Below are 54,954 nucleotides of genomic sequence, written 5' to 3' on the forward strand. Positions count from 1 at the left end.
AGGTTACCCACGTGTTACTCACCCGTCCGCCGCTAACATCCGGGAGCAAGCTCCCTTCTGTCCGCTCGACTTGCATGTATTAGGCACGCCGCCAGCGTTCGTCCTGAGCCAGGATCAAACTCTCCGAAAAAGTACAAAACCGAAGTTTTGTTTTTCGTCAGCGTTTGACTGACTACCTATGATGTATCATAGGATTTTTTTATAAAAACTCGAATTAACAGGTACGTTTTGTCTTGTTTAGTTTTCAAAGATCATCTTCGCCGTTCTTAGCGGCTTTAATAATATAACATTTCGCTTCATCTTATGTCAACAACTTTTTTCAAGTTTATTTCCCGAAGCGTTTGTGTTTGTCACTGTGTGTCAGCGACGATTAATAATATATCACGAAAACATTCTGTTGGTCAACGCCTTTTCAGAACTTTTTTTAAAATAGTTTTATCGTGCATGTTAAACCCTTGTCCTGCATACAATCAAGTAACAATCTTGGACAAGGCAGGAGTGTTTGAATTGAGTCGATTATATGTGTTGCCTATTAAACGACTGAAGCAAGTAGTCATTATTCTTGTAGCAGCCCTTGCAGCTGCAACCTTTTTTTATGTACAAAAGGCACCGCCGCTGTCGGTATTTAAAACAGAACAAGGACCCCGAGCGATTTATAAAGGAGAGACCTCATCAAAACATGCATCCCTTACGTTTAATATTGGCTGGGGAGACGAGAAGGCTGTTCCTATTTTAAATGTCCTCCGAGAGTACGATATAAAGAACGCCACTTTCTTTCTGTCTGCTTCTTGGGCTGAGCGTCACCCGGATATTGTGAAAAGGATTAAAGAGGATGGCCATCAAATTGGCAGCCTTGGCTATGCATATAAAAATTATAGCCAGCTGGAAGAAAACGAAATTAAGCGAGATCTTGTCCGTGCACAAAATACATTCCAAAAGCTTGGACTGGAAGACATTCAATTATTAAGACCGCCAACTGGGCAATTTAATGAAACGGTATTGAAAATTGCAACAAAGTATGGCTATACCGTTGTACATTACAGCATCAATTCTCAAGATTGGCTGAATCCGGGCGTCGACCAGATTGTTCATAATGTAAATGATCGAATGAAAAGCGGAGACATCATTCTCCTTCACGCCTCAGATTCAGCCACCCAAACCGCTCAAGCCTTACCAGCTATTTTAAAACACTTAAAAAATCAAAATTTAAGAAACGTCACGGTTGGCGAACTTATCTCTAATACAAAAACAAAGTCAACTGAGGTTAAGTAGCTTTTACTTTTGAAAACCGCGGCATAGCTAACAACTGAAACGCATTACAACCTAATAGCGGGAATAGCATTAAATACAGCCAGTCCTCTTCATTGACTCTAAGCGCCGGAAACCATTCTAACGACGTGATGACGACCATGAGAAACATTGCAGAAATAAATGTTTTCTTAGAGGACTGTTGCTGTTTAAAATAAGACACGATCAATGCAAACACACCGATAAAAACAGGCAGCCACAAGTATGGAAGAAATGATTCATTCTCCCCGAAAAACAAAAACCGCAAATAAGCTAAATCAAACAGCACGAAAATCACAAGAAATAACTGAATGGTATTCCATAAAGAATGCGACCTGAAAATCTCCAGCGCAAACCGGTGCACTGTCAAAAAAACAACAAACCCCATCTGACTGATTACACTAAAGATCATCCCCACACCAATAAACCAAAATAACACAGACGCAATCTCTAAAATCTCAAACGATACAAACAGCTTCTGATATTTCCCCCACTCCAGCGCAAAACCTACCACGCTTGTAATGACCGCTCCAACAGCCAGCACAGAGAAGAAAAAACGAACTAAATCCCGACTTTTCATTGAATTGACCCAACCCCTATTTTTGTTATGTATAAATTCACGTGAAACATTCATATTAAAAGTAAGACATGTAACGAAAGGAGCCACAGTATGTCAAAAGGCATCTTGCGTATAATGAGCTGTTTTCTTCTTTTATCTCTAACAGCTTGTGCTCCCAAAACCCAATCCTCATCTAATATGGACTATGACGAAACGAAAAAAATGGTCGTCGATATTTTGAAAACAGATGACGGTAAAAAGGCCATTCAACAGTTATTAAATGACGAGGCAATGAATGAAGCTTTGGTAATGGATGAACAAACTGTGAAAAAAACAATAGAGAAAACACTGACTTCTGATAAAGGCAAAGAGTTCTGGAAGAAGGTCTTTGAGGATTCTAAATTTGCCGAGACTTTCGCAAAATCCATGCAGCAACAGCATGAAAAGATGTTAAAACAATTGATGAAGGACCCTGACTATCAACAAATGATGATGGATATTCTCAAGGATCCTGAAATGGAAAAGAAATACGGTGAACTGGTCAAAAGCAAAGAGTTCAGAAAGCACTTAGAGAAAGTCATCACAGAAACATTGAGCAGCCCTCTCTATAAGAAGAAATTCGAAGATGAGCTAAAAAAAGCAGTCTCTGAAAGCAGCAATGATTCCGGTTCACAAGGAAGCGGCAGTTAAACATCACCCGAGTGGCACAAGGTCCACTCGGGCTTTCATTATGCTTTCACTGCTAATTGTTCAATGACTTTATTGGCAATGTGTTGATACACTTCCCCTGTCGGATGACTCGCATCATAGACAGAAGGTGCAAAATCGTCCTCATTCCAATCAGGCTGTCTTAAAGGGATCTGACCAAGGACTGATACTCGCAGCTCCTCCGCCAGCTTGTCCCCGCCGCCCTTTCCAAAGACATATTCCTTCTCACCTGTTTTTTTGCTTTCATAGTAACTCATATTCTCAACGACCCCTAGCACCTCGTGATCTGTTTGCAGTGCCATTGCGCCTGCTCTAGCAGCAACGAAAGCCGCTGTTGGATGCGGTGTTGTCACAATGATTTCTTTACAGCTCGGAAGCATCGTATGAATATCAAGTGCCACATCACCTGTTCCAGGCGGAAGGTCTAATAGTAAGTAATCTAATTCTCCCCACTCTACTTCGTGGAAGAAGTTATTTAGCATTTTACCAAGCATCGGTCCTCTCCAAATGACCGGTGCGTTTTCTTCAACAAAAAAGCCCATTGAAATCACTTTGACGCCAAAGCGTTCCACAGGAATAATCTTTTCCCCTTTAACTGTCGGTCTGACGGTGATTCCCATCATATCCGGTACGCTAAAGCCGTAAATATCAGCATCGATCAGTCCCACTTTTTTCCCTAGACGAGCCAGTGCCACAGCCAGGTTAACGGAAACAGTTGATTTCCCAACTCCGCCTTTTCCACTCGCAATCGCTAAGAACACAGGCGGATTTTTAGAGTTGAGCAAATTTTCTTCCTCATCCTGTGACGGCATAAATTTTTCAAGCGTTTCTTGAGGCAGTTCTTCAAAACGAAGTCCTACAGTGTTCGCGCCCGCTGCTTTTAAAGCTTGTACGATGTCTTGCTGCAGCTTCATCTGCTCAGCAGTGCCTGTTTTGGCAATCGCCACTTTTAAGCTCACATGCTCTTTTTCAGGCTTTAGGCTGATTTCCTTGATGGCATCCAGCTCACCAAGCGGTATATGAAGGAAAGGTTCGTCCATCTTCCCAACTAGTTTTCTCACATCATCTTGTCCGATCATAGCAGAACCTCACCCTTTATTGAATTCGTTTACAATTCAAGTATATCATACATATCCTTACAATGTCTGTCCTCTTTGCCTGCGATAAACAGGAAAAAGCCCCTTATTCAGGCGGCTCTTTTTGCTCTGTTAAATATCTGAGAATGCCTTTATAAATCGAAGCAGCAATTTGATCCTGATATTTAGGAGTCGCCAGCTGACCAGCCTCTTTTGGATTCGATAAAAATCCGATTTCGACAAGCGCTCCTGGCTTCGTGACATTTTGCATTAAATAAATTCCATTGATTCGCTTCGCCTTGCGATCTGTGTTTTCAAGATTGTTGCGCAATTCATCTTGAATGAACTTCGCTGCTTTTTCATTCTCTTCATACTTTCCGTAAAAGAACGTCTGTGCCCCGCTCCATTTGTTCGATGGGATCGCATTTAAATGAATACTTAAATAGAGATCCGCTTCAGACTCATTGATGACTTTCACACGGTTTCTTAAATCCTCCGCTTTCTTCCGGGCATATCCCTTTGTATTCTTTGATGATAAATCAGAATCATCTTCCCGGGTCATGAGAACAAGCGCTCCCTGCTCCTGCAAATAGTCTCTTATCTTCATGGACACATCCAGTGCAATCTCTTTTTCAAGCAGCTCGCCGCCAACAGCACCGCCATCTGGACCACCATGACCCGGATCTAAATAGATGATCTTGCCGCTCAAAGGCAAGTTCCACGATTTCCACGAATCATCATTTAGAAACTGAAATCTGAATAAGAATAAGAGGACAATAAACCCGATTAAAAACCCTGTCCATTTCAGCTTTCTTTTCATCCCTGTCCCTCCCATACACCATTATTTTATAGATATGGGACAAGGGCTGGAAATATGCTTAGTGCAGTCGAAGCTTATGCCTTTTTTCAGATTCCCGAAAGCCTTCCTGCCACCATATGCTTAAAAATTCCTTCGCAAATGGATACAGACACGACATCTTACGCTCCATTCGGAACATATTCCCCCACGATTGCAAACACCCTGCTAGCTCCTCAACCAGCTCATCTTCTTCATGAACTGACCGTTTTTTTATATCATCGAATGATTCACCATACTTACTCGACTCACCGTATCTCCCACCTGCTAAAAAAGCCTCAATGGCGAAATCAATACAGCCATCACTCATAATCCCAGCTGGATCATCTGCAAATGGGAACAGCTTCTTCGTGAATTTCTTGGAAGCGACCGTCACCTGTTGAAGAGACAATGTACGCAACAGCTTCTTTTCAAGCGTGACATCTCGTTTTGTTTTCAATTGATAAAATGAAAGAACTTCTGCCATGAACTGAACTCCTTTTTTTCTTTGTATTGTTCGTTGGTTTGAACAAAACATGCAGTTCAGTAAATGGAAATCAATGAGCTAACGGATTGGAAAATTGTGATAAAATGAACATATATATAGAAAGAATAGAAAAGGGGCAAAATTCATGAAGAAATGGATGTATATCCTATTGCTACTAACAGTCGTCTTGTCTGGTTGCAACAGTCAAGCAACCGAGCAAAAGAGCGACATAAAAGAAATAGAAGACATATCATTAAAACAGCTTTCCAAACACAAAAATTCTTATATTGGAGACAATGGAGCAGTCGGCGCTATTTTATCAGATCTTCCAGGTAACGTGATTCGCGAGTATGAAATCGTAGATGAAAAAGCGCTAAAAGTGACATACGGCGTGAAAGAAAATACCAATGATACAGAAGAACAATTTGATGCATTTTGGTTTGATAAGAAGGATACCATTGAAAAAAACTACTTATATAATGCATTGGCACTTTTTATTCTTATCGATAACGTGGAGCAAGTGACACTCCAGATGAACGCTAAAGACGAGCCATCCGTCACGTTTAAAAGAAAACAGCTAGAAAAAAAGCTGCCTCACTCTTTTAAAGTGTACAAAGACGATACAGCGCTTTGGCAAAAGGAACTGGTTGATGGAGTTGTGAAGTCAAAAGATAAACGTCTAGATGTATACAATGCGTTTCCCATCAAGAAATAATAAAAACAGAGGGCGTCACCCTCTGTTTTTTGATAATTATGTAGTAAAAGCTTGAATCAATCGTTGTCGAAAGTTTTGATCTGCTACTACGGTAAGTATAAATTCATCGAACACTTCCCCCATCCAGTGAGAATTCTCCGCTTTCAGGTCATTGATGAATAGAGAAATCGATATAGTTGATGTATCCGTTTTTCGATATAAAGCAGCAGTGACAACAAACAACGTCGATCCACCTTTATACCAAATATATTGATCTGTTTCCGTCTTCAATATTTCTCCCAGCACAATTTGGCTAAAAAGACGCTTTTCTTCTGTTGTTAACAGCTCATCCTGTAGACGTTTCATAAAATGTGCATATTGATTCGTTGTAGACTTTGTCATCTTTTGCGTCAGTAAAGATTGAATACGCAAGCTTAACAAGTTCTTTTTCATCAATTTTTCTTCTAACGCCTTTTTATGCTCCGGGTCATTTTTCATGATATGAAAAATCTCAATCATCAGAGATTTGTATTGTTCATCAGTTACATCGCTTATTTGCTTTAATGCATCCTGCTCATGATCAGATACATAGGCTGGCCACAAAACCTTGGGTGTCAGCAGCATGAGTTCATCATGTTCTGTAAGACCTGCTTGTTTCATCTGATTATTGATCTTCTCTAAGCCCAGCAGGTCAATCAAATAATCAGTACAAGCATTCGAACTGAATTGCATCATCCCTTTGGCAACATCTAATAAAGTTGCATGCTCAGAAAAATCGTTGACCTCCAGCCAGTATGTGTGAGCACCGCCATCGGTTCTATCAATATAAAACCGCTCTATATCAGACAATGTCACTTTTTCATCTAGCTTGATGTCATCGCTGGATACAGCTTTAACAAAATGAAACAAAACCATTAATTTCATCGTACTTGCAAGTGGTGTTTTTTGATTACCATTCCATTCTAATACCACATCTTCATTTTCAATAATTGTTACTGATACGTTCTTTTTGTTTTTCCTGACAAATGTCAAAAGATCCTCTTTTGTTTTCTTCAAATGTTTCTCCTTTCCAAACCACTATAGATTCTCGTCTCCAATATAACAAAAATTTGAAACAAAGGCACAAAAAAGCAAAGGGTTGTGAATACCTTTGCTTCTTGGTGTGTTTATTTACGAAGAAGCTGCAGCTTCATCCCATCATGCGTAGCTTCAAATCCCAACTTTTCGTAAAAACGGCGTGCTTCTGGCCTCTGTTTGTCTGTTGTCAGCTGAATCATATGACAACCGCGGTCACTTGCGCGTTGAATAGCCCGTTTGATCAACAATGTGCCAATTCCTCTTCCTCTATGAGTCATGGCTGTACGAACTCCTTCTATTGAAGCTCTCCATCCTCCTTGATACGTTAGAAATGGACTCATTGTTAATTGGAGAACACCGACTACCTCTTCCCGATCACAAGCCACGATTAGTTCAATATTGGGATCCGCTTCGATCGAATGAAAGGCATTGAGGTAGCTTTCTAATAATGGACGAGTGTAACGTTCTCTCTTTTGGCCTAATTTGTCGTCTGAAAGCATCAAAACGATGTTGTCGAGGTCTCCTTGGACGGCTTCTCTAAATGTCAATTGATTCAGATTCAATGAACACACCTCCTATCACGGAATGGAAACCTTTATTCATTTGCCAAAATACCAATTGATAGCGTTCTCATATAAAATTTTATCCACCGCTTCCTCATCAAACATCTGTTGAACCAATTCAACATCACCGGATTCAAATGGACGTTTCGCCCTTGTAGATGGAAGATCTGTACCAAACATCAGTGCATCAGGATTCGTTTGATAAATAGACGTCAATGCCTGTTCGACCTTTAAATCAACACGCCCAAAGCCCGTTGCTTTCACACGAACCCCTTTATCAACCAGCTTGAGCAAATGCGGCAAGCCTTCTTCCGATAAGCCTAAATGATCAATCGAAACGGCCGGCAGCTGTTCAAGCGTAGAGGAGATGTCAGGGAGATGCTTGGCGTCTATGTAGAGCTCACTATGCCAGCCCACCAGCTCATACACCCTTCTCGCAAAATAGTCGAGCTTTGAAATATCCTCCGAACCGCCCCGCTTCACATTAAAACGTAAAGCCTTGACCCCATGTTGATTCAAATGAACAATCTCATCGTCAGTTGCTGTAAAAGGTAATTGTGTCACACCGCAAAAAGCCGGTCCCATTTCATCTAGTGCTTTCAACAAATAGCCTTGATCAAAACCCTGAAATGAGCCTGACACAATCGCTCCACCTACAATCCCTAAATCAGCCGTCTCTCTCCTATAATCATTCACCACATAACTCGGCGGTGTATACCCTTGGTTTTCTTGAATGGGAAAATCAAAATCAATGATATGAAAATGTGCATCAAAGATCCTCATGCCCGCGCCCCTCTTCTGCTTATTTGACCTGATTATATCAATTAAAAAAGCCAGAGAATATTCGTGATGATGAATCACTTCATATTATAAAAACTTATTAATCCTTCTTTACAAACCATTCCTCTTGTAAGATGGCATAATAAAACTCATCCCACCACTCATTTCCTTGTGGTATACATTTTTTAAAATATCCCTCTCTTCTCATCCCCATTTTCTCCATCACTCTCCATGACGGCACATTTTCAGGCTGACAAGTGGCAATGATTCGATGTAAATTCATTGTGTGAAAACCATGATGTAGGACAGCAAATGCAGCTTCTGATGCATAGCCTTTGTTTTGATATGCAGAATTGAAGACCCAGCCAATTTCATATGTGTGCTCACCAAAGTAAGGATGAAACACGATATGCCCGATGCATGTATGATCTTCTTTTAATAGAACAGCAAAATTCTTGGCCGTCTCAAGACGATTATTTTTGACAAAATCCCGCGCCTCTTCTTTAGAAAAAACACCTTCTGGCATATACTTCATCACCACCGGATCAGATGTATATGCATAGACATTCTGCCAATCATCCTCAGTAAATGGTCGAATGAGACATCTTTCTGTTGTTAGATTCATCGGACAACCTCCATAGACTTCGTTTTTTTAACAGAAACCTTGATATGATCATATTAATATTGCTAGACCAACTCACTGAACAATACCACACGCTTCAAACAAAATTGGTCAATATCATTAATTATTCATTATATTCGCGGCTAAAAATAAAAAGATTGTAGAAAAACGTCGGCTTCTCTACAATCTAAAGCTTTTAATCATAATAGAATACAAGCTTTTGTTTTAAGAAATATCTAATTACTGAGTTAACGGCTTAATAATATACTCTTCACCGAGATCAATTATATTTAGATTATAGTTTTCAGTCATTTCTTTTATCTCTTCAGGTTCTAAAGATGTTCCTACGATTGACTGTCCCTTTGTTTGTGATAATACTCTAAAAAGTTCTTTTTGACTCTTCACCGCCATTTGTTGCTGCCCCGGTTCATCGAAAACCATTAATCCTGGATGATTACCAGAGAAATTTTGGCTTGCTTTATAAATGGTAATTACATAAGACCAAATTAGACGAATATTATCGCTTGCTGATGAATCAAATTTAATATCAAACCCACTAACAATAGGAGTGTATTTATCATATGATAAAGTAATTTCATTAGTATTAATGCTGGAGAAGTTAAAATTATCCAATAGGGATAGAAACTCTTTTTCGAAATAGGTTAATTTCTTTTTGTCGAGTTCTGAAAAGTAATCTTTTGGTAAGGCCTCTTGTCTAGTTAAATAATCTTTCCACTCAGATACAATTACTTTAAAACGTGTTTCTATTTTCTCAAAAGTACTACTTGCATCATATAACTTATTTATGAGAATTTTTAGTCGCACTAATTCATCCAATTCCTTTTTGGTAGGTAGTCGAGGATTAGAATTCAATTCAGATTTATACAACCTTAACTCTCTTCTGGCATTATCAAGATGTTCAATAATCACTGCTAAATTTGACTGCTTATTTTGGATAACTGTATGTGATTGTTTTATACCGAATTTCAACGTATTAATTTGCTCTTTTATATACGTTATATTTTCTGACAAGTCTAGTGGCTGTATACTTGTTTCAGCAGGCAACAGTGAGTCTGCAACAGCTTGACTACAAGTAGGACAGATACCTTTCGAAAAGCTTGAATCAATATCTGAACCGAGTTTGTAAAGCTTCTCAGCTTCTTGGTTTCTTTTTAAGTCTAATTCTAATTTTTTTAGATTTTCTCCCATAGAAATTTGGTTATTTCTTTGTAATAGCAGATCCTGTCTAATATAGTTTATTTCATTTTGCAATTGTAGAACTAAAAGTTCTTGCTCTTTTACTTTCTCTTCATATTGTGAAGCTACTTCTGATATTGCTACAACTCCGTAATTTTCTTTTTCTTTTATTGAACCCTCTAATTGAAATATACGATCAAAAATGGATACTAACACTTTATCATCATTATAAACAGTTAGCGATAAATTATCTAAGGTTATAGGGTTAGCAGGTAGATTAGGAATAGCTGCAGAAATAGAAACTGCCAGCTCTTCTACCTCTCGCTTTAAAGCAGACCATTTATTTGAAAGTAAAGCTTTAATAACCTTCAACTCTTCTCGTTCCTTAGCATTCTTGGTGACATCCATATTCAATAAAAATTCAAAAGCGCGTTTAGATAAATCTCTTATCCCAAAACTCCCTGAAATTGGGGAATAAAAACTACTCCACCCCTTAATTTGTTCGATAAAATATAAAGGAGTAATTGTTTGAAGGTATAGAATTCTGTCACCACCCTCAAATGTTGGAACCTCCGGCAATTCCCATTCTAAATAAGATGATAAAAAAGTATGGAAGCCCGCGTTACCTATTGCTGCCCCCTTCATATGGACATAAAAATCCTTAAAACTAAAATTCCCTTCTCTTGATAATTTAGGCCCATAATGTACTCTAATTAATTTCTCATCTTTATTTTGTGACTTTATCCATCTAGTAAGTGTTATAATTTTCCCCCTATGATTGGATATCTCTAGCTGTACTTTCGATCCTATAATTGCAACTTCTCTTCCTTTAAAAGACAATTTATCTTTTAAAACAGGCTTCATCGTTTTCGCATTTCTTCCACCGAGTACCTCTTCTAAACCCAATACGTATAGTATAGAATTTATCGTGGAACTTTTTCCTTTTGTATTTCTTGCTCTTATAATATTAAATCCCTCTTTAAAAGAAATATCGGTGCCAAATAATCCATCTTCCGTATCGATCGTTATTTTTAGGTGATTCAATTTTATTCGATTCATGAGGGATACCTCTCTTTAAATAATTGCAGTATATATTTATCAGATAGACTCTTTTTTATTGTCTTCAAAAAAACTTTTTCTTTTGAAAATACATCACCTTTCAAAATTTTTTGTGCTAAAAGTTCCCCTTTTTCAGTTAAAGAAAATTTACCCGTTTTCACATTAAACGAAAAAACTTGCATTGCCACTCCATAATTTAAAGCTCGATTTAAAAAGGGGTCAAATCTAATAATTGGAAAGTCTTTTGTTTCCTTTAATTTAAATAATCTCTCGTAACGCTCTTCATTTTGCAAACCCCAATTAAACAACTGTAATTTTAATAAAGAAGCTGTCTTCATAGTCGAAGATAACTCCATAACAAGAATTATTTGGGAAATTCTGTATATCGGCCGCAACTCCGGTGATATCGGTATCTTTTTCCTATTAAAGTTAATTTCTTCTATCTCATCTAATGGTAAATCCATCTTCTACCCTCCAAAATCTAATGGGCACTCAATTAGCCAACTTGCTATTGCTTCATGACAGAGATCATTGTAAACTGAATATTCGAAAATATCATGAAAATTTTCTCCCTGCAATGCTTCTTTGTATTTCTCTAGAGTATTATTTAACAATACTTTTGGTGATAAATCTGTTAATAGTACTTCTGCTTCAAGATGAGTTGCAATGGAATTTTTAATCCTCACTTGTTTCTCATATGCTGAACTATAGGTTTGTTGCATATGATTTAATATTTCCTGACCTTTAATATAATTACGAACTTGCAAATCTATATATCTATTTGTTGTTTGCGCTTTAGAGGACTCATCCAAATTTTCACAAATCTTTCCGATTTTTCTATCTAAAATAATGATAGAAGCGGTTTGACACTGCTTCCAGTTAATAATCTCCTGTTGATTAGGAGCTGGTACTTCAATGCTTATCTTTTCTTTTAGAATTTGCCTTGCTTGAAGAATTTCTTTACCGTAGTATTGTTCATCGTGAACAAGAACATCAAATGAATCATCCAATAGGTCCTTCATAGATGAATCATTTCTATATTCAACAGCTTTTTCATGACAATGAGCAATAAGTGCTTTATTTGTTATTGTTGGGGTAAGAAATATCCACCGTTTAATTTTAACTCCTTGGAAAAAATTTAATAGTTGGTTTTTATATTTTTTTAATTTATTCAAGTCTTTAGTAATTTTATCTCTTTGATGACCATATAACTTAGTAGATTCATATTCTCCATCTGGACAGTAACATTGAAAGACATCTCCCTTTCTCGTGAAACCCTCTATTCCTAAATCACCTTGAGTATGTGCTGTCATCTCTTGATAACCATCTGCTTCATATTTTATTTTCAAGAAAGTTTGACAGTGTTCTTCCCAACTGTCCCCATTGTATGTACCATAAGATGTTCTGTACATATTTGCCCTCCGTACCAAAGTAATATTCCTAATACAATATTACACCTTTTTTACAATTTTATCTATAATTATCATAAATGATATTTAAAACAAAAAACCCCTTACTCTTAATGAGCAAGGGGTAGATAAGAATATACAAGCAATTAACGTTTTGAGAACTGAGGTGCGCGACGTGCGCCTTTAAGACCGTATTTCTTACGCTCTTTCATACGAGAGTCACGAGTAAGAAGTCCAGCACGTTTAAGTGGTGTACGGTACTCAGGATCTACTTCTAGAAGAGCACGAGAGATACCGTGACGAATTGCTCCAGCTTGACCAGAGAATCCACCACCGTGAACATTTACAAGAACATCGTAGCTGTTAGCTGTTTCTGTGATGTTCAAAGGCTGTTTCACGTCTTCGATTAAAGCAGCGAATGGAATGTATTCAGTAATTTCACGATTATTAACGACGATACGGCCTTCACCTGGAACTAAGCGAACGCGCGCTACAGAACTTTTACGACGACCTGTACCGTAATATTGAACCTGTGCCAAATTGTTAACCTCCCTTATAATTAACCGCGAAGTTCGTAAACTTCAGGTTGTTGTGCTTGATGTGGATGCTCAGAACCACGGTACACATTTAATTTTTTGAACATTTGACGACCTAGTGGACCCTTTGGAAGCATACCTTTGATAGCAAGCTCCAACATTTTTTCAGGGTAGTTTGTACGCATCTCAAGAGCAGTTCTTTGTTTCAAACCACCTGGGTGCATCGTATGACGGTAGTAAATTTTGTCCGTCAATTTCTTACCTGTTAATTCAATTTTCTCAGCATTGATGATGATCACGTGATCACCTGTGTCAACGTGTGGTGTATAAGTTGGTTTGTGCTTACCGCGCAAAAGTGATGCTACTTCAGTAGAAAGACGACCTAGAGTCTTGCCTGCCGCATCAACCACTAGCCATTTGCGCTCAATTGTGCTTGCGTTCGCCATTGGTGTTGTACGCATGAGTTTCCCTCCTAAATAAATCAATGAATTTTCCTGAATCAAATGCTACGTTCTATTTCAAAACACAGATAAGTCTTCCGGGGCTTATTTGTGGGGTTGAAATACATACCATATGATATCTTATAACTTTCTGCTTCCTGTGTCAAGAACATGTTACACCTGGTTTAGTTGTCATAGAAAACTTCCCATAAATACAGTCCGTGACTGGGCGCAGTCTTGCCTGCCGCTTCGCGATTTCGGGCGGCAAGCATGGCTTTTATCTCCTCAGGGTGAAATTTACCAGAACCAATTTCAAGTAACGTTCCAGCGATAATTCGCACCATGTTGTATAAAAAGCCATTCCCTCTCACACGCATTTCAAGCCCGTCTGAGACGTTTTTCCACTCAAGGGCATAAATCTCCCTCACCTTGTCTTGAACCTCTGTGTTGGCCGCACAAAAGCTTGTGAAATCATGTGTGCCAATGAGGTGCCCAGCAGCTTCTCTCATTTTGTCTGCATCAAGCCGGTAAGGATAATGACAGGCATACTGTCTAGTGAACACATTTTGGTGCGTTTCCGTCGAGACCTTATAACGGTACTCCTTCGAAACGACACTAAAACGTGCATGAAACGATTCATTCACTTTCTCAGCCTTTAGAACCCTGATGTCATCAGGCAGGAGACTATTAAGGGCAAAAGGCCATCTTTCCATCGGGATGGCAAGCGGGGTGTCGAAATGGATGACCTGCCCCTTTGCATGAACACCACTGTCTGTCCGGCCGGAAGCCACAATCGGAATTAGTTCATCTTGTTTATGCATTCTAGCAAGAACAGATTCAATCTCCGTTTGTACAGTTCGCTGTCCTGGTTGCACTTGATACCCTTTAAAATGTGTCCCATCGTATGCTACGGTACATTTTACTTTCATCTAGGCATCACCTAATTTCTAAGCAGCACAAGGAGTGCTGTTAACAGGATGAATAGAAGCAGCGTGAACGTGTCTTTCATTCCCCAGACAAGCTGACGGTATTTCGTGCGCCCTTCTCCCCCGCGGTAGCCTCTCGCTTCCATAGCGGTCGCCAATTCCTCCGCACGCTTAAACGCACTGACGAAAAGTGGGACAAGCAATGGGACAATCGCTTTTAAACGATCTTTCACGGGTCCGCTTGTAAAATCAACACCTCTTGCCATTTGGGCTTTCATGATTTTGTCTGTTTCTTCGAGTAAAGTCGGAATAAATCGAAGAGAGATAGACATCATAAGAGCAAGTTCATGAACAGGTAGCTTGATTTTACGGAAAGGATGCAGCAGCTTCTCCATACCGTCTGTCACTTCAATAGGCGTTGTGGTCAACGTCAGAAGTGTTGTCATCATGATGAGATAGACAAAACGGAGTGAAATGAAAATCCCCTGTTTTAGACCTTCTTCATAAATATTCAGAAAACCAAAGTGAAGGAGCAAAGCGCCATCCTTTGTCATGAAGATATGCAGAATAAAGGTAAACAGAACAATCCAAAGGATGGGTTTCATTCCTTTGAGAATAAAGTATAGCGGCACCTGAGACACCATCACCACAAGGATCGTAAAGACCCCTAAAAGCCCGTAAGTGATGTAGTTATTCGCAAAAAAGACAATAAAGACAAAAAAGAAAATTGATAACAGCTTTGTCCTTGGATCAAGACGATGGACAAAGGATGTACCTGGCACATATTTGCCGATAATCATACTATCCATCATGATGTCGTGTCCTCCTGATATAAAGCTGTTAAGGCTTCTACCATTTCATCCATGGTCAGAAGCGGTCTTGGAAACGTCATCCCCAGCTTTTCTTCGACAGCCTGCTGGAATTTGATCGTTTCCGGGAGGTCCAGTCCGAAAGAAGACATGTCGGTACGATTGGCAAATAGCTCCCTCGGCGTACCTGTCGCCTTTACTGTTCCTTTGTGCATCACAATCATTTGATCCGCATAATGAGCGGCATCTTCCATACTGTGTGTCACAAGGATCGTCGTCAGGTTGGCTTTTTGATGAAGTTCATAGAACATGTCCATGATTTCTTTACGTCCGCGTGGATCTAATCCCGCAGTCGGCTCATCAAGCACAAGGACTTCTGGCTCCATCGCTAGAACACCTGCAATCGCCACACGTCTCATTTGACCACCGCTTAATTCAAAGGGTGATCGAGATAACAAGGATTCAGGAAGGCCTACAAGCTTCAGCATCTCTTTAGCCTTGGCTTCTGCCTTTTCTTTTGGAAGGCCGAAGTTCATCGGACCAAAACAGATATCCTTCAGAATCGTCTCCTCAAAGAGCTGATGTTCAGGAAACTGAAACACGATACCTACCTTTTTGCGAAGAGATTTCAGTTCCTTCTGCTTTTTATTGGCTTGTAAGACCGTATCTCCAAGCGCAATCCTCCCCTTTGTTGGTTTGAGCAGTCCATTTAAATGTTGCAACAATGTCGACTTGCCAGAACCCGTATGACCGATGACAGCAACATAGCTGCCTTCTTTGATGGAAGCATTGACATCATACAAAGCGAGACGCTCAAACGGCGTTTTCATTTGATAACGATGCTCTAATTCTTTGATCGTAATGTCCATAGCTCTTTCACCAATCCTTCTTGTGTCAAATGGGCATTTGCAAGCGGCACACCTTGCTGCTTCAATTGCTTACTCAACCGGTAGGAAAATGGCAGATCAAGTCCAATCTGAACCAGCTGTTCATCTAGTTCAAATACTTCCTCTGGTGTTCCCTCGGCAAATTTCTTCCCACCATTCATCACAATAACGCGGTCTGCCTTCGCAGCCTCGTCTAAATCATGTGTGATGGAAATGACCGTGACCGTTCCTTGTTCCTTCAGCAGTCTGACGGTTTCTAACACTTCTTCACGGCCAATCGGATCAAGCATTGATGTTGCTTCATCCAAGATCATGATGTCAGGGCTTGCGGCAAGTACACCAGCGATCGCTACTCTCTGCTTTTGCCCGCCTGATAGATGGTGCGGCTCTTGATCAAGAAACTCCTGCATATTGACCTGTTTGACAGCCCAATCTACACGCTCTATCATCAATTCCCGCTCAACCCCGTTATTTTCTAAACCAAAAGCCACATCATCACGAACCGTTGAGCCAACGAATTGGTTGTCTGGGTTTTGAAAGACCATGCCGACCTTTTTGCGAATATCCCAAACACTTTCTTCTTTCAGCTCAATCTCACCAACCTTGACCGTTCCTGCATCCGGTAAAATGAGCCCATTCAGTACACGGGCAAGTGTGGATTTACCTGAACCGTTGTGGCCAACAATGGCAAGCCATTCATTTTGATTCACATGCAATGACACTTGGTCTAAAGCGGGCTTGTCCGCATCTTTGTGATAACGAAATACAATGTCTTTTACGTCAATTAATGTCTTCTCCATCTCTACCGGACCTCCTCTCAGCTCAACCTCTACTTTGCCTATTGCTAAAAAGCCGTAGTATCTAAAAAAGGGCATAGATCCAGTTATGAACTGTCCCGCCCTTTCTTAGATACACGATATGTGATTAAACTAATTCAATGACAGCCATTGGTGCGCCATCGCCGCGACGAGGTCCAAGCTTCATGATACGAGTGTATCCACCTTGGCGATCTTCGTAGCGAGTTGCAACGTCAGCGAATAATTTTTGAAGTGCATCTTGGTTTGTTTCAGCGTTAGCTACTTCGTTACGAATGTAAGCTGCAGCTTGACGGCGAGCATGAAGATCTCCGCGTTTGCCAAGAGTGATCATTTTTTCAACTACAGAGCGAAGTTCTTTCGCACGTGTTTCAGTTGTTTCGATGCGTTCGTTGATGATCAAATCAGTCGTTAGGTCACGAAGCATTGCTTTACGTTGTGCACTAGTGCGTCCTAGCTTTCTGTATGCCATGTGATGTCCCCTCCTTAATTAGAGATGCTGTATGAATAAAAAACACACGAAAATCCTAGTTCACAATGAAACTAGTCAATCGTCTTTACGAAGACCCAGTCCAAGTTCTTCTAGTTTCGCTTTCACTTCTTCAAGAGATTTACGTCCAAGGTTACGAACTTTCATCATATCCTCTTCTGTCTTGTTAGCAAGCTCTTGAACAGTGTTAATACCCGCACGCTTCAAACAGTTGTAAGAACGAACAGAAAGATCAAGCTCTTCAATTGTCATTTCAAGCACTTTTTCTTTTTGGTCTTCTTCTTTTTCAACCATGATTTCTGCATGCTGAGCTTCGTCAGTTAACCCAACGAAAATATTTAGGTGTTCAGTTAAAATCTTAGAACCTAGAGCGATCGCTTCTTTCGGTCCTGTGCTTCCATCAGTCCATACATCTAGTGTTAATTTATCATAGTTTGTGATTTGCCCAACACGGGTGTTCTCCACTTGATAAGTTACACGAGATACAGGTGTATAGATTGAGTCGATCGGAATCACGCCGATAGGCTGATCGTCTCTTTTGTTTGCATCAGCAGGATTATACCCGCGACCTCTTTGTGCAGTCAAACGAACACGGAAGCTCGCATTTTTGCCAAGAGTTGCGATGTGAAGATCTGGATTTAAGATTTCAATATCGCTGTCGTGTGTAATATCAGCAGCTGTTACAGTTCCTTCATCTTGTACATCAATTTCAAGCGTCTTCTCTTCTTCAGAGTAGATTTTGAGTGCAAGCTTTTTAATGTTTAAGATAATCGTTGTAACATCTTCAACCACGCCTTCGATCGTTGAGAATTCGTGTAAGACACCATCTATCTGGATCGATGTTACAGCTGCACCAGGAAGTGAGGATAAAAGGATACGACGAAGGGAGTTCCCTAAAGTGGTACCATATCCACGCTCAAGTGGCTCTACGACAAACTTGCCATACTTGGCATCGTCGCTGATTTCAACCGTTTCGATTTTTGGTTTTTCAATTTCGATCATCTAATAAAACCCTCCTTCAAAACGTCGAAACCTCGAATAGAATCATATGAGATTCCATCCGAAATTCCTCATTGTTTAGTCCCGTATGTGCTCAGGCAACGAGTCGTGTATTCGTCTCATAAATAACTGTATCATAACCCATTATTGACAGGGACACAAAATCTATACAAACAAATTACACGCGGCGACGTTTTGGTGGACGGCATCCGTTATGAGGAACTGGAGTTACGTCTCTGATTGCAGTAACTTCAAGACCTGCAGCTTGAAGTGCACGAATTGCAGCTTCACGACCAGAACCAGGACCTTTAACAGTTACTTCAAGTGTTTTAAGACCATGTTCGATAGAACCTTTAGCAGCAGTTTCAGCAGCCATTTGTGCAGCGAAAGGAGTAGATTTACGAGAACCTCTGAATCCTAATGCACCAGCACTTGACCAAGAAATTGCGTTTCCATGAACATCAGTAATCGTTACAATCGTGTTGTTGAAAGTGGAACGGATATGAGCGATTCCAGCTTCAATATTCTTTTTCACGCGACGTTTACGCGTATTTTGTTTACGAGCAGCAGCCATTCTTTAACTACCTCCTTTACTTATTTTTTCTTGTTAGCTACAGTACGACGCGGACCTTTACGAGTGCGCGCGTTGTTTTTTGTGTTTTGTCCACGAACAGGAAGTCCTCTACGATGACGGATTCCGCGGTAGCTTCCGATTTCAATTAGACGCTTAATGTTAAGTGAAACTTCACGACGAAGGTCACCTTCTACTTTAAGTTTGTCAATGATATCACGGATTTTACCTAGTTCGTCTTCAGTTAGATCGCGAACGCGAGTGTCTTCAGAAACACCTGCTTCTTTAAGGACTTGTTGAGCCGTCGTACGACCAATTCCAAAAACATATGTTAAAGAAATGACAACACGCTTATCACGTGGAATATCTACACCAGCAATACGAGCCATGATTTGGGCACCTCCTTGTTATTAGCCTTGTTTTTGTTTATGTTTTGGGTTTTCACAGATCACCATTACTTTTCCTTTTCTGCGAATCACTTTACATTTTTCACAGATAGGTTTAACAGATGGTCTCACTTTCATGTGTTTCCAACCTCCTTCTTCCGGAGTTGCTTTATTTGTAACGGTACGTAATTCTACCACGAGTTAAGTCATATGGAGATAATTCTACCGTAACTTTGTCTCCAGGTAAAATGCGAATGAAGTGCATACGGATTTTTCCTGATACATGAGCCAAAACTGTATGACCATTCTCTAGTTCAACTTTGAACATTGCATTTGGCAAAGTTTCTGCTACAGTACCTTCCACTTCAATTACATCGTCTTTCGCCATTCAAGTGTTCTCCCTTCTTCAAATCAGTAACTTGCTCTCTGATAAATGTCCAAATGAGATGTTCTCAATTGTCCATCTATCACCCGACCTGTTTTGAATATACTGTTCTGAACTTCCGGAGATACGCAATCATAAAAGGTTAAATGATTGATATTTTTTCTTAGGAGAATGAATTTACGCTTTTCTCCGTCTGCGATTAGTACATGGCAGCCATCGAACACGCCGATGACAACTGTATACTGATCTTGTTCTTTCCTTGGACTATACAGACAACCTGCCCGATTTGGGCCTGAAAGGCTTCAGTGAAGACCTAAATCTTAGTCAGTATATCAAAACCTGTATCTGTAATCGCAATCGTATGCTCAAAGTGAGCACACTTTTTCCCATCAACCGTTACAACCGTCCAGTTATCAGCCAATGTTTTCACATATCGGCTGCCTGCGTTCACCATCGGTTCGATGGCCAACACCATTCCAGGTTTGAGCCGTGGGCCTTTGTTCGGCGGACCATAATGAGGAATTTGAGGGTCCTCATGAAGATCCTGTCCGACCCCATGTCCAACATATTCTCTAACAACTGAGAAATTCTCATCTTCAACATACGTTTGTATGGCATGGGAAATGTTTGACAGACGTTCACCTGGCTTTGCTTCCTGTAAGCCCTTATATAGAGATTCCTCTGTGACTTCCAGTAGTTTGCGGTCCTCATCACTGATTACCCCAACTGGATATGTCCAAGCAGAGTCACCATGATAGCCATTTAACTTTGCGCCGATATCGATACTAATGATGTCTCCATCACGTAAAACCCGTTTACCAGGAATACCGTGAACGAGTTCTTCATTCACCGAAACGCAAATGCTCCCGCGAAAACCATTATACCCTTTAAAAGATGGGATTGCACCCTGCTTTGTAATAAAACGTTCGGCAATTTGATCCAATTCTTTTGTCGAAATACCTGGTTTTATGTGTTTCTTCAGCTCTTCATGAGTCAGTGCGACAATGCGTCCAGCTTCTCTCATAATCTCAAGCTCGCGAGGAGTTTTACAGATAATCATTTATTTAATCCCCCAAGCAGGTCCTTGATATCAGCGTAAACATCGTTAATGTGCTTCGCACCATCAATGTTTGCAAGATATCCTTTTTCTGAATAAAAATTCAGTAAAGGTTCAGTCTGCTTTAAGTTCACTTCAAGTCTTGTCGAAACGGTTTCTGCATTATCATCTGCACGTTGATAAAGCTCGCCTCCACACTTGTCACAAACATTTTCTTTCGCAGGTGGATTAAATACTAAATGATATGTTGCTCCGCAATCTTTGCAAATTCTTCGGCCAGTCAGACGCTCCATCAAAGCATCTTTATCGACTTTAATATTAATGACATAATCAATCGTTCTGCCAAGGTCCTTTAGAATGTCTTCTAAAGCTTCAGCCTGAGCGACAGTTCGCGGAAATCCGTCCAGAAGAAAACCTTGTTCACAATCATTCTTGCCAAGTCTTTCTCTAACAATACCGATTGTGACCTCATCAGGAACAAGCTCTCCTTTATCGATAAAGGATTTTGCTTCGAGCCCAAGTTGTGTCTCCTCTTTCATAGCAGCACGGAACATATCTCCTGTTGAGATATGAGGGATCCCATAATCATCAACAATTCGTTCTGCCTGAGTGCCTTTACCAGCACCCGGAAGCCCCATTAAGACTAAGTTCATTTCGGATTTCCCCTTCCTTACTTAGAGAGGTTGGGCAGGAGCCCAGCCCTCTGTTTTATTTCATAAATCCACGGTAGTTTCGTTTCACTAATTGGCTTTCAAGCTGCTTCATTGTTTCAAGTGCAACACCTACAACAATGAGAAGACTTGTGCCGCCAATTTGTGCAGCGGAAGGTAATCCAGCGAATTGAATGAAAAAGATAGGAAGTATTGAAATCACGGCTAAGAAAATGGCGCCCACAAACGTGAGTCGGTACAAAATGCTCGTAATTCTATCTTGAGTCATTTTCCCTGGACGAACTCCCGGGATATAGCCACCCTGCTTTTGCAGATTTTCAGCCATTTGTTCAGGGTTTACTTGGACAAAGGCATAAAAATATGTGAAAGCAACAATCAGTGCTACATAAATCGTCATACCGATTGGCTTAGTATAGTCAAAGTTGTTAGTTATCCAGGTTGTCACATTATTTGTTCCGAAGAACGATGCGATCGTCTGCGGAGTAATAATGAACGAAACGGCAAAGATGACTGGAATCACCCCTGCTGGATTCACTTTCAATGGAAGGTGCGTTGCTTGACTAGCAGACATTTGTGCACGGCCAGTTCCTTTTGAATATTGAATCGCAATCTTTCTCACTGCCATTTGAATGTAAATAACACCGATAACAATGACAAGAATAGCAATCACAATAAGGGCAATTTTCAGGATTTGCATGAACAGCTGTCCATCTCCACCTACAAATTGCTGAGCGTACACTTGCTTTAATGTTTGAGGGATACCTGCGATGATACCGGCAAAGATAATAATCGAAATACCGTTACCAACACCGTGAGCAGTAATCTGCTCTCCCAGCCACATTAAAAATGCTGTTCCCGCAGTGAGTACGACCGCAATTAAGAGATACGTTGAAACACCTGGGTTTTCAATCAGCATGCCTCCTGCCATATTGTTAAATCCATATGACATTCCTAACGCCTGGATAAATCCTAGAACAATTGTAAAATACCTTGTGAATTGTGCTAATTTTCGGCGGCCAACCTCTCCTTGCTTTGACCACTCAGTAAACTTCGGTACAACATCCATCTGCAAGAGCTGGATGATGATCGAAGCAGTGATATACGGCATAATCCCCATTGCAAGAATGGAGAATTGGAAAAGTGCCCCGCCCCCAAACGTGTTGAGGATTCCGAAAACACTCATTTGATCCTGTGCCTGGAGAACTTCGGCGTTCACATTAGGCACAGGGATGAAAGCACCTATACGAAAGACGACTAACATTAAAAGTGTAAATATAATCTTATTCCGTATATCTTTCACACGCATAAAATTGGAGATTGTCTTAAACAAGTTAGATCACCTCGGCTGTACCGCCAGCAGCTTCAATCGCTTCTTTAGCAGAAGCAGAGAATTTATTGGCTTTTACAGTTAATTTTTTTTCTAATTTACCGTTGCCAAGAATTTTTACTCCTGCTTTTAACTTGCTTATTGCACCAGTCTCTAGAAGAAGTTCAGGAGTGACTTCCGTTCCTTCGTCAAAACTGTTTAATCTGTCTAAGTTGATTACCGCGTAATCTTTACGGTTGATGTTTGTAAAACCACGTTTTGGAAGGCGTTGGAATAAAGGCATTTGACCACCTTCGAATCCAGGGCGTACACCGCCGCCAGAACGAGCGTTTTGACCTTTATGACCTTTACCAGAAGTTTTACCGTTACCTGATCCAATACCACGACCAACACGGTTGCGTACTTTACGTGAACCTTCTGAAGGCTTCAATTCATGAAGTTTCATTTGGGCACCTCCTTATCGATTAAAAATGTTTTATTGTTCTTTAACAGAAACTAAATGAGACACCTTGTTAATCATGCCGCGGATCGCTGCATTGTCTTCATGTACGACTGTTTGGTTTGTTTTCTTTAGACCAAGAGTACGAACAGTGACACGCTGATCTTCCGGGCGACCGATTACACTGCGTTTGAGGGTAATTTCTAATTTATTTGCCATTATTGTTCCCTCCTTATCCTAACAGGTCTTCTACAGATTTTCCACGAAGCTTCGCTACATCTTCTGCACGTTTAAGTTCACTTAAACCTTGAAGTGTTGCGCGGATCATGTTGATCGGTGTATTAGAACCTAGAGATTTAGAAAGGATATCAGCTAGACCAGCAAGCTCAAGTACCGCACGCACTGGGCCTCCAGCGATAACTCCTGTACCTTCTGAAGCAGGCTTCAATAGAACGTTTCCTGCACCGAATCGACCGATGATTTCATGTGGAATTGTAGTTCCAACCATTGGTACTTCAATTAAATTCTTTTTCGCGTCTTCAACAGCTTTGCGGATCGCTTCTGGTACTTCTTGTGCTTTACCAGTACCGAATCCTACATGACCGTTTTTGTCACCGACAACAACTAAAGCTGCAAAACGGAAACGACGTCCACCTTTAACAACTTTCGCTACCCGGTTAACCGTAACTAAGCGTTCTTCTAACTCTAATTTGCTTGGGTCAATACGACTCATTCGGATGTGTCCCTCCTTCTTTTATTAAAATTTAAGTCCAGCCTCACGAGCAGCTTCAGCTAGAGCTTTTACACGTCCATGATATAAGTATCCTCCGCGGTCAAATACCACGTTAGAGATGCCTTTTTCAACAGCACGTTTTGCAACAAGTTCGCCAACTTTAGTAGCAGCTGCAGCGTCAGAACTATTCTCGATCTTTAACTCTTTATCAAGAGTAGAAGCACTTACAAGTGTTACACCGTTAACATCATCAATTACTTGAGCGTAGATGTTCTTGTTAGAACGGAAAACGTTAAGGCGAGGTCTTTCAGCAGTACCTGAAAGTTTCGCACGAACACGAGCGTGTCTTTTAAGACGAGTAGCGTTTTTGCTAGTTTTCGTAATCATCCGAGTCACTCCTTTCTTCACATTAAGCGATCTTACTTACCAGTTTTTCCTTCTTTACGGCGAACGAATTCACCTTCGTAACGAATTCCTTTACCTTTGTAAGGCTCTGGAGCACGGACAGCGCGGATGTTAGAAGCTAGAGCTCCTACACGCTCTTTATCGATACCTTTAACGATTACTTTCGTTTGAGATGGAACTTCTACTTCAACTCCAGCCTCAGGAACGATTTCAACTGGGTGAGAGTATCCAACGTTAAGAACAAGTTTGTTTCCAGATTTAGCTGCACGGTAACCGACACCGATTAGTTCTAAACCTCTTTCGAAACCTTTAGATACACCTTCAACCATGTTTGCAATTAAGCTACGTGTTGTACCATGTAATGCACGGTGTTCTTTATTTTCAGACGGACGGCTTACAGTTAAGACGTTGTCCTCAATTTTAATTTCCATATCAGGGTGAAATGCACGAGTTAGTTCACCTTTTGGTCCCTTTACTGTCACTGTGTTATCGTTGTTTGTCACAGTTACTCCTGAAGGGATCTCGATTAGCTTTTTACCTATACGAGACATACCAAGCACCTCCATTCATCTTAAACTTTTTTTACCATACGTAAGCAAGTACTTCTCCACCAGCTTGTTTAGCACGGGCTTCTTTGTCCGATAAAACACCTTGTGATGTAGAAATAATTGCGATTCCAAGTCCGTTAAGTACACGTGGTACTTCATTTGATTTCGCATATACGCGTAAACCAGGTTTACTGATTCTTTTAAGACCAGTGATAACACGTTCGTTGTTTTGGCCGTATTTAAGGAACAAACGGATAATTCCTTGTTTGCTGTCTTCGACGTACTCAACGTCACGGATAAAACCTTCACGCTTTAAGATTTCAGCAATTTCTCTTTTGATTTTTGAAGCCGGTACTTCTAGCTTCTCATGACGTACCATGTTCGCATTGCGAATACGAGTCAGCAAATCTGCAATCGGATCTGTCATAACCATTATTTAATAACCTCCTTCCCATTTATGGGGATTACCAGCTGGCTTTTTTAACGCCAGGAATTTGTCCTTTATATGCAAGTTCGCGGAAACAAATACGGCAAAGTTTAAACTTGCGAATTACTGAATGTGGACGTCCACAACGTTCGCAGCGCGTATACTCTTGAACTTTAAACTTTTGTTTGCGTTGTTGTTTCGCAATCATAGACTTTTTAGCCACGATTTCGCCTCCCTTTCATTGATTATTTCTGGAACGGCATACCTACTTGAGTTAATAACTCACGTGCTTCTTCGTCCGTGTTGGCAGTCGTAACGATAACGATATCCATACCGCGGACTTTTGTTACTTTATCGTAATCAATTTCTGGGAAGATTAACTGTTCTTTAATACCAAGCGTGTAGTTTCCACGACCGTCGAAAGATTTCTTAGAAATCCCGCGGAAGTCACGTACACGTGGTAAAGATACAGAAATAAGTTTATCAAGGAAATCGTACATGCGCTCTCCGCGAAGTGTTACTTTCGCACCGATTGGCATTCCTTCACGTAGACGGAATCCAGCAATAGACTTCTTCGCACGAGTAACGACAGGTTTTTGACCAGCGATAAACGTTAATTCTTCAACAGCAGTATCGATTGCTTTAGCGTTTTGAACGGCGTCACCAACACCCATGTTGATCACGATTTTTTCGATTTTTGGCACTTGCATTACTGATTTGTATTCAAACTTAGAAACTAATGCAGGTGTAATTTCTTTTACATACTTTTCTTTAAGGCGGTTCATGAGAAAGACCTCCCTTCCTTATTTACTATTTATCTAGAACTTGCCCAGATTTTTTCGCTACACGGACTTTCTTTCCGTCCTCAACTTTATATCCAATACGTGTCACTTCACCCGTTTTAGGATCAAGCGGCATTACGTTTGATACGTGGATCGGCGCTTCTTGTTCAGAAATTCCGCCTTGAGGGTTAGCTTGGGTTGGTTTAGAGTGTTTTTTCACAAGGTTAATACCTTCTACTAAAACACGGTCCTTTTTAGGGAAAGCAGCAAGGATGACACCTTGTTTACCTTTATCTTTACCAGAGATAACCACTACTTTATCGCCCTTTTTAACATGCATTTAATCGCACCTCCTTGAGTCGCGGATTGTATTCATTAAAGTACTTCTGGTGCTAAAGAAACAATTTTCATATAGTTATTTTCACGAAGTTCACGTGCTACTGGTCCGAAGATACGAGTTCCACGTGGGCTCTTGTCGTCACGGATGATGACACATGCATTTTCATCAAAACTGATGTAAGATCCATCGTTTCTGCGAGCTCCGCTCTTAGTACGAACGATAACTGCTTTCACAACTTCACCTTTTTTGACAACGCCTCCTGGTGTTGCTTGTTTAACCGTACAAACAATGACATCACCGATGTTAGCCGTTTTACGTCCAGAGCCACCAAGAACTTTAATCGTTAGTACTTCGCGTGCGCCAGAGTTGTCAGCTACTTTTAAACGAGTCTCCTGTTGAATCATTAATGTTACCTCCCTTCGGAAAAAGAAATCCGAACTTTATTAGATAATAACAGCTTCTTCGACAACTTCAACTAGACGAAAGCGTTTAGTCGCAGATAATGGACGAGTTTCCATGACCTTTACGATGTCTCCGATTTTTGCTTGGTTGTTTTCATCATGTGCTTTGAACTTTTTAGAGTATCTTACACGTTTGCCATAAAGTGAATGCTTTTTGTATGTTTCAACTACAACAGTGATGGTTTTATCCATTTTGTCAGAAACAACACGACCTTGATACACTTTACGTTGGTTACGTTCGCTCATGTTTGCGGGGCCTCCCCTCTAATTATTATTTATTAGCAGCGATTTCTCTTTGACGAATCACAGTTTTCATGCGTGCGATTGATTTACGCACTTCACGAATGCGAGCAGTGTTTTCAAGCTGCCCAGTCGCTAATTGGAAACGAAGATTGAAAAGTTCTTCTTTAAGAGACTTTACTTTTTGTTCAATTTCAGCAGTGGTAAGGTCACGAATTTCATTAGCTTTCATTTGATTCACCACCAATTTCTTCACGTTTTACGAACTTCGTTTTAATTGGCAATTTGTGAGATGCAAGACGAAGAGCTTCACGAGCAACTTCTTCAGACACACCAGAAATTTCAAATAAAACTTTGCCCGGTTTTACTACAGCTACCCAGCCTTCTGGAGCACCTTTACCGGAACCCATGCGGACCTCTAGAGGTTTAGCTGTGTATGGCTTAGAAGGGAAAATTTTGATCCAAACTTTACCGCCACGTTTCATGTAACGAGTCATAGCAATACGAGCAGCTTCGATTTGACGGTTAGTGATCCAAGAAGCTTCAAGAGCTTGGATACCGAACTCACCGAAATGTACTTCAGTGCCGCCTTTTGCACGACCACGCATTTTTCCACGATGTTCTCTGCGATACTTCACGCGTTTTGGCAATAACATATTATTTTCCTCCTTCCGCAGTATTCTTCTTAGTTGGAAGGACTTCTCCACGATAGATCCATACTTTTACGCCAAGCTTACCATAAGTAGTATCAGCTTCAGCAGTAGCATAGTCGATGTCAGCACGAAGTGTGTGCAATGGAACAGTACCTTCACTGTAATATTCAGAACGAGCAATATCTGCACCGCCAAGACGACCAGAAACCATTGTTTTGATTCCTTGTGCTCCAGCACGCATTGTGCGTTGGATTGTTTGTTTTTGTGCACGACGGAATGAAATACGATTTTCAAGTTGACGAGCGATGTTTTCAGCAACTAGCTGAGCATCAAGATCTGCTCTCTTGATTTCAAGAATGTTGATGTGTACACGTTTGCCAGTTAGGCTGTTAAGAGCTTTACGAAGTGCTTCAACTTCAGATCCGCCTTTACCAATTACCATACCTGGTTTAGCCGTGTGGATTGTGATATTTACGCGGTTTGCAGCACGTTCGATTTCTACTTTAGAAACAGACGCGTCAGACAAACGCTTACTGATGAATTCACGGATTTTCAAGTCTTCATGTAAGAAGTCAGCGTAATCTTTTCCTGCGAACCATTTAGATTCCCAATCACGAATGACGCCAATACGAAGACCTACTGGATTTACCTTTTGACCCACGGATTATCCCTCCTTCTTTTCTGATACAACGATTGTAATGTGACTAGTACGTTTGTTAATTGCGCTCGCACGACCCATAGCACGTGGACGGAATCTCTTAAGTGTTGGACCTTCGTCAACGAATGCTTGAGTAATCACTAGGCTGTTAGCGTCCAACTCGTAGTTGTGCTCAGCATTTGCGATAGCAGATTTTAATACTTTTTCAATAATTGGTGAAGCAGCCTTAGGTGTAAGGTTTAAGATAGAAACTGCTTCTCCTACTTGCTTACCTCGGATCAGGTCCATTACTAGACGTGCTTTACGAGGAGCAATACGGACTGTTCTTGCGACAGCTTTAGCTTGCATTTAAAAGCCTCCTCTCATTAGCGTCTTGTTTTTTTATCGTCACTAGCATGACCTTTGTAAGTACGGCTTGGTGCGAATTCGCCCAATTTGTGACCTACCATATCTTCAGAAATGAAAACAGGTACATGTTTGCGTCCGTCATAGACAGCGATTGTGTGACCGATGAATTGTGGGAAAATTGTAGAACGACGAGACCAAGTTTTTACGACTTGCTTTTTGTCAGTTTCATTCAATTTCTCGACTTTAGCCATCAAATGATCATCAACAAATGGTCCTTTTTTTAAGCTGCGAGCCATTGTGGAACCTCCCTTCGTGATTGAACTACGGTCCTAAATGAACCGTAGACAACCCCGTTACTTGTTTTTACGACGACGTACAATGAATTTATCAGACTTGTTGGTTTTCTTACGAGTCTTGAATCCAAGAGTCGGTTTACCCCATGGAGACATTGGTGATTTACGTCCGATTGGAGCGCGTCCTTCACCACCGCCGTGTGGGTGATCGTTAGGGTTCATTACAGAACCACGAACTGTTGGGCGTACGCCTTTCCAGCGAGAACGTCCAGCTTTACCGATGTTGATTAGTTCGTGTTGTTCGTTTCCAACTTGACCGATAGTCGCACGGCAAGCAGAAAGGATCATGCGTACTTCACCAGAGTTCAAACGTACAAGAACGTATTTACCTTCTTTACCTAGAACTTGAGCAGAAGTACCAGCAGAACGAACTAATTGTCCACCTTTACCTGGTTTTAATTCAATGTTATGCACAACTGTACCAACTGGGATGTTGATAAGTGGAAGAGCATTACCTGGTTTGATGTCAGCTTCTGGTCCAGAAGTAACTTCAGTACCAACTTGGATTCCTTTCGGAGCAAGAATGTAACGTTTCTCACCATCTGCATAGTTTACAAGAGCGATGTTCGCTGAACGGTTTGGATCATACTCGATTGTAGCAACGCGTCCAGGTATACCGTCTTTATCACGCTTAAAGTCGATGATACGGTATTGACGTTTGTGACCGCCACCTTGATGACGAACAGTCAATCTACCTTGGTTGTTACGTCCGCCTTTTCTGTGAAGCGGTGCAAGCAACGATTTTTCTGGTTTGTCAGTCGTGATTTCAGCAAAATCTGAAGTAGTCATGCCACGACGACCATTACTGGTTGGTTTATACTTTTTAATCGCCATTTTGAATTTCCCTCCTTCTTTTTAAGATTTACGCTTCAAAAATTTCGATTTCTTTGCTGTCAGCAGTTAATTTCACGATCGCTTTTCTGCGACGGCTAGTCATACCAGTGTAGCGTCCAACGCGTTTTGATTTACCTTTGTAGTTTTGAACGTTGACTTTCTCAACTTTCACTCCAAAGATTTCTTCAACAGCGTCTTTCACTTCTGTCTTGTTAGCTCTGACATCAACTTCGAACGTATACTTCTTCTCTGTCATTAGATCAGCAGAACGTTCAGTAATGATAGGGCGCTTTAGAACATCACGAGGATCTTTCATTATGCAAGTCCCTCCTCTACTTTTTCAACCGCTGCTTTAGTGATCAGAAGTTTGTCGTGGTTGACAACGTCAAGAACGTTGATACCGTTAGCTTCAACAACTGTTACTCCAGGGATGTTACGAGCAGATAAAGCAACTGTTTCGTTTGCATCCGCAGTGACGATCAACGCTTTCTTCTCAACAGATAACCCTTTAAGGATGCCTGCGAATTCTTTCGTTTTCACTGCATCAAGAGTAAGATCTTCAAGAACGATGATGTTGTTGTCGATTACTTTAGAAGACAATACTGACTTGATAGCCAAGCGGCGAACTTTTTTAGGTAATTTATAAGAATAGCTGCGTGGTGTTGGACCGAATACGATACCGCCTCCGCGCCATTGTGGTGAACGGATAGAACCTTGACGAGCACGACCTGTACCCTTCTGTCTCCAAGGTTTACGACCTCCGCCACGTACTTCAGAACGAGTTTTTACTTTGTGAGTTCCTTGACGTAAGGAAGCTCTTTGCATAAGAATAGCATCGAATACTACGCTTTCGTTTGGCTCAATTCCAAACACAGAAGCGTTTAATTCGATTTCACCGTTAGTAGAACCGTTTTGGTTAAATAATGCTACTTTTGGCATGACTTGTTTCCTCCTTTCCTAAGAGAGTTATTTAGTTTTAACTGCACTCTTTACAGTTACTAGAGATTTTTTAGCTCCTGGTACGTTACCTTTGATCAAAAGAAGATTGCGTTCTGCATCAACTTTAACGATCTCAAGATTTTGGACAGTGATTTGCTCTCCGCCCATACGTCCTGGAAGAAGTTTACCTTTGAATACTCGGTTTGGATCAACAGGTCCCATTGAACCAGGACGACGGTGGTAACGTGAACCGTGAGTCATTGGTCCGCGTGATTGTCCGTGGCGTTTGATAGCCCCTTGGAATCCTTTACCTTTTGATGTTCCTGTTACATCTACGATATCTCCATTTGCGAAAATATCAACTTTGACTTCCTGACCAACTTCATACGCATCTAACTCCACACCGCGTAATTCTTTTACGAAGCGCTTAGGAGCAGTTTCCGCTTTAGCAACGTGGCCTTTCTCTGGTTTGTTAGAAAGCTTCTCACGTTTGTCGTCAAAACCGATTTGGATTGCCTCATAGCCATCCGTGTCAGTAGTCTTCTTCTGAAGAACAACGTTAGCAGCAGCCTCAACAACAGTTACAGGGATAAGATCACCGTTTTCTGCGAATACTTGCGTCATACCAATTTTTCTACCTAAGATTCCTTTGGTCATTCGTCACACCTCCTATAATATGTGTTTTCTATTTGAATTAAAGTTTGATTTCGATATCTACACCGGATGGTAAATCTAAACGCATAAGTGCATCAACTGTTTGCGGAGTTGGATTCACGATGTCGATTAGACGTTTGTGAGTACGCATCTCGAATTGCTCACGAGAATCTTTGTACTTATGCACCGCACGAAGGATTGTGTAAACTGATTTTTCAGTTGGAAGCGGGATTGGACCAGATACACTAGCACCAGAACGCTTAGCCGTTTCAACAATCTTCTCAGCAGATTGATCAAGAATTCTATGATCATATGCTTTTAAACGAATACGAATTTTTTGTTTTGCCATTATTTTCCCTCCTTTTCGCCTACTTACGTTAGACAGTTCTCCGTGAGAAAAACCTGATCACCTTGCCATGGCAAAGCGGCCGGGTGTGTCAGCAACCTCTCACTTCATCGCAGTCAAAGACCAACATGCACTATTGTACCAAATTGGCCTGCGTGTTGCAATAATAAATCGGATAAATTTATGATTTGCACACTTTTCATATTATACAGGGGTTCAGCCTATAAATCAAGCTTTCCCTGAAGATGATGTGTAGCTGTCTTCCTGACGATACGAATAAATTCTTCTGGCTCTTCAATATGCGGAGAATGCGCAGATTCTTTAAAAGTAAACCACTCTTTTATTGGTGCTGTAAGTTGATCAACATATGGTTTTGATACAGCAGCTGGTGTAATCATGTCATGTTCCCCGATGATAAAGTAGCAGGGTATTAATATAGAAGAAACTCGGTATTGAATGCTTTCGTTCATCAGCTCATCCCACAGCATATCCTGGCTATACTTCTGTCCCATAAGGAATTTCCACTTATCTTTTAGCTGATAATGCTTACTAACAAGAAATGCATACAGCATTTGAAAAAGTGGCTTCCACCTATGCGTGAGCCCTACTTTTGCGAACTCTTTGTATAGAGAGAACAAAGCATGAGCAGAGGTGCGTTTCCAAGGGGGTGGTGTCAGCAATCTTAGACATCTACTGAAGAAATGCTTGCCTTGATATTTTTTTAGAAGAAGTTCGTACGATACAATATCCTCTTTTAATACATCAACCACCTGACTAATTCCATAATAGGCATGATACAAATCTGGTCGTTTATGTACAGCTTGTATCGCAATTAATGATCCCCATGAATAACCCGCAATGTATATTTTCGTTTGATCATTATAAGAAAGCAGTTTTTCTGTCAGCTCAATCGTATCCTCTATGAATTGCCCAATGGTCATAGAAGACTCAGGAATGTTTTTTTGATAAGACAGTCCTGCACCGCGCTGGTCCCAATGAACAACAGTGAAGTCTTGATTAAGTTCCTTATGAAAGGAATCGATATAACTCATTTGAGCTGAGCCTGGGCCACCGTGTAAAAATAATAAAACAGGTTTTGTTTTTTCTGCTTGATCTTCTTTTATCATAAGCCATTGATCAAGCCCGCCAATCAGCCACTTTTTCAATATTGTCTTCGCCATTCCAGTGATCCTCTCGGTTCCATTTAGATTCTATAGCTTATAGTAGCCGTTATGCACTGGAAAAGCAAAAAAAGAGACCCTTTTGCAAGGAGTCTCTTTTAACTGTTATTACTTAATGATAGTAGAAACGACGCCAGAACCTACAGTACGTCCACCCTCACGGATAGAGAAACGAGTTCCTTCTTCGATAGCGATAGTAGAGATAAGTTCAACTTCCATCTCAGTGTTATCGCCAGGCATTACCATTTCAGTACCTTCTGGAAGATGTACGATACCAGTTACGTCAGTTGTACGGAAGTAGAACTGCGGACGGTAGTTAGTGAAGAATGGAGTATGACGTCCACCCTCATCTTTAGAAAGTACATAAACTTCAGCTTTGAAACGGCTATGTGGAGTGATTGTACCTGGTTTAGCAAGTACTTGACCACGTTGGATATCTTCACGAGATACACCACGAAGTAGTGCACCGATGTTGTCACCAGCTTCAGCATAGTCAAGAAGTTTACGGAACATTTCAACACCTGTAACAGTTGTTTTACCGTTTTCTTCTTGAAGACCGATGATTTCAACTTCGTCACCGACTTTAACTTGTCCACGCTCAACACGACCAGTAGCAACTGTTCCACGACCAGTGATTGAGAATACGTCCTCAACTGGCATCATGAATGGCTTCTCAGTGTCACGCTCTGGAGTTGGGATGTACTCATCAACCGCATCCATAAGTTCGAAGATTTTTGCTTCGTAATCAGCATCACCTTCAAGAGCTTTAAGAGCAGAACCTTTGATAACTGGTACATCGTCACCAGGGAAGTCATAGTCAGAAAGAAGGTCACGAACTTCCATTTCAACAAGTTCAAGTAACTCTTCATCGTCAACCATGTCACATTTGTTAAGGAATACTACGATGTAAGGAACACCTACGTTACGAGAAAGTAGGATGTGCTCACGTGTTTGTGGCATTGGACCATCAGCAGCAGATACTACTAAGATCGCGCCGTCCATTTGAGCAGCACCAGTGATCATGTTTTTAACATAGTCAGCGTGTCCTGGGCAGTCTACGTGTGCATAGTGACGAGTTTCAGTTTCATACTCAACGTGTGCAGTTGAGATTGTGATTCCACGCTCGCGCTCTTCTGGAGCACCATCGATTTGGTCATAAGCCATAGCTGTACCTTTACCAGATTTCTTATGAAGAACTGTTGAGATAGCAGCAGTTAGAGTTGTTTTACCATGGTCAACGTGTCCAATTGTACCAATGTTAGCATGCGATTTGGAACGGTCGAATTTTTCTTTAGCCATTCTAAAAATCCTCCTTAAAGGTTCATTGTATTTGGTATGAGTGATAGAAAGTGAAGAGTTACCTCTCACTTTCTGATCTTCAATAGTAGTTATACTTTAGTTTAAAGGCAAAATCAATTATTCACCTTTATTTTTTTTGATGATTTCTTCACTGATGCTCTTAGGCACTTCTTCGTAGTGATCCATGTGCATAGTGAATGTACCGCGTCCTTGTGTGTTAGAACGGAGTGCAGTTGCATATCCGAACATTTCAGAAAGTGGAACCATAGCGCGAACAACTTGAGCGTTACCGCGAGCTTCCATACCTTCTACACGTCCACGACGAGATGTGATATCACCCATGATGTCTCCCATGTATTCTTCTGGGATAACGACTTCTACTTTCATCATTGGCTCAAGTAGAACTGGGTTACATTTGCTGACAGCATTTTTCAATGCCATAGATGCAGCAATTTTAAACGCCATTTCGTTAGAGTCAACATCGTGGTAAGATCCATCGAATAATTTTGCTTTGATGTCGATTAATGGGAATCCAGCCAATACACCATTTTCTAGTGAATCTTCAAGACCTGCTTGAATTGCTGGAATGTATTCACGTGGAACAACCCCACCGACGATTGCATTTGTGAATTCGAAGCCTGCGCCTTCTTCGTTTGGTTCGAATTCGATCCAAACGTGTCCGAACTGACCGCGTCCACCAGACTGACGTACGAATTTACCTTCAACTTTTGCACTAGAACGGAATGTTTCACGGTACGCAACTTGAGGAGCTCCTACGTTAGCTTCAACCTTGAACTCACGCTTCATACGGTCAACAATGATATCAAGGTGAAGCTCACCCATACCAGAGATAATCGTTTGACCAGTTTCAGTGTTTGTTTGTGTACGGAATGTTGGATCCTCTTCAGCTAGTTTAGCTAAAGCGATACCCATTTTATCTTGGTCAGCCTTAGATTTAGGCTCGATTGCTACATCGATAACTGGCTCTGGGAATTCCATAGACTCAAGGATAACAAGATTTTTCTCGTCACAAAGAGTATCACCAGTAGATGTATCTTTAAGACCAACAGCTGCTGCGATATCCCCTGCATATACAGTAGAGATTTCTTCACGGCTGTTTGCGTGCATTTGAAGGATACGTCCAACACGCTCACGCTTGTTCTTAGAAGAGTTCTTCACGTAAGAACCAGAATCAAGTGTTCCAGAGTATACGCGGAAGAAAGTTAGTTTCCCAACATAAGGGTCAGTCATAACTTTAAATGCAAGAGCTGCGAATGGTGCGTCATCAGTAGACTCACGTACAACCTCTTCATTTGTATCTGGCAATGTACCTTTAATTGCAGCAACATCAGTTGGTGCAGGAAGGTAGTCAAGCACAGCGTCAAGTACAAGCTGAACACCTTTGTTTTTGAAAGCAGATCCAACAAGAACTGGGTAGAATTCAACATTCAAAGTTCCTTTACGGATTGCAGCTTTCAATTCAGGAATTGTGATTTCTTCACCCTCAAGGTATTTTTCCATAAGCTCTTCATCAAGCTCAGCGACAGCTTCAATCAAGCTGCTGCGAAGCTCTTCAGCTTTGTCTTTATACTCAGCAGGGATTTCTTGTGCATCAGAGCGAGTTCCAAGGTCATCTTCGTAGAAGTATGCTACGTTTTCTACAAGGTCGATGATTCCTTCGAATTGATCTTCAGCGCCGATCGGCAATTGAATTGCATGAGCGTTCGCTTGAAGACGATCTCTTAATGTGCTTACAGAGTAAAGGAAGTCCGCACCGGTTTTATCCATTTTGTTAACGAATACGATACGAGGTACTCCGTAAGTTGTTGCTTGGCGCCAAACTGTTTCAGTTTGAGGCTCTACACCTGATTGTGCATCAAGAACAGCAACCGCACCATCAAGTACACGCAAAGAACGTTCAACTTCAACAGTGAAGTCTACGTGTCCTGGTGTATCAATGATGTTTACACGGTAACCTTTCCATTGTGCTGTAGTAGCAGCAGAAGTGATTGTAATACCACGTTCTTGCTCCTGCTCCATCCAGTCCATTTGTGAAGCTCCTTCGTGAGTTTCACCAATTTTATGGATACGACCAGTGTAGTACAAGATACGCTCAGTCGTTGTCGTTTTACCGGCATCGATGTGAGCCATGATACCAATATTACGAGTTTTGTCTAAGGAGAACTCTCTTGCCATTGGGTAATTTCTCCTTCCTTATTAGGGAATAGTTTTTTTAGTTTGGTATAAATCCTACCAGCGGTAGTGAGCGAATGCTTTGTTCGCTTCTGCCATTTTGTGTGTATCTTCACGTTTCTTAACAGCAGCACCAGTGTTGTTAGCTGCGTCAAGGATTTCGTTAGCAAGACGCTCTTCCATCGTTTTTTCTCCACGAAGACGAGCGTAGTTTACTAACCAGCGAAGACCTAAAGTCGTACGACGATCTGGGCGAACTTCTACAGGAACTTGGTAGTTAGCTCCACCTACACGACGTGCTTTAACTTCAAGAACTGGCATGATGTTTTTCAAGGCTTGTTCGAAAACCTCCATCGCTTCATTACCAGTACGTTCTTTGATGATATCAAATGACTTGTAGAGAATAGTTTGTGACTTTCCTCTTTTACCGTCGATCATCATTTTGTTGATCAAACGAGATACAAGTTTAGAATTGTAAATTGGATCTGGCAAAACGTCTCTTTTTGCTACAGGACCTTTACGTGGCATCTGAATAGCCTCCCTTCTCTTTTAAAAGGATTTCTATCTGTCTTTCATCTCAATTTCATTGTCAGCTGCCTGACTCCACTGATCTGAACTCAACTTCTAAAAACCCTTATGTTTGTTTATATTATTTGCTTTGTTTAGGGCGTTTTGTTCCGTATTTAGAACGTCCTTGCATACGACCGTCAACTCCGGCAGTATCAAGCGCACCACGAACGATGTGGTAACGTACACCCGGTAAGTCTTTTACACGTCCGCCACGGATAAGTACTACACTGTGCTCTTGTAGGTTATGTCCGATACCAGGAATGTAAGCTGTTACCTCAATCAGGTTAGACAAACGTACACGAGCATATTTACGTAGTGCTGAGTTTGGTTTTTTCGGTGTCATTGTACCGACACGAGTACAAACCCCGCGCTTCTGTGGAGATGTTACGTTAGTGTGCTCTTTTTTGAAACTGTTGTATCCTTTGTTAAGTGCAGGAGACTTTGAGTTTTCAACTTTACTCACGCGTCCTTTGCGTATTAGCTGATTAATTGTAGGCATGTTGTTATTCCTCCCTTCATTACTTTTTTTATAACCCACATACCCAGGTGGTTCATCAAAAGGCAAAAAACAATGTTTTTGCATTTTAAGCATGCAAAAACAAAACAAGTACGCTATAACATAATGGCAACAGCTGCTGCCCCAACTTCAATTCCGCAGGCCTTGCCGAGCTTTTTCATGGAATCTACCACTAAAATGTCTACACCCTTCTCTTGCGCTAGTTTCATTACACTAGCGGTTAAAGCAGGATCAGCATCTTTCGCTACGACGATTTCCTTCACTGAATCTCGTTTCAGAGCTTTTACTGTTTGCTTCGTACCAATAATAATGGATTGAGCCTGTGATACTTTATCATAAGACATCGAATATCCTCCAAAGTAACAGGTTTTATTTTGAGCACCTTGGTTATATTATCATCATGGCAGAAGGATGTCAATATCGTTTGACAGATTATCTTGACATCCTTCACCATTTTCTGATGATTTTTATAGAAATCTTAAGAGAAAGATTACTCTACAGGAACCATATCGTCAGACGGCTGCACTTGTGAAACCGGCTTAACTTTACGGTAGTTTGGCATTCCAGTTCCAGCAGGAACAAGTTTACCGATGATGACATTCTCTTTCAAGCCAAGCAATTCATCACGTTTTCCTTTGATCGCCGCATCTGTTAGGACACGAGTCGTTTCTTGGAAGGATGCTGCAGACAAGAACGAGTCTGTTTCAAGCGATGCTTTTGTAATACCAAGAAGAACTGGACGGCCTGTTGCAGGACGTTTGCCTTCGAATAGTACTTTTTTGTTCGCTTCTGTGAATTGGTGTACATCAAGAAGTGTGCCTGGTAATACATCTGTATCCCCTGCATCAGCGACACGCACTTTACGAAGCATTTGGCGAACCATTACTTCTACGTGCTTATCTCCGATTTCTACCCCTTGCATACGGTATACTTTTTGTACTTCATGAAGCAGATATTCTTGAACAGCTGTCATATCAGTCACTTTAAGAAGTTCTTTCGGATCGATTGAACCTTCTGTCAGTACTTGACCACGAGTGACTTTGTCACCTTCAACAACTTTCAGACGTGCATTGTAAGGAGCTGTGTAAGAGCGAGTTTCAACTTCGCCTTGAACCACAATTTCCTGTTGCTTGTCACGAACATCGTTAATTTCAGCAACGACACCATCAATTTCAGAAATGGTTGCCTGCCCTTTCGGATTACGCGCTTCAAATAACTCTTGGATACGAGGTAAACCTTGAGTGATATCGTCTCCTGCTACCCCACCGGTGTGGAACGTACGCATTGTAAGCTGTGTTCCTGGCTCACCGATCGATTGTGCAGCGATGATTCCAACTGCTTCACCGACTTCAACGTCAGTACCAGTTGCAAGGTTACGGCCGTAGCATCGTTTACATACACCATGAGGCGTGTTACATGTAAATGCAGAACGGATCCATACTTCCTCGATTCCTGCTTCAACTACTTCAAGTGCTTTATCTTCATCAATTAGTTCGTTTTCGCCAACAATGACTTCGCCCGTTTCAGGATGAACAATTGGTTTTCTTGCAAAACGTCCAATTAGACGTTCTTCAAGTTTCTCAATAATTTCATTTCCTTCTTTAATGGACTTCGCCAAGATTCCACGGTCTGTACCGCAATCTGTTTCGCGGATGATAACATCCTGTGCAACGTCAACGAGACGACGCGTGAGGTAACCTGAGTCAGCTGTTTTAAGAGCTGTATCGGCAAGACCTTTACGCGCTCCGTGAGTGGAAATAAAGTATTCCAATACGGTTAAACCTTCACGGAAACTAGATTTAATCGGAAGTTCAATGATACGTCCAGCCGGGTTGGCCATCAGACCACGCATACCAGCCAGCTGAGTGAAGTTAGATGCGTTACCACGCGCTCCAGAGTCACTCATCATGTAGATAGGGTTGACTTCATCAAGAGACTTCATCAGTTTACCTTGGATGACATCTTTAGAAGAACTCCAGATCGAAATGACTCTCTCGTAACGCTCTTCTTCAGTAATCAAACCACGTCTGAATTGCTTCATGACGTTATCTACTTTTGCTTGTGCTTCTTCAAGGATTTTTTGTTTATCGTCTAGTACGACGATATCAGACACACCAACCGTAATACCGGCTTTAGTAGAGTATCTGAAACCAAGATTTTTCATGCGGTCAAGCATTTTAGATGTCTCAGTGATGTGGAATCTCTTAAAGATTTCCGCAATGATTTTACCTAAAATACCTTTTTTGAACGGCGCATTGATTTCTTGTTTCTCGATCGCAGCTTTGACATCTTCACCTTTTTCAAGGAAGAAGCGGTCAGGCGTTTTTTCTTCAATATTGCTCTTTGTCGGCTCATTCATGTAAGGGAATGATTCCGGTAAGATTTCGTTAAAGATTAGTTTTCCAACTGTTGTAATCAACAATTTAGAACGCTGTTCATCAGTGAATGTCACATTCTTCAACGAGTTAGCTGCAACAGCTACACGTGTATGAAGATGCACATACCCATTTTGATAAGCTAGAAGGGCTTCGTTCGTATCTTTGAAGACCATACCTTCTCCGATAGCACCTTTACGCTCAAGTGTAAGGTAGTAGTTACCTAGCACCATATCCTGAGATGGCGTAACAACAGGTTTTCCATCTTTCGGGTTCAAAATGTTTTGAGCAGCAAGCATTAAGATACGAGCTTCAGCTTGAGCTTCAGCAGATAATGGTACGTGAACCGCCATTTGGTCACCATCAAAGTCAGCGTTGTAGGCAGTACATACAAGTGGATGCAGACGAATTGCGCGTCCTTCCACAAGTGTAGGTTCAAACGCTTGAATACCAAGTCTGTGAAGAGTTGGTGCACGGTTTAGTAAGACTGGATGCTCACGAATCACTGATTCTAAAACATCCCAAACTTCCGGTTGCACGCGCTCAATCTTACGTTTCGCGCTCTTAATGTTGTGAGCTAATCCTTTTTCAACAAGCTCCTTCATCACGAATGGTTTGAATAGTTCAAGAGCCATTTCTTTCGGAAGTCCACACTGATACATTTTCAAATGTGGTCCAACGACGATAACGGAACGTCCAGAATAGTCAACACGTTTACCAAGCAAGTTTTGACGGAAACGCCCTTGTTTCCCTTTCAGCATGTGAGAAAGAGATTTCAATGGTCTATTTCCTGGTCCTGTTACTGGTCGGCCTCTACGTCCATTATCAATCAAGGCATCGACAGCTTCTTGAAGCATACGCTTCTCGTTCTGAACGATGATGCTTGGCGCGCCAAGATCTAATAAACGTTTCAGACGATTGTTACGGTTGATGACACGACGATAAAGGTCGTTCAAGTCAGAAGTAGCAAAACGTCCGCCATCAAGCTGAACCATCGGACGTAATTCTGGTGGAATAACCGGAAGTACATCAAGGATCATCCAAGACGGTTTGTTTCCTGAGTTACGGAAAGCTTCCAACACTTCAAGGCGTTTGATCGCACGTGTACGACGCTGTCCTTGAGCTGTTTTTAGCTCTTCTTTGAGTGTATCTACTTCTTTCACAAGATCGATATCTTGAAGAAGTTTGTTAATTGCTTCTGCACCCATAGCTGCTTGGAAGGTGTTACCGTATTTATCTAAATAAGCACGGAATTCTTTCTCAGAAAGAAGTTGTTTCTTCTCAAGCGGTGTGTTGCCCGGATCAGTCACGACGTAAGAAGCGAAGTAAATCACTTCTTCTAACGCACGTGGTGACATATCTAGAACAAGACCCATACGGCTTGGGATACCTTTGAAATACCAAATGTGGGAAACTGGGGCAGCCAGTTCGATATGCCCCATTCTCTCACGACGGACTTTTGCCCGTGTTACTTCTACACCACAACGGTCACATACAACACCCTTATAACGAACGCGTTTATACTTTCCACAATGACATTCCCAGTCTTTTTGCGGTCCGAAGATACGTTCACAAAAGAGACCATCTTTTTCCGGTTTCAGTGTACGATAGTTAATCGTTTCAGGCTTTTTCACTTCACCAAAAGACCAAGAACGGATTTTATCAGGTGATGCGAGACCGATGTTCATATACTCAAAATTGTTCACATCTAGCAAGGGGCCTACCTCCCTTTTAATCTTCGGGTTATACCCTAGTCACTTGCTCTAATCGTTTCTGCTATTCTTTTGTGACTGCGTCACGTTCAAGATCGACAGGTGCGAGGTCTGCAGCATCTTCGTCATTAGATAACGCTAATCCGTCTGCTTTCTTCGTTTCCTCATCGTCTTCTAAATCTCTCATTTCTATCTCTTCTTCATCGCCAGATAGGATTTTCACATCCATACCTAAACTTTGAAGTTCTTTAATTAATACTTTGAATGATTCAGGGACACCTGGTTCAGGTACGTTATCCCCTTTGACGATCGCTTCGTATGTTTTCACACGACCCACAACGTCATCCGATTTTACAGTTAAGATTTCTTGAAGTGTATATGCTGCACCGTAAGCTTCAAGTGCCCATACTTCCATCTCTCCGAAACGCTGTCCACCAAACTGTGCTTTACCGCCCAGTGGCTGCTGCGTAACAAGTGAGTATGGTCCAGTTGAACGAGCGTGAAGTTTATCGTCAACCATGTGAGCCAGTTTGATCATGTACATGATTCCGACTGATACACGGTTGTCGAATGGTTCACCAGTTCGACCGTCATAAAGGACTGTTTTCGCATCACGGGACATACCTGCTTCTTCAAGCGTTTCCCAAACATCTTCCTCACGCGCACCATCAAATACTGGTGACGCAATGTGGATGCCTAGGTAACGTGCAGCCATACCCATATGAAGCTCAAGTACCTGACCGATATTCATACGAGATGGTACCCCTAGAGGGTTTAACATGATATCAATCGGTGTTCCATCTGGAAGATACGGCATATCTTCTTCTGGAAGGATTTTGGAGATAACCCCTTTGTTACCATGTCGTCCGGCCATTTTGTCACCTTCAGAAATTTTACGCTTCTGAACGATGTATACACGGACTAACTGGTTAACACCTGGTGGTAATTCATCTCCATCTTCACGGTTAAAGACTTTGACATCGTGGATGATTCCGCCGCCGCCGTGTGGTACACGTAGAGACGTATCACGTACTTCACGAGCCTTTTCACCAAAGATTGCATGTAATAGACGTTCTTCAGCTGTTAGTTCTGTTACACCTTTAGGCGTTACTTTCCCGACAAGAAGGTCTCCGTCTTTTACTTCTGCACCAATACGGATAATTCCACGCTCGTCAAGGTTGCGTAAAGCATCCTCTCCAACGTTTGGAATATCACGCGTAATTTCTTCTGGTCCAAGCTTTGTATCACGAGCTTCTGATTCATATTCTTCAATATGAATAGAAGTGTAGACGTCATCTTTTACAAGGCGCTCACTCATAATGATCGCATCCTCATAGTTGTAACCGTCCCAAGTCATGAAGCCGACCATGACGTTACGTCCTAGAGCCAATTCACCTTTTTCCATAGAAGGACCGTCTGCAAGGATTTCTCCTTTGACGACTTCATCTCCAACACTTACAATTGGGCGCTGGTTGTAGCAAGTCCCTTGGTTAGAGCGGACAAATTTCAGCAAGCTGTATTTGTCTAGGTTTCCTTTGACTTGTTGTCCGTCAACGTCTTCATAACGGCGAACCCAAATATTCTTCGCTTCAACACGTTCTACAACACCTGGGTAACGGCAGATCACAGCAGCACCAGAGTCTTTACCTGATACATACTCCATACCTGTACCAACAATCGGTGATTCCGGCTGCATCAAAGGCACAGCCTGACGTTGCATGTTCGCTCCCATTAGAGCACGGTTAGAGTCATCGTTTTCTAAGAATGGGATACATGCTGTCGCTGCAGAAACAACCTGCTTCGGCGAAACGTCCATGTAGTCAACGCGGTTTCGAGGAACAACGGTGTTTTCCCCTCTAAAACGAGCAATGATATTATCATCGATAAACGAACCATCTTCACCTAATATAGCGTTCGCTTGTGCTACAACGTAGTTATCCTCTTCATCAGCCGTTAAGTAATCGATTCTCGGTGTCACTTTACCTGTTTCAGGGTCAACCCGGCGGTAAGGTGTTTCAATAAAGCCGAAGCGATTCACTTTTGCAAATGAAGATAGAGAGTTAATCAAACCAATGTTTGGACCCTCTGGTGTTTCAATCGGACACATACGACCATAGTGAGAATAGTGAACGTCACGAACTTCCATTCCTGCACGCTCACGTGTCAAACCACCCGGTCCAAGCGCTGACAGACGACGTTTGTGCGTCAATTCAGCAAGCGGGTTTGTTTGATCCATGAACTGAGAAAGCTGAGAGCTACCAAAGAACTCTTTGATAGAAGCGATCACAGGACGGATGTTGATCAGCTGCTGAGGTGTGATCGTGTTCGTGTCTTGAATCGACATTCTTTCACGAACAACACGCTCCATTCTGCTTAAACCAATACGGAATTGGTTTTGCAGAAGTTCACCTACAGAACGCAGACGACGGTTACCAAGGTGATCGATATCATCTGTGTCACCTACTCCATGAAGCAGGTTAAAGAAGTAACTGATTGAAGCAATGATGTCAGAAGGCGTGATGTTCTTCACAGCTTCCTCTACATATGCATTACCAATCACGTTGATCACTTGCTCGCCTTCTTGATCAGTTGGTGCATAAATCTTGATAGATTGAAGTTCTACTTCATCCTCTACTACGCCACCGTTTGGATAAAGCTTTCTAAATCCGATGCCGTTTTCTAAGTATGGAAGAACTTTATCAAGCACTCTTCTATCTAAAATTTGACCTTTTTCTGCTAGGATTTCACCTGTTTCAGGATCAACTAGCGTTTCAGCCAATTTTTGATTGAATAGTCTATTTTTAATATGAAGCTTCTTATTAATCTTGTAGCGTCCAACATTTGCTAAGTCATATCTCTTCGGATCAAAGAAGCGAGAGTCTAGCAAGCTTTTCGCATTTTCAACAGTTGGTGGCTCTCCGGGACGAAGACGCTCGTAGATTTCGAGAAGTGCTTTATCAGCATTCTCTGTATTGTCTTTTTCCAACGTGTTGCGTAAGTATTCATTCTCGCCAATGAGGTCAAGAATCTCTTGATCAGAGCTGAAGCCGAGAGCACGCAAAAGAACCGTAACCGGCAACTTACGTGTGCGATCGATGCGTACATAGACTACATCCTTCGCATCAGTTTCGTATTCTAACCATGCGCCACGGTTTGGAATGACAGTCGCAGTAAAACCTTTTTTACCGTTTTTGTCTACTTTACCACTGAAATATACACTTGGAGAACGTACTAACTGAGAAACGATTACACGTTCCGCACCATTAATGATAAAAGTACCTGTGTCTGTCATGATTGGGAAATCACCCATAAACACATCTTGGTCTTTTACTTCTCCAGTTTCTTTGTTAATTAAACGAACTTTTACTCTTAGTGGAGCAGAGTAAGTTACATCACGTTCTTTTGATTCTGCTACAGGATACTTAGGATCCCCTAGGCTGTAATCAATGAATTCAAGAGAAAGGTTACCAGTAAAATCCTCAATTGGGGATATATCTTGAAACATCTCTCTAAGACCCTCATCAAGAAACCACTGATAAGAAGAGGTTTGAATTTCAATGAGATTTGGTAATTCTAACACTTCGCTTATGCGTGCGTAGCTTCTGCGCTGGCGGTGTCGTCCATACTGAACTAGTTGACCTGTCAACTGATTCACCCCTCAAATCATGCGTATTATATGTGTAAAAAGTATTTCTGTCTTTCAAATGTCAGTAAAGAAATACTTTTACAAGACAAAAGAAAAAAGGGTTTCTAAAATAAGAAAACCACATCCAAAAACAAATACCGATTTTATTAGTTTTCCCAAGTATGCATAATTTATACAAAATAGTTGTTTTTTAAGCCTATCAAGCAAAATATACACATTGGCATTTTATAATGTTAACACAGCTAGGAAACTGCGTCAAACTTTTTTAGCTTTGATAATATAGTAGCCCTTTTTTTTCATAACGACCGTCACTTCTCCAAAAAGTTGCTCTAATTTCTCAATCGCAGATGGTCCACCTTGTTTTTTCTGAATGACCACCCACAACTCACCTTCCGGCAATAAATGATCAGCACTTTTTTCAAAGATCGCATGTACTACTTTCTTCCCTGCCCGTATTGGGGGATTGGTCAGTATAGAGGCAAAAGCAGCTGATGAATGAACATTCGAGAACAAATCACTTTGATAGATGCGGACATTATCAATGCGATTATGCTTAGCGTTTTCCTTTGAAAGTTCGACTGCTCTTTCGTTCACATCAATCATATGAATGGTGCGGCCTGTCATTTCGTTTGCTAACGATAAGCCGATCGGTCCATAACCGCAACCGACATCTAAGACGTCGCCATCCAAGTCAGGTTCTTCAAAAGCTTCAATTAAAAGCCTCGAACCATAGTCGACTTCTTTCTTAGAAAACACTCCACTGTCACTTGTAAAAGTAAAGCTACGGTTTCTCAAGGTGAAGTCCCATGTCTGTTTATTGCTTTTCACTGATGGCTTTTCCGTATAATAGTGGTCACTCATGGTGAATGGACCTCCTCTGGATTCAATCGTTTCAGGAGATAAGAAAAGAAAAAGCCCGCCAGTAAAAGCGAGCTTTCCCAAAAGATTAGGCGAAGATTACTTAACTTCTACAGAAGCGCCAACTTCTTCAAGCTTAGCTTTAAGTTCTTCAGCTTCTTCTTTAGCAATACCTTCTTTAAGTGGTTTTGGAGTGTTGTCAACAAGTTCTTTAGCTTCTTTCAAGCCAAGACCAGTGATTTCACGAACCACTTTGATAACTTTGATTTTTTGGTCTCCAGCACCAGCAAGTACTAGATCAAAATCAGTTTTTTCTTCAGCAGCAGCACCGCCACCAGCAGCTACAGCTACAGGAGCAGCAGCAGTTACGCCAAATTCTTCTTCGATTGCTTTTACTAAGTCGTTTAACTCAAGTACAGTTGCTTCTTTAACTGAAGCAATGATTTCTTCGATATTTAAAGCCATTTGTAATTCCTCCATTTTAAGTTTTTTTACGTCAAGTACGCATTAAGCGCCTTGTTCTTCTTTTTGATCTGCAACTGCTTTAGTAGCAAGAGCAAGGTTACGAACTGGAGCTTGAAGAACGCTAAGCAACATAGAAAGTAAGCCTTCGCGAGACGGAAGTTCCGCAAGAGCCTTCACTTCTTCTACAGTCGCTACGTTTCCTTCGATAACACCAGCTTTGATTTCTAAAGCTTCGTGGCTTTTCGCAAATTCGTTGATGATTTTCGCAGGTGCGATAACATCTTCGTTACTGAATGCGATAGCGTTTGGACCTGTTAAGAAATCGTTTAAACCCGTTAGTTCAACTTGTTCAACTGCACGGCGAGTCAAAGTATTTTTGTAAACTTTGAATTCTACACCAGCATCACGAAGCTGTTTACGAAGTTCAGTCACTTCAGAAACTGAAAGACCGCGGTAATCTACGATTACAGTAGACATACTGTCTTTAAATTTAGAAGTAATTTCATCAACGACAACTTTTTTAGTATCGATTGCATTGCTCATGGTTACACCTCCTGTACATTCTTTGTGTAACACTTATACCGATCAGGCCATCACGTTCCTAACGAACGGTTCTCCATATAAAAAGCCTCCATTAAGACATGGAGGCTGTATATACAAGCATACGTTAACGTAAGACTGTGACATATACACCTCGGCGGGTTAATTAAGCCATAAGGCCCCTGCTGTCTACGGTATAAATGATTATTCTATTTTACAACATTTTGATATTATCAAAACGGTTGTGATAAGTCAAGAATTATTTTGCAGAGAAAGAAGATGGATCCACTTTCACGCCAGGGCCCATAGTAGATGTAACAGAAACGTTTTTCACGTATACACCTTTAGCCGCTGCAGGTTTCGCTTTAAGGATTGTGTCATAGATTGTTGCAAAGTTCTCAACAAGCTTTTCGTCCTCGAAAGAAACCTTTCCGATTGGCGCGTGGATGTTACCAGCTTTATCAACGCGGTATTCTACTTTACCAGCTTTGATTTCATTGATTGCTTTTTCTACTTCGAAAGTTACAGTTCCTGTTTTAGGGTTTGGCATAAGACCTTTTGGTCCAAGTACACGACCGATCTTACCAACTTCACCCATCATGTCAGGTGTCGCAACGATTACATCGAATTCGAACCAGCCTTGTTGGATTTTAGTGATGTAATCAGAATCTCCAACGTAGTCTGCTCCAGCAGCTTCTGCTTCTTTTGCTTTTTCGCCTTTAGCGAACACAAGAACGCGTTGAGTTTTACCAGTTCCGTTAGGAAGTACAACTGCACCGCGGATTTGTTGATCGTTTTTACGAGGGTCTACGCCCAAACGAAAAGCAACTTCTACAGTCGCATCAAATTTCGCTGTATTTGCTTTTTTTGTAAGAGAAACAGCTTCAGCAACATCATACGCTTTTGTACGATCGATCAGCTTAGCAGCTTCTACATACTTTTTACCTTTTTTAGCCATTATAAAAATCCTCCTTATGTGGTTTTAGCGGAATAACCTCCCACGAATAAGGGTTGCGAACTTGTCAAAACCAAACTCGCAACCCAACAAGACAAAAAATTAATCTTCGATGACAATACCCATACTGCGTGCAGTACCTTCAACCATGCGCATAGCTGATTCAACGCTAGCAGCGTTTAAGTCAGGCATTTTTGTTTCCGCGATTTCGCGTACTTTATCACGCTTAACAGTTGCCACTTTATTACGGTTAGGTTCACCAGAACCAGACTCAATACCAGCTGCTTTTTTAAGTAATACTGCAGCAGGTGGAGTTTTAGTAATAAATGTAAATGAACGGTCTTCAAAAACCGAAATTTCAACAGGAATGATAAGACCAGCTTGGTCAGCTGTACGAGCGTTAAACTCCTTACAGAATCCCATGATATTAACACCGGCTTGACCTAGTGCAGGTCCAACTGGTGGAGCTGGGTTAGCTTTTCCAGCAGGAATTTGCAATTTAACAACTTTTACTACTTTTTTAGCCACGAGACACACCTCCTTAAAGTCCGTGATGTGGTAATAGGGGAATCCCCCTCCCACTCAACAACTTCATTCTTTATATGAATGACGAAATAACTAGCTAGCGATCTTGAGCGAACTCAAGACGTACCTTTGCTATATTACCACTTCTATACACTCATTTCAAGCTCTTTTAAATTACAATTTATCGATCTGTGTGAACTCAAGTTCCACAGGAGTTTCTCTACCAAACATATTAACGAATACTTTGACTTTGCTTTTATCATAATCAATCTCTTCGATAGAGCCTGTGAAGTTAGCAAATGGTCCATCGATGACCTTGACTGTTTCTTTTAGTTCAAAGTCGATTTCTGTCTTGCGCTCTTCAAGTCCCATTCTCTTCAGAATGGTTTCCGCTTCGCCAGGTAATAACGCTGTCGGCTTAGAGCCTGATCCAGCTGATCCAACGAATCCTGTCACACCTGGTGTATTACGAACGACATACCAAGAATCGTCAGTCATGACGATTTCTACTAGCACATATCCAGGGAATACTTTCTTTTTCACTACTTTTTTCTTACCGTTTTTAATGTCCGTTTCTTCTTCTTCTGGTACAACAACGCGGAAAATTTTATCCTGCATGCCCATTGATTCAACACGCTTTTCCAAGTTCGCTTTCACTTTGTTCTCATAGCCAGAGTACGTATGCACAACATACCAATTCTTTTCCATTTTCGTTCAGGACTATTTAGTCCTTCCCTCCCCACATTTCGTAATGTCTATTTGACGAATCTCGAGTACCGGTAAATATTTTCAAGCAATTGAAAAAACCCGTAAAACGGGTTTTTTGGCAAGTCATATTATGATCTATTATAGCACGTTCAGCAGACCATTATTCAAGTATTAATGAATTAATTCGATTAATTGTGAGATTCCTATATCAAGAAAAGAGAAAAAGATGGCAAAAAATACGACTGTTAAAATAACAGTGATCGTGTAGCGGACCATTTCGTTTTTCTTTGGCCAGCTGACCTTTTTCATTTCTTTCCCGACACTTTTTAAGAAACTGATAATACGCATGTAAAAGACCTCCACAGATTAAAGAACGCAAATCCTACTTCGTTTCTAAATGTGTTTTATGTGAATTACAAGTCTTGCAATATTTCTTAACTTCTAATCTTTCAGCTGCTGAAGCAACACTTTTCATTGTCGTATAATTGCGGCTTCCGCAGTCTTTACAGGCTAGAGTAATCTTTTTCCTCATATTTACACCTATTTTCTCGACATCATTTCCTTAGTACCTTATCACAGTGTCGAAAAAGCTGTCAATATAGGTTTGATTAGAGACTGATCTCGCGCAGCTCTAAATATTTCTCTAATTTTCTCTTTACTCTTTGGAGTGCGTTATCAATTGATTTCACATGACGGTTTAAATCTTCAGAAATCTCCTGATAGGACCTGCCATCAAGATAAAGCACAAGTACCTTTCTTTCCAGCTCGCTTAGTAATTCACCCATTTTCATTTCAATATCATCAAATTCTTCTTTGCTAATGATTAAATCTTCTGGGTTAAGCGCTTTAGCACCGGAAATGACGTCCAATAATGTTCTGTCCGATTCTTCATCGTATATCGGCTTGTCTAATGATACATAGGAATTTAACGGGATATGTTTTTGGCGAGTAGCTGTTTTAATTGCGGTGATAATTTGGCGGGTAATACATAATTCTGCAAAAGCCTTAAATGAAGTTAGCTTGTCCTCTCTGAAATCGCGGATAGACTTATAAAGTCCGATCATCCCCTCTTGGACAATGTCCTCTCGATCCGCTCCAATCAAGAAATAAGATCTTGCTTTCGCACGTACAAAATTGCGGTATTTCGTTATTAAATAATCTAGCGCATCACTATCTCCGACATGAACCCTTTCAATGACTTGTTCATCTTCCAACTGGCAAAATTGCTCTCTGATGGACTTACCCTTGCTGTTGTTTAGATTCACTTCGATCCCCCCGACCGCACCTAGATAGAAATATTATACAATAATGGTTGAAATATCGTCAAGCTATTCCAAGTTTCCCCGCCGCCATTTTTCAAACGTTTTCAATACATCTTCTGACAATTCAATTTTGGATGCTGGTTTATCAGAAGTAATCTTTTTGACACGTGTTTCAATCTTTCGTTCAATCACTTCTATCTCTCTTAAAAGCTCTCGTGCTGACTTACGAAGTGCACCCTGTCCAAAAATCGCCCATTGTTCTGTATAATCAGAGGTCGCCACATGAATTTGCGTCCGAATGTTATTTAAGTCTTGTGCCAGTTTTTCAATCCGCTCATCAGCCGTTTCATTTTCTCTTGTAAAGATGACCTCTACTCGGTGGTTTGTCCGCTTCTTTTCGATTCCTTTGACCATATGGGCATCGAATACGACAATGACTCGATACCCTGTATATGCTTGATATTCTGCTAAATGTTGAATCAGCACGTCTCTGGCTTCTTCAAAGCTGTTTTCTTTTAAGTGCTGCAAACGAGGCCATGCACCTATCATGTTGTATCCATCGACTAAGAGGATGTCCATCTCTATTCTCCTAACGGATAACGTTTTCGATACACTTCATACATCAATAGACTAGCGGCAACTGATGCATTTAATGAAGTGACCTTCCCGGCCATTGGCAATTTAATCAAGAAATCACATTTTTCCTTAATCAATCGGCCAATTCCTTTTCCTTCACTGCCAATGACAAGAGCGAGAGGCATCGTGCCATCAAATTGTCTGTAGTCCTGCTTCGCAGATGCATCTGTTCCTGCGACCCAGATTCCTCTTTCTTTCATTTCATCAAGAGCTCTGGAAAGATTGGTTACTTTTGCGACCGGGATATGTTCAATGGCTCCAGTAGATGCTTTCGCAACAGTTGTCGTCAAGCCTACCGCTCGTCGTTTTGGAATGACGATTCCATGTGCACCAACAGCATCGGCCGTACGCATGATCGACCCTAAATTGTGCGGATCTTCAATTTCATCTAAGATGATGAAAAATGGTTGTTCATTCCGCTTTTCAGCAATTTGATACAGATCCTCCAATTCTGCATATTCATATGCTGCTACTTGTGCAACGATTCCCTGGTGCTGACCTGTTACCATCTGATCAAGCTTTTTCCTCGGAACATACTGAATGGTGATATTTTGCTTTTTCGCGAGTTCAATGACCTGCTGGGCTTGTCCTTTTACAGTGTTTTCTGCCATCCAGAGCTTGTATAACTCCCGATCTGACTTCAGTGTTTCAATCACTGCATTTTTCCCAATCACATAATCATGTTGCTGACTCATTTGTCTTCCTCCCTGACGTTCCGATTTCAATCGCCTGACTAATCAACTCTTCTAAGCGTTCGTCCTGCTTCTCAATAAATAAATAACCCATGAGCGCTTCAAACGCTGTACTATAACGATACGTTTGAACGTCTGTGTTTTTAGGCACTGTGCCTGATTTTGCATTTCTTCCTCTTTTCAGCACCGCTTCTTCTGCTTCAGTGAAAAAGCCTTGCTGATGAAGTGTAAATAAAATAACTGCCTGAGATTTAGCTGAAACAATTTTGCTTGCTCGTTTGTGCAGCTCATTTGGTTTTGTCGCCCCCGTTTGGAGGAGGTGATGCCTCACGTAGACTTCAAAAATGGCATCACCCATATAAGCAAGTGCAAGTCCGTTCAACTGTTTTCCGTCTTTCAGCTTTTCAAAATTCAACATGACCTATTCTCCTCTTTTCCAGCGAGTACCTTGAGGAGTGTCCTCCAATACAATATTCATGCTCTTTAACTGGTCACGAATTTGATCAGATAGCGCAAAATCACGATTTCTTCTAGCCTCATTGCGTTTTTCAATTAACGCTTCTACTTCTTCGTCAAGCGTATGCTTTTCTTCTAATGAGAAGCCAAGGACAGAGGTGATTTCTTGGAACAAGCCAATAAATGCCTTGATCACTTCCTCGGAAGTATGATCATTTTCCATATAGTAATTCGCTTGTTTCGCTAGTTCAAATAAAACAGAGATGGCATTTGCCGTATTGAAGTCATCATTCATTTCAGAAATAAATGTCGCACGCTGCTCTTCAATCTTTGTCAACCATTCAGCATTATCTTCTGTGATATTCGTGCTGCTTTCAAGGCGATGATGTAAATTAGCATACGACGTTTTGAGTCGGTTAAACGCACTCTTTGTACTCTCTAGTAAGTCCATTGAGTAGTTAATTGGATGACGGTAGTGAACCGACAACATAAAGAATCGAAGTACGTCAGGATCTTGTTCTTTCACAATGTCATGCACGAGCACAAAGTTGCCTAGTGATTTTGACATTTTTTCATTCTCAATATTAATATATCCGTTATGCATCCAATACTTTGCAAAAGGTTTGCCTGTCAAAGCCTCAGATTGAGCGATTTCATTTTCATGATGAGGGAAGGTTAAATCCTGTCCGCCTGCATGAATATCGATCGTATCACCTAAATATTTTTTAACCATGGCTGAGCATTCGATATGCCAGCCTGGGCGTCCTTCGCCCCACGGGCTATCCCATGAGATTTCTTGGTCCTTTGCAGCCTTCCATAAAGCAAAGTCCAGCGCATCTCGTTTCTTCTCACCTACACGAATACGGGCACCTGTCTTTAGTTCATCAATCGATTGGTGAGACAGTTTTCCGTAGCCTTCAAATGAGCGTGTGCTGTAATACACGTCACCATCTGCTTCATAGGCGTAGCCTTTTTCAATCAATGTGGCGATAAACGCAATGATATCATCCATATTTTCTGTCACTCGCGGGTGAAGGTCTGCTTTTTTGCAGCCTAATGCACTGACGTCCTCAAAGTATGCTTGGATAAATCGATCAGCAATCGTTGGGACATCCTCGCCTAATTCATTTGCTGCTTTGATGAGTTTATCATCCACATCAGTAAAGTTGGATACGAAATTCACATCATAGCCGCTATATTCTAAATACTTACGTACCGTATCATATACAATGGCCGGTCTTGCATTCCCGATATGAATGTAGTTATACACGGTTGGTCCGCATACATACATTTTGACCTTTCCTGGTTCAAGCGGGACAAACTCTTCCTTCTTACGTGTCAATGTATTATAAATATTGATTGTCATGATTGTTCTTCCTTTCTGCTCAATGAAGCCAGCTCACGTTTTAGCTTTTCCATTTCTCGCTCCAATTCTTTGAAACGATCAGAAACTGGATCTGGCAAATCTTGATGATTGAGATCACGATTGATTTTCTTTCCATTTTGAACGACCACTCGCCCAGGTATACCTACAACAGTAGAATGGTCTGGTACGTCTTTTAACACAACAGACCCCGCACCAATCTTGGACCCTTTTCCTACGGTAATAGAACCGAGCACCTTAGCACCAGTCGCAATCAGCGCATCGTCCAAAATAGTTGGATGCCGCTTTCCCTTTTCTTTCCCTGTTCCCCCTAATGTCACGCCTTGGAAAACAGTGACGTTATCGCCAATTTCACATGTTTCCCCAATCACGACGCCCATGCCGTGATCAATAAAGAACCGCCGGCCGATGGTTGCTGCTGGGTGAATCTCAACCCCTGTGAAAAACCGGCTGACCTGAGAAATGATCCGCGCAAGAAAATACAGCTTACGCTTGTAAAATGCATGCGCAACACGATGAGCCCAAATCGCATGAAGCCCTGAATAGGTTAGCACTACTTCAAGATAGCTTCTAGCAGCAGGATCTTGATCAAACACAGTATCAATATCTTCTTTCAGCATTTTGAAAAACACATGCTCCCCCCGTTCTTCCCCATCAATCTCTCTTAGGACTTACTCTCTTTTTTGGACAAATAAAAAACGCCTCTGCCATATGACAGAGACGTTTTGAAAACGCGGTTCCACTCTGTTTAGAAAGCCTCTTATTGCAAACTTTCTCAACTTCATCCCATAACGGAGGGTACCGCCCTTGCATACTAACATACGTGTTCCTCAAGGGTCTTGAGGGTGCATTTCCAACGTCTGCCCATAAGTCTCTTTCAGCCGGTGAAGACTCTTTCTGTGATAGGCGAAAACATTGTACTTCTCCCTCGCAACGATTTTCCTTATATTTGTTTAATGCGGTTTAATACCGTCTCTTTACCTAGTAGTTCAATACTTTGCGGAAGCTCTGGGCCATGCGTTTGTCCAGTGACAGCCACACGAATTGGCATGAATAGTTTCTTACCTTTATGCCCTGTTTCTTTTTGTACCGCTTTAATGGCAGCTTTGATTTCATCAGGTGTGAAAGACTCAAGACGTTCAAGCTGACCTGCAAACGAAGCCATCAC

73 protein-coding genes, 1 rRNA gene and 2 other annotated features (1 of these 76 only partly in view) are annotated in these 54,954 nt (G+C 41.2%); of the genes, 3 read left to right on the top strand and 71 right to left on the bottom strand.

Annotation, left to right across the window (positions count from 1 at the left end; all coding sequences use genetic code 11):
• Positions 1-130 (bottom strand): 16S ribosomal RNA (locus EBQ12_RS18240); the annotation flags it as partial.
• A gap of 377 nt (positions 131-507) precedes the next feature.
• Here EBQ12_RS18240 and pdaB point away from each other — a divergent pair.
• Positions 508-1,272, top strand: coding sequence for a polysaccharide deacetylase family sporulation protein PdaB (gene pdaB, locus EBQ12_RS18245; protein WP_125590964.1), 765 nt, complete (start codon positions 508-510; stop codon positions 1,270-1,272).
• Here pdaB and EBQ12_RS18250 read toward each other — a convergent pair.
• Positions 1,265-1,867 carry a KinB-signaling pathway activation protein gene (locus tag EBQ12_RS18250; RefSeq protein WP_125590966.1) on the bottom strand — a complete coding sequence of 201 codons (603 nt, stop codon included), beginning with the start codon at positions 1,865-1,867 and terminating at the stop codon, positions 1,265-1,267. The genes pdaB and EBQ12_RS18250 overlap by 8 nt on opposite strands.
• 90 nt (positions 1,868-1,957) lie before the next feature.
• On the opposite strand from EBQ12_RS18250, the gene gerD reads away from it, so the two are divergent.
• Complete coding sequence (gene gerD, locus EBQ12_RS18255) at positions 1,958-2,536, top strand: spore germination lipoprotein GerD (RefSeq protein ID WP_007496366.1); 579 nt, start codon at positions 1,958-1,960, stop codon at positions 2,534-2,536.
• A gap of 38 nt (positions 2,537-2,574) precedes the next feature.
• Here gerD and EBQ12_RS18260 read toward each other — a convergent pair whose 3' ends face one another.
• The 3 genes from EBQ12_RS18260 to EBQ12_RS18270 all read right to left on the bottom strand — a co-directional run bounded on the left by EBQ12_RS18260 (position 2,575) and on the right by EBQ12_RS18270 (position 4,952).
• Positions 2,575-3,633 carry an Mrp/NBP35 family ATP-binding protein gene (locus EBQ12_RS18260; RefSeq protein WP_007496365.1) on the bottom strand — a complete coding sequence of 353 codons (1,059 nt, stop codon included), beginning with the start codon at positions 3,631-3,633 and terminating at the stop codon, positions 2,575-2,577.
• Between the two features lie 103 nt (positions 3,634-3,736).
• A complete protein-coding gene (gene cwlD / locus EBQ12_RS18265) occupies positions 3,737-4,450 on the bottom strand; it encodes an N-acetylmuramoyl-L-alanine amidase CwlD (protein ID WP_017359175.1) in 714 nt (237 codons plus the stop codon).
• 58 nt (positions 4,451-4,508) lie between these two features.
• Positions 4,509-4,952, bottom strand: coding sequence for a YbaK family protein (locus EBQ12_RS18270; RefSeq protein WP_017359174.1), 444 nt, complete (start codon positions 4,950-4,952; stop codon positions 4,509-4,511).
• A gap of 145 nt (positions 4,953-5,097) precedes the next feature.
• Here EBQ12_RS18270 and EBQ12_RS18275 point away from each other — a divergent pair, with 145 nt between their 5' ends.
• A complete protein-coding gene (locus tag EBQ12_RS18275; RefSeq protein ID WP_125590968.1) occupies positions 5,098-5,667 on the top strand; it encodes a DUF4825 domain-containing protein in 570 nt (189 codons plus the stop codon).
• A gap of 36 nt (positions 5,668-5,703) precedes the next feature.
• Here the strand turns inward: EBQ12_RS18275 and EBQ12_RS18280 are convergent, their stop codons facing one another.
• From EBQ12_RS18280 to gltX, 66 genes are all read right to left on the bottom strand, one after another.
• Positions 5,704-6,702, bottom strand: coding sequence for a serine hydrolase (locus EBQ12_RS18280; protein WP_017359172.1), 999 nt, complete (start codon positions 6,700-6,702; stop codon positions 5,704-5,706).
• Positions 6,703-6,812: 110 nt separating this feature from the next.
• Positions 6,813-7,286 (bottom strand): GNAT family N-acetyltransferase, encoded by a 474-nt coding sequence (locus EBQ12_RS18285; RefSeq protein WP_125590970.1) that lies wholly within the window; start codon positions 7,284-7,286, stop codon positions 6,813-6,815.
• A gap of 36 nt (positions 7,287-7,322) precedes the next feature.
• Entirely contained in the window at positions 7,323-8,069 is a 747-nt protein-coding gene (locus EBQ12_RS18290) for an amidohydrolase family protein (protein WP_046526521.1), read from the bottom strand.
• Between the two features lie 97 nt (positions 8,070-8,166).
• Positions 8,167-8,691, bottom strand: a complete 525-nt coding sequence (locus EBQ12_RS18295; protein WP_125590972.1) for a GNAT family N-acetyltransferase — start codon at positions 8,689-8,691, stop codon at positions 8,167-8,169.
• 237 nt (positions 8,692-8,928) lie between these two features.
• A complete protein-coding gene (locus EBQ12_RS18300; protein WP_125590974.1) occupies positions 8,929-10,944 on the bottom strand; it encodes a coiled-coil domain-containing protein in 2,016 nt (671 codons plus the stop codon).
• A complete protein-coding gene (locus EBQ12_RS18305) occupies positions 10,941-11,408 on the bottom strand; it encodes a hypothetical protein (protein WP_035389134.1) in 468 nt (155 codons plus the stop codon). The genes EBQ12_RS18300 and EBQ12_RS18305 overlap by 4 nt, the downstream gene beginning before the upstream one ends.
• Positions 11,409-11,411: 3 nt before the next feature.
• A complete protein-coding gene (locus EBQ12_RS18310) occupies positions 11,412-12,356 on the bottom strand; it encodes a hypothetical protein (RefSeq protein ID WP_051632353.1) in 945 nt (314 codons plus the stop codon).
• A 143-nt stretch (positions 12,357-12,499) separates the two neighbouring features.
• Entirely contained in the window at positions 12,500-12,892 is a 393-nt protein-coding gene (gene rpsI / locus EBQ12_RS18315; protein ID WP_007496354.1) for a 30S ribosomal protein S9, read from the bottom strand.
• 20 nt (positions 12,893-12,912) lie between these two features.
• The gene (gene rplM, locus EBQ12_RS18320) at positions 12,913-13,350 is read right to left on the bottom strand and encodes a 50S ribosomal protein L13 (RefSeq protein WP_003217042.1); all 438 of its coding nucleotides are present in this window, start codon (positions 13,348-13,350) and stop codon (positions 12,913-12,915) included.
• A gap of 164 nt (positions 13,351-13,514) precedes the next feature.
• The gene (gene truA, locus EBQ12_RS18325; RefSeq protein ID WP_125590976.1) at positions 13,515-14,258 is read right to left on the bottom strand and encodes a tRNA pseudouridine(38-40) synthase TruA; all 744 of its coding nucleotides are present in this window, start codon (positions 14,256-14,258) and stop codon (positions 13,515-13,517) included.
• Positions 14,259-14,269: 11 nt separating this feature from the next.
• Positions 14,270-15,067 carry an energy-coupling factor transporter transmembrane component T family protein gene (locus tag EBQ12_RS18330; RefSeq protein WP_007496348.1) on the bottom strand — a complete coding sequence of 266 codons (798 nt, stop codon included), beginning with the start codon at positions 15,065-15,067 and terminating at the stop codon, positions 14,270-14,272.
• Entirely contained in the window at positions 15,064-15,933 is an 870-nt protein-coding gene (locus EBQ12_RS18335; RefSeq protein ID WP_125590978.1) for an energy-coupling factor ABC transporter ATP-binding protein, read from the bottom strand. Before EBQ12_RS18335 ends, EBQ12_RS18330 begins: the two co-directional genes overlap by 4 nt.
• Entirely contained in the window at positions 15,909-16,751 is an 843-nt protein-coding gene (locus EBQ12_RS18340; RefSeq protein ID WP_008345218.1) for an energy-coupling factor ABC transporter ATP-binding protein, read from the bottom strand. The genes EBQ12_RS18335 and EBQ12_RS18340 overlap by 25 nt, the downstream gene beginning before the upstream one ends.
• A 124-nt stretch (positions 16,752-16,875) precedes the next feature.
• The gene (gene rplQ, locus EBQ12_RS18345; RefSeq protein WP_003216944.1) at positions 16,876-17,238 is read right to left on the bottom strand and encodes a 50S ribosomal protein L17; all 363 of its coding nucleotides are present in this window, start codon (positions 17,236-17,238) and stop codon (positions 16,876-16,878) included.
• A gap of 75 nt (positions 17,239-17,313) precedes the next feature.
• Positions 17,314-18,258 carry a DNA-directed RNA polymerase subunit alpha gene (locus EBQ12_RS18350; RefSeq protein ID WP_003217009.1) on the bottom strand — a complete coding sequence of 315 codons (945 nt, stop codon included), beginning with the start codon at positions 18,256-18,258 and terminating at the stop codon, positions 17,314-17,316.
• Positions 18,259-18,433: 175 nt separating this feature from the next.
• Positions 18,434-18,829: a 30S ribosomal protein S11 gene (gene rpsK / locus EBQ12_RS18355; RefSeq protein WP_003217231.1), complete on the bottom strand. Its 396-nt coding sequence runs from the start codon at positions 18,827-18,829 to the stop codon at positions 18,434-18,436.
• Positions 18,830-18,849: 20 nt separating this feature from the next.
• Complete coding sequence (rpsM, locus tag EBQ12_RS18360; RefSeq protein WP_003217023.1) at positions 18,850-19,215, bottom strand: 30S ribosomal protein S13; 366 nt, start codon at positions 19,213-19,215, stop codon at positions 18,850-18,852.
• A 21-nt stretch (positions 19,216-19,236) separates the two neighbouring features.
• Entirely contained in the window at positions 19,237-19,350 is a 114-nt protein-coding gene (gene rpmJ, locus EBQ12_RS18365) for a 50S ribosomal protein L36 (RefSeq protein ID WP_003156543.1), read from the bottom strand.
• 31 nt (positions 19,351-19,381) lie between these two features.
• The gene (infA, locus tag EBQ12_RS18370; RefSeq protein ID WP_003217190.1) at positions 19,382-19,600 is read right to left on the bottom strand and encodes a translation initiation factor IF-1; all 219 of its coding nucleotides are present in this window, start codon (positions 19,598-19,600) and stop codon (positions 19,382-19,384) included.
• Positions 19,601-19,910: 310 nt separating this feature from the next.
• Complete coding sequence (gene map, locus EBQ12_RS18380) at positions 19,911-20,657, bottom strand: type I methionyl aminopeptidase (RefSeq protein WP_017359166.1); 747 nt, start codon at positions 20,655-20,657, stop codon at positions 19,911-19,913.
• A complete protein-coding gene (locus tag EBQ12_RS18385) occupies positions 20,654-21,307 on the bottom strand; it encodes an adenylate kinase (RefSeq protein WP_007496336.1) in 654 nt (217 codons plus the stop codon). Before EBQ12_RS18385 ends, map begins: the two co-directional genes overlap by 4 nt.
• A gap of 55 nt (positions 21,308-21,362) precedes the next feature.
• Positions 21,363-22,655 (bottom strand): preprotein translocase subunit SecY, encoded by a 1,293-nt coding sequence (secY, locus tag EBQ12_RS18390; protein WP_007496334.1) that lies wholly within the window; start codon positions 22,653-22,655, stop codon positions 21,363-21,365.
• 1 nt (position 22,656) lies between these two features.
• On the bottom strand, positions 22,657-23,097 hold the full coding sequence (gene rplO, locus EBQ12_RS18395) for a 50S ribosomal protein L15 (protein WP_003216888.1): 441 nt from the start codon (positions 23,095-23,097) through the stop codon (positions 22,657-22,659).
• A 30-nt stretch (positions 23,098-23,127) separates the two neighbouring features.
• Complete coding sequence (gene rpmD / locus EBQ12_RS18400) at positions 23,128-23,310, bottom strand: 50S ribosomal protein L30 (RefSeq protein WP_003217067.1); 183 nt, start codon at positions 23,308-23,310, stop codon at positions 23,128-23,130.
• Between the two features lie 13 nt (positions 23,311-23,323).
• Positions 23,324-23,824, bottom strand: coding sequence for a 30S ribosomal protein S5 (gene rpsE, locus EBQ12_RS18405; protein WP_007496332.1), 501 nt, complete (start codon positions 23,822-23,824; stop codon positions 23,324-23,326).
• Between the two features lie 24 nt (positions 23,825-23,848).
• Positions 23,849-24,211: a 50S ribosomal protein L18 gene (gene rplR / locus EBQ12_RS18410; RefSeq protein WP_003216951.1), complete on the bottom strand. Its 363-nt coding sequence runs from the start codon at positions 24,209-24,211 to the stop codon at positions 23,849-23,851.
• A 32-nt stretch (positions 24,212-24,243) separates the two neighbouring features.
• Positions 24,244-24,780, bottom strand: coding sequence for a 50S ribosomal protein L6 (gene rplF, locus EBQ12_RS18415; RefSeq protein ID WP_008345395.1), 537 nt, complete (start codon positions 24,778-24,780; stop codon positions 24,244-24,246).
• A 31-nt stretch (positions 24,781-24,811) separates the two neighbouring features.
• Complete coding sequence (rpsH, locus tag EBQ12_RS18420) at positions 24,812-25,210, bottom strand: 30S ribosomal protein S8 (protein ID WP_007496327.1); 399 nt, start codon at positions 25,208-25,210, stop codon at positions 24,812-24,814.
• Between the two features lie 31 nt (positions 25,211-25,241).
• Entirely contained in the window at positions 25,242-25,427 is a 186-nt protein-coding gene (gene rpsN, locus EBQ12_RS18425; protein ID WP_008356542.1) for a 30S ribosomal protein S14, read from the bottom strand.
• Between the two features lie 22 nt (positions 25,428-25,449).
• The gene (gene rplE / locus EBQ12_RS18430) at positions 25,450-25,989 is read right to left on the bottom strand and encodes a 50S ribosomal protein L5 (RefSeq protein WP_003217159.1); all 540 of its coding nucleotides are present in this window, start codon (positions 25,987-25,989) and stop codon (positions 25,450-25,452) included.
• Positions 25,990-26,014: 25 nt separating this feature from the next.
• Positions 26,015-26,326, bottom strand: a complete 312-nt coding sequence (gene rplX / locus EBQ12_RS18435; RefSeq protein WP_007496325.1) for a 50S ribosomal protein L24 — start codon at positions 26,324-26,326, stop codon at positions 26,015-26,017.
• Positions 26,327-26,361: 35 nt separating this feature from the next.
• Complete coding sequence (rplN, locus tag EBQ12_RS18440) at positions 26,362-26,730, bottom strand: 50S ribosomal protein L14 (RefSeq protein ID WP_003216882.1); 369 nt, start codon at positions 26,728-26,730, stop codon at positions 26,362-26,364.
• A 39-nt stretch (positions 26,731-26,769) separates the two neighbouring features.
• Positions 26,770-27,033, bottom strand: a complete 264-nt coding sequence (rpsQ, locus tag EBQ12_RS18445; protein ID WP_003216906.1) for a 30S ribosomal protein S17 — start codon at positions 27,031-27,033, stop codon at positions 26,770-26,772.
• Between the two features lie 25 nt (positions 27,034-27,058).
• A complete protein-coding gene (rpmC, locus tag EBQ12_RS18450; protein WP_003217155.1) occupies positions 27,059-27,259 on the bottom strand; it encodes a 50S ribosomal protein L29 in 201 nt (66 codons plus the stop codon).
• Positions 27,249-27,683, bottom strand: coding sequence for a 50S ribosomal protein L16 (rplP, locus tag EBQ12_RS18455; RefSeq protein WP_003225801.1), 435 nt, complete (start codon positions 27,681-27,683; stop codon positions 27,249-27,251). Before rplP ends, rpmC begins: the two co-directional genes overlap by 11 nt.
• Before the next feature lies 1 nt (position 27,684).
• Entirely contained in the window at positions 27,685-28,341 is a 657-nt protein-coding gene (gene rpsC / locus EBQ12_RS18460; protein WP_003217241.1) for a 30S ribosomal protein S3, read from the bottom strand.
• Positions 28,342-28,344: 3 nt separating this feature from the next.
• Positions 28,345-28,686 (bottom strand): 50S ribosomal protein L22, encoded by a 342-nt coding sequence (rplV, locus tag EBQ12_RS18465; protein WP_007496316.1) that lies wholly within the window; start codon positions 28,684-28,686, stop codon positions 28,345-28,347.
• Positions 28,687-28,703: 17 nt separating this feature from the next.
• Complete coding sequence (gene rpsS, locus EBQ12_RS18470; RefSeq protein WP_003216920.1) at positions 28,704-28,982, bottom strand: 30S ribosomal protein S19; 279 nt, start codon at positions 28,980-28,982, stop codon at positions 28,704-28,706.
• A 57-nt stretch (positions 28,983-29,039) separates the two neighbouring features.
• Positions 29,040-29,873 carry a 50S ribosomal protein L2 gene (rplB, locus tag EBQ12_RS18475; RefSeq protein ID WP_007496314.1) on the bottom strand — a complete coding sequence of 278 codons (834 nt, stop codon included), beginning with the start codon at positions 29,871-29,873 and terminating at the stop codon, positions 29,040-29,042.
• Between the two features lie 28 nt (positions 29,874-29,901).
• Positions 29,902-30,189 carry a 50S ribosomal protein L23 gene (gene rplW / locus EBQ12_RS18480; protein ID WP_003217016.1) on the bottom strand — a complete coding sequence of 96 codons (288 nt, stop codon included), beginning with the start codon at positions 30,187-30,189 and terminating at the stop codon, positions 29,902-29,904.
• Positions 30,189-30,812, bottom strand: coding sequence for a 50S ribosomal protein L4 (gene rplD, locus EBQ12_RS18485; protein WP_007496312.1), 624 nt, complete (start codon positions 30,810-30,812; stop codon positions 30,189-30,191). Before rplD ends, rplW begins: the two co-directional genes overlap by 1 nt.
• A gap of 27 nt (positions 30,813-30,839) precedes the next feature.
• A complete protein-coding gene (gene rplC / locus EBQ12_RS18490) occupies positions 30,840-31,469 on the bottom strand; it encodes a 50S ribosomal protein L3 (RefSeq protein WP_007496311.1) in 630 nt (209 codons plus the stop codon).
• 37 nt (positions 31,470-31,506) lie between these two features.
• A complete protein-coding gene (gene rpsJ / locus EBQ12_RS18495; RefSeq protein WP_003156464.1) occupies positions 31,507-31,815 on the bottom strand; it encodes a 30S ribosomal protein S10 in 309 nt (102 codons plus the stop codon).
• A gap of 218 nt (positions 31,816-32,033) precedes the next feature.
• Positions 32,034-32,993 (bottom strand): alpha/beta fold hydrolase, encoded by a 960-nt coding sequence (locus tag EBQ12_RS18500; protein WP_125590980.1) that lies wholly within the window; start codon positions 32,991-32,993, stop codon positions 32,034-32,036.
• 108 nt (positions 32,994-33,101) lie between these two features.
• Positions 33,102-34,292 (bottom strand): elongation factor Tu, encoded by a 1,191-nt coding sequence (tuf, locus tag EBQ12_RS18505; RefSeq protein WP_125590982.1) that lies wholly within the window; start codon positions 34,290-34,292, stop codon positions 33,102-33,104.
• A 117-nt stretch (positions 34,293-34,409) separates the two neighbouring features.
• Positions 34,410-36,488 carry an elongation factor G gene (fusA, locus tag EBQ12_RS18510; protein ID WP_007496301.1) on the bottom strand — a complete coding sequence of 693 codons (2,079 nt, stop codon included), beginning with the start codon at positions 36,486-36,488 and terminating at the stop codon, positions 34,410-34,412.
• Between the two features lie 54 nt (positions 36,489-36,542).
• Complete coding sequence (gene rpsG, locus EBQ12_RS18515; RefSeq protein WP_003216884.1) at positions 36,543-37,013, bottom strand: 30S ribosomal protein S7; 471 nt, start codon at positions 37,011-37,013, stop codon at positions 36,543-36,545.
• Positions 37,014-37,134: 121 nt separating this feature from the next.
• Positions 37,135-37,554 carry a 30S ribosomal protein S12 gene (rpsL, locus tag EBQ12_RS18520; protein WP_003216962.1) on the bottom strand — a complete coding sequence of 140 codons (420 nt, stop codon included), beginning with the start codon at positions 37,552-37,554 and terminating at the stop codon, positions 37,135-37,137.
• Between the two features lie 113 nt (positions 37,555-37,667).
• Entirely contained in the window at positions 37,668-37,916 is a 249-nt protein-coding gene (locus tag EBQ12_RS18525; protein WP_008345416.1) for a 50S ribosomal protein L7ae-like protein, read from the bottom strand.
• A 146-nt stretch (positions 37,917-38,062) separates the two neighbouring features.
• Entirely contained in the window at positions 38,063-41,662 is a 3,600-nt protein-coding gene (rpoC, locus tag EBQ12_RS18530) for a DNA-directed RNA polymerase subunit beta' (protein WP_125590984.1), read from the bottom strand.
• Between the two features lie 61 nt (positions 41,663-41,723).
• On the bottom strand, positions 41,724-45,305 hold the full coding sequence (gene rpoB / locus EBQ12_RS18535; protein WP_007496297.1) for a DNA-directed RNA polymerase subunit beta: 3,582 nt from the start codon (positions 45,303-45,305) through the stop codon (positions 41,724-41,726).
• Positions 45,306-45,560: 255 nt separating this feature from the next.
• Positions 45,561-46,166, bottom strand: a complete 606-nt coding sequence (locus EBQ12_RS18540) for a class I SAM-dependent methyltransferase (RefSeq protein ID WP_007496296.1) — start codon at positions 46,164-46,166, stop codon at positions 45,561-45,563.
• Positions 46,167-46,262: 96 nt separating this feature from the next.
• Positions 46,263-46,628 carry a 50S ribosomal protein L7/L12 gene (gene rplL, locus EBQ12_RS18545; RefSeq protein WP_008345418.1) on the bottom strand — a complete coding sequence of 122 codons (366 nt, stop codon included), beginning with the start codon at positions 46,626-46,628 and terminating at the stop codon, positions 46,263-46,265.
• Positions 46,629-46,670: 42 nt separating this feature from the next.
• On the bottom strand, positions 46,671-47,171 hold the full coding sequence (gene rplJ, locus EBQ12_RS18550) for a 50S ribosomal protein L10 (protein WP_003217048.1): 501 nt from the start codon (positions 47,169-47,171) through the stop codon (positions 46,671-46,673).
• A gap of 69 nt (positions 47,172-47,240) precedes the next feature.
• Positions 47,241-47,381: a sequence feature (ribosomal protein L10 leader region), on the bottom strand.
• Between the two features lie 46 nt (positions 47,382-47,427).
• On the bottom strand, positions 47,428-48,126 hold the full coding sequence (gene rplA / locus EBQ12_RS18555; RefSeq protein ID WP_017359164.1) for a 50S ribosomal protein L1: 699 nt from the start codon (positions 48,124-48,126) through the stop codon (positions 47,428-47,430).
• 99 nt (positions 48,127-48,225) lie between these two features.
• Positions 48,226-48,651, bottom strand: coding sequence for a 50S ribosomal protein L11 (rplK, locus tag EBQ12_RS18560; RefSeq protein ID WP_003216956.1), 426 nt, complete (start codon positions 48,649-48,651; stop codon positions 48,226-48,228).
• 171 nt (positions 48,652-48,822) lie between these two features.
• Entirely contained in the window at positions 48,823-49,356 is a 534-nt protein-coding gene (nusG, locus tag EBQ12_RS18565; protein WP_003217197.1) for a transcription termination/antitermination protein NusG, read from the bottom strand.
• Between the two features lie 171 nt (positions 49,357-49,527).
• Entirely contained in the window at positions 49,528-49,704 is a 177-nt protein-coding gene (gene secE / locus EBQ12_RS18570; RefSeq protein ID WP_008345422.1) for a preprotein translocase subunit SecE, read from the bottom strand.
• A gap of 34 nt (positions 49,705-49,738) precedes the next feature.
• Complete coding sequence (gene rpmG / locus EBQ12_RS18575; protein ID WP_008356502.1) at positions 49,739-49,888, bottom strand: 50S ribosomal protein L33; 150 nt, start codon at positions 49,886-49,888, stop codon at positions 49,739-49,741.
• 76 nt (positions 49,889-49,964) lie between these two features.
• Positions 49,965-50,621: an RNA polymerase sporulation sigma factor SigH gene (sigH, locus tag EBQ12_RS18580; RefSeq protein ID WP_008345424.1), complete on the bottom strand. Its 657-nt coding sequence runs from the start codon at positions 50,619-50,621 to the stop codon at positions 49,965-49,967.
• Positions 50,622-50,684: 63 nt separating this feature from the next.
• Positions 50,685-51,197 (bottom strand): ribosome-dependent mRNA decay endonuclease Rae1/YacP, encoded by a 513-nt coding sequence (rae1, locus tag EBQ12_RS18585; RefSeq protein WP_007496285.1) that lies wholly within the window; start codon positions 51,195-51,197, stop codon positions 50,685-50,687.
• A 2-nt stretch (positions 51,198-51,199) separates the two neighbouring features.
• Positions 51,200-51,949, bottom strand: a complete 750-nt coding sequence (gene rlmB / locus EBQ12_RS18590; protein ID WP_125590986.1) for a 23S rRNA (guanosine(2251)-2'-O)-methyltransferase RlmB — start codon at positions 51,947-51,949, stop codon at positions 51,200-51,202.
• Complete coding sequence (locus tag EBQ12_RS18595) at positions 51,933-52,364, bottom strand: Mini-ribonuclease 3 (protein ID WP_125590988.1); 432 nt, start codon at positions 52,362-52,364, stop codon at positions 51,933-51,935. Before EBQ12_RS18595 ends, rlmB begins: the two co-directional genes overlap by 17 nt.
• Before the next feature lie 3 nt (positions 52,365-52,367).
• Complete coding sequence (gene cysS / locus EBQ12_RS18600) at positions 52,368-53,768, bottom strand: cysteine--tRNA ligase (RefSeq protein WP_096880895.1); 1,401 nt, start codon at positions 53,766-53,768, stop codon at positions 52,368-52,370.
• Positions 53,765-54,418, bottom strand: coding sequence for a serine O-acetyltransferase (gene cysE, locus EBQ12_RS18605; RefSeq protein ID WP_017366453.1), 654 nt, complete (start codon positions 54,416-54,418; stop codon positions 53,765-53,767). The genes cysS and cysE overlap by 4 nt, the downstream gene beginning before the upstream one ends.
• Before the next feature lie 81 nt (positions 54,419-54,499).
• Positions 54,500-54,729 (bottom strand) — a binding site (T-box leader).
• Positions 54,730-54,954, bottom strand: the end of a protein-coding gene (gene gltX / locus EBQ12_RS18610; RefSeq protein WP_007496275.1) for a glutamate--tRNA ligase. 1,227 nt of this gene lie beyond the right edge of the window; only the last 225 of its 1,452 coding nucleotides appear in the window; its start codon lies off the right edge, out of view — the gene reads right to left on this strand; it ends in the stop codon at positions 54,730-54,732.

This window comes from Bacillus sp. 2B09 (genome assembly GCF_003946835.1).
GTDB classification, from domain to species: Bacteria; Bacillota; Bacilli; order Bacillales; family Bacillaceae; genus Bacillus; species Bacillus altitudinis.

Bases quoted from the DNA above. Each gene is read 5' to 3' on its own strand.
- rplR (WP_003216951.1), bottom strand. From the start codon at position 24,211: ATGATTACGAAAACTAGCAAAAACGCTACTCGTCTTAAAAGACACGCT.
- rplF (WP_008345395.1), bottom strand. From the start codon at position 24,780: ATGTCTCGTATAGGTAAAAAGCTAATCGAGATCCCTTCAGGAGTAACT.
- EBQ12_RS18500 (WP_125590980.1), bottom strand. From the start codon at position 32,993: ATGGCGAAGACAATATTGAAAAAGTGGCTGATTGGCGGGCTTGATCAA.
- EBQ12_RS18525 (WP_008345416.1), bottom strand. From the start codon at position 37,916: ATGTCTTATGATAAAGTATCACAGGCTCAATCCATTATTATTGGTACG.
- infA (WP_003217190.1), bottom strand. From the start codon at position 19,600: ATGGCGAAAGACGATGTAATTGAAGTGGAAGGTACTGTAGCAGAAACT.
- rplQ (WP_003216944.1), bottom strand. From the start codon at position 17,238: ATGGCATACAGAAAGCTAGGACGCACTAGTGCACAACGTAAAGCAATG.
- EBQ12_RS18270 (WP_017359174.1), bottom strand. From the start codon at position 4,952: ATGGCAGAAGTTCTTTCATTTTATCAATTGAAAACAAAACGAGATGTC.
- cwlD (WP_017359175.1), bottom strand. From the start codon at position 4,450: ATGAAAAGAAAGCTGAAATGGACAGGGTTTTTAATCGGGTTTATTGTC.
- cysS (WP_096880895.1), bottom strand. From the start codon at position 53,768: ATGACAATCAATATTTATAATACATTGACACGTAAGAAGGAAGAGTTT.
- rplJ (WP_003217048.1), bottom strand. From the start codon at position 47,171: ATGAGCAATGCAATCGATACTAAAAAAGTTGTCGTTGATGAAATTACT.
- rplA (WP_017359164.1), bottom strand. From the start codon at position 48,126: ATGGCTAAAAAAGGTAAAAAGTATGTAGAAGCTGCTAAGCTGATCGAT.
- EBQ12_RS18340 (WP_008345218.1), bottom strand. From the start codon at position 16,751: ATGGAGAAGACATTAATTGACGTAAAAGACATTGTATTTCGTTATCAC.
- rpsL (WP_003216962.1), bottom strand. From the start codon at position 37,554: ATGCCTACAATTAATCAGCTAATACGCAAAGGACGCGTGAGTAAAGTT.
- rplB (WP_007496314.1), bottom strand. From the start codon at position 29,873: ATGGCGATTAAAAAGTATAAACCAACCAGTAATGGTCGTCGTGGCATG.
- rplL (WP_008345418.1), bottom strand. From the start codon at position 46,628: ATGGCTTTAAATATCGAAGAAATCATTGCTTCAGTTAAAGAAGCAACT.
- rpsM (WP_003217023.1), bottom strand. From the start codon at position 19,215: ATGGCTCGTATTGCTGGTGTAGATATTCCACGTGATAAGCGTGTTGTC.
- EBQ12_RS18595 (WP_125590988.1), bottom strand. From the start codon at position 52,364: ATGTTGAATTTTGAAAAGCTGAAAGACGGAAAACAGTTGAACGGACTT.
- rplV (WP_007496316.1), bottom strand. From the start codon at position 28,686: ATGCAAGCTAAAGCTGTCGCAAGAACAGTCCGTATTGCTCCTCGTAAA.
- EBQ12_RS18305 (WP_035389134.1), bottom strand. From the start codon at position 11,408: ATGGATTTACCATTAGATGAGATAGAAGAAATTAACTTTAATAGGAAA.
- rplE (WP_003217159.1), bottom strand. From the start codon at position 25,989: ATGAACCGCCTTAAAGAAAAGTATGTAAAAGAAATTACACCTGCATTA.
- nusG (WP_003217197.1), bottom strand. From the start codon at position 49,356: ATGGAAAAGAATTGGTATGTTGTGCATACGTACTCTGGCTATGAGAAC.
- rpmG (WP_008356502.1), bottom strand. From the start codon at position 49,888: ATGAGGAAAAAGATTACTCTAGCCTGTAAAGACTGCGGAAGCCGCAAT.
- EBQ12_RS18250 (WP_125590966.1), bottom strand. From the start codon at position 1,867: ATGAAAAGTCGGGATTTAGTTCGTTTTTTCTTCTCTGTGCTGGCTGTT.
- rpsJ (WP_003156464.1), bottom strand. From the start codon at position 31,815: ATGGCAAAACAAAAAATTCGTATTCGTTTAAAAGCATATGATCATAGA.
- rpsH (WP_007496327.1), bottom strand. From the start codon at position 25,210: ATGGTTATGACAGATCCGATTGCAGATTTGCTGACTCGTATTCGCAAT.
- EBQ12_RS18385 (WP_007496336.1), bottom strand. From the start codon at position 21,307: ATGAACTTAGTCTTAATGGGGCTTCCGGGTGCTGGTAAAGGCACTCAG.
- rpsE (WP_007496332.1), bottom strand. From the start codon at position 23,824: ATGAGTCGTATTGACCCAAGCAAATTAGAGTTAGAAGAACGCTTAGTT.
- rae1 (WP_007496285.1), bottom strand. From the start codon at position 51,197: ATGGACATCCTCTTAGTCGATGGATACAACATGATAGGTGCATGGCCT.
- EBQ12_RS18310 (WP_051632353.1), bottom strand. From the start codon at position 12,356: ATGTACAGAACATCTTATGGTACATACAATGGGGACAGTTGGGAAGAA.
- EBQ12_RS18295 (WP_125590972.1), bottom strand. From the start codon at position 8,691: ATGAATCTAACAACAGAAAGATGTCTCATTCGACCATTTACTGAGGAT.
- truA (WP_125590976.1), bottom strand. From the start codon at position 14,258: ATGAAAGTAAAATGTACCGTAGCATACGATGGGACACATTTTAAAGGG.
- EBQ12_RS18335 (WP_125590978.1), bottom strand. From the start codon at position 15,933: ATGGACATTACGATCAAAGAATTAGAGCATCGTTATCAAATGAAAACG.
- rplO (WP_003216888.1), bottom strand. From the start codon at position 23,097: ATGAAACTTCATGAATTGAAGCCTTCAGAAGGTTCACGTAAAGTACGC.
- map (WP_017359166.1), bottom strand. From the start codon at position 20,657: ATGATTATCTGTAAAACTCCTCGCGAGCTTGAGATTATGAGAGAAGCT.
- rplP (WP_003225801.1), bottom strand. From the start codon at position 27,683: ATGTTATTGCCAAAACGCGTGAAGTATCGCAGAGAACATCGTGGAAAA.
- rlmB (WP_125590986.1), bottom strand. From the start codon at position 51,949: ATGAGTCAGCAACATGATTATGTGATTGGGAAAAATGCAGTGATTGAA.
- rplM (WP_003217042.1), bottom strand. From the start codon at position 13,350: ATGCGTACAACACCAATGGCGAACGCAAGCACAATTGAGCGCAAATGG.
- EBQ12_RS18300 (WP_125590974.1), bottom strand. From the start codon at position 10,944: ATGAATCGAATAAAATTGAATCACCTAAAAATAACGATCGATACGGAA.
- EBQ12_RS18540 (WP_007496296.1), bottom strand. From the start codon at position 46,166: ATGAGTGACCACTATTATACGGAAAAGCCATCAGTGAAAAGCAATAAA.
- rpsS (WP_003216920.1), bottom strand. From the start codon at position 28,982: ATGGCTCGCAGCTTAAAAAAAGGACCATTTGTTGATGATCATTTGATG.
- rplC (WP_007496311.1), bottom strand. From the start codon at position 31,469: ATGACCAAAGGAATCTTAGGTAGAAAAATTGGTATGACGCAAGTATTC.
- EBQ12_RS18330 (WP_007496348.1), bottom strand. From the start codon at position 15,067: ATGATGGATAGTATGATTATCGGCAAATATGTGCCAGGTACATCCTTT.
- EBQ12_RS18260 (WP_007496365.1), bottom strand. From the start codon at position 3,633: ATGATCGGACAAGATGATGTGAGAAAACTAGTTGGGAAGATGGACGAA.
- secE (WP_008345422.1), bottom strand. From the start codon at position 49,704: ATGCGTATTATCAGTTTCTTAAAAAGTGTCGGGAAAGAAATGAAAAAG.
- rpmC (WP_003217155.1), bottom strand. From the start codon at position 27,259: ATGAAAGCTAATGAAATTCGTGACCTTACCACTGCTGAAATTGAACAA.
- rpmJ (WP_003156543.1), bottom strand. From the start codon at position 19,350: ATGAAAGTGAGACCATCTGTTAAACCTATCTGTGAAAAATGTAAAGTG.
- EBQ12_RS18290 (WP_046526521.1), bottom strand. From the start codon at position 8,069: ATGAGGATCTTTGATGCACATTTTCATATCATTGATTTTGATTTTCCC.
- tuf (WP_125590982.1), bottom strand. From the start codon at position 34,292: ATGGCTAAAGAAAAATTCGACCGTTCCAAATCGCATGCTAACATTGGT.
- rpmD (WP_003217067.1), bottom strand. From the start codon at position 23,310: ATGGCAAATAAATTAGAAATTACCCTCAAACGCAGTGTAATCGGTCGC.
- EBQ12_RS18275 (WP_125590968.1), top strand. From the start codon at position 5,098: ATGAAGAAATGGATGTATATCCTATTGCTACTAACAGTCGTCTTGTCT.
- rplN (WP_003216882.1), bottom strand. From the start codon at position 26,730: ATGATTCAACAGGAGACTCGTTTAAAAGTAGCTGACAACTCTGGCGCA.
- rplW (WP_003217016.1), bottom strand. From the start codon at position 30,189: ATGAAAGATCCTCGTGATGTTCTAAAGCGCCCTATCATTACTGAACGT.
- rpsG (WP_003216884.1), bottom strand. From the start codon at position 37,013: ATGCCACGTAAAGGTCCTGTAGCAAAAAGAGACGTTTTGCCAGATCCA.
- rplX (WP_007496325.1), bottom strand. From the start codon at position 26,326: ATGCATGTTAAAAAGGGCGATAAAGTAGTGGTTATCTCTGGTAAAGAT.
- gerD (WP_007496366.1), top strand. From the start codon at position 1,958: ATGTCAAAAGGCATCTTGCGTATAATGAGCTGTTTTCTTCTTTTATCT.
- rplD (WP_007496312.1), bottom strand. From the start codon at position 30,812: ATGCCAAAAGTAGCATTATTTAACCAAAACGGTTCTACTAACGGTGAA.
- rpsK (WP_003217231.1), bottom strand. From the start codon at position 18,829: ATGGCTGCTGCTCGTAAACAAAATACGCGTAAACGTCGCGTGAAAAAG.
- EBQ12_RS18350 (WP_003217009.1), bottom strand. From the start codon at position 18,258: ATGATCGAAATTGAAAAACCAAAAATCGAAACGGTTGAAATCAGCGAC.
- rpsQ (WP_003216906.1), bottom strand. From the start codon at position 27,033: ATGAGCGAACGTAACCAACGTAAAGTGTATCAAGGTCGTGTTGTTTCT.
- fusA (WP_007496301.1), bottom strand. From the start codon at position 36,488: ATGGCAAGAGAGTTCTCCTTAGACAAAACTCGTAATATTGGTATCATG.